This is a genomic window from Halomonas sp. McD50-4 (assembly GCF_022348135.1).
Lineage (GTDB): Bacteria > Pseudomonadota > Gammaproteobacteria > Pseudomonadales > Halomonadaceae > Vreelandella > Vreelandella piezotolerans.
On sequence record NZ_JAKRFG010000010.1, the window covers coordinates 114,367 to 163,065 of the forward strand.

A 48,699-nucleotide genomic window follows, 5' to 3' on the forward strand; every position below is an offset into this window, starting at 1 on the left:
AACACTTCACCGTCTCTTGGGACCAAATTCATCGCGACGTGCGCCAGCTCTGCCATCTGCTCATCGAGCGAGACTTCAAAGGCATCGTAGCGATTACCCGTGGCGGCTTGATTCCGGCGGCGCTGATTGCCCGCGAGCTGAACATTCGCCTGATCGATACCGTGTGCATCAAGAGCTACGATCACATGGAGCAGGGCGGGTTGGATATCATGAAAGGGGTCGACCATGATGGCGATGGCTGGCTGTTGGTCGACGATCTCGTCGATACCGGTAAAACGGCCCGTGCCGTGCGTGAAATGTTGCCTAAAGCACATTTTGTCACGATTTACGCCAAACCAGAGGGACGCCCTTTGGTGGATCAATATCTGACAGAAGTGGCTCAACAGTGCTGGATCCAATTCCCTTGGGATATGGGCATTGCCTACGTCGAGCCACTCGCCGATCAAATGAAGAAGTGATATGGCTAACCCGTTACCCGATGATTGGAGCCATTGGCTAGGGCAGGAGTTTCAGGCGGAATATATGTCCGCTTTGAAGGCGTTTTTGGCCGACGAAAAGGCGGCCAAGAAAGTTATCTATCCGCATTCGTCGAATTGGTTTCGTGCCTTTGAATTAACGCCTCTCGCGTCGGTAAAGGTGGTGATTTTGGGTCAAGACCCTTACCACGGGCCTAATCAAGCGCACGGGCTTTGCTTTTCGGTGCAGCCGGGTGTCCCGGTGCCCCCATCGCTTGTCAACATCTACAAGGAGTTGGCGAGTGACGTTGGCTTTACGCCGGTGCAGCACGGTTTTTTGGAGGCGTGGGCCAAGCAGGGGGTATTGCTATTGAACACGGCGCTGACGGTCGAGCAGGGCAATGCCGCGTCGCATCGTGGTAAAGGGTGGGAGCCCTTCACCGATCAAGCTATTGAGACCGTCAGTCGTCATGCCGAGCCCAGCGTATTTCTTCTTTGGGGGAGTCACGCGCGGCAGAAAAAGGCGCTGATCGATACCTCTCGCCATTTGGTGCTGGAATCACCGCATCCTTCCCCGCTGTCGGCGCACCGTGGCTTTTTTGGCAATCGTCATTTTTCCAAAGCTAACCAGTTCTTGGAGGCGCAGGGGCGCTCGCCCATTGATTGGCAATTACCGGAAACCCCTTAACCTCATGGTCAGTTGCGGGTAGAATGTCGCGCAATTTGTAAGCATGTCGATGGTGGCTCAGCAGGCTGCCATCTTGAATCCCCTGCAGTGAGGAAGTCCCATGAGTGTCTACGCCATTAACCATCCGCTTGTTCAACATAAGCTGGGACTAATGCGCGAAGCTGATTTGAGCACTAAAAGCTTTCGTGAACTGGCAGGTGAAGTGGCTAAACTCCTGACCTACGAAGCGACCAAGGGTCTGGAGCTCGAAGATCATGAGATTCAAGGCTGGAACGGTGAGCCTATAGCGACACGTCGCTTGAAAGGCAAAAAGGTGACCATCGTTCCGATTCTGCGGGCAGGCTTAGGTATGTTGGAAGGCGTGACAGACCTTATTCCTAGCGCGCGGGTCAGTGTCGTTGGCCTGTATCGCGATGAAGAGACGCTGCAGCCGGTGCCGTATTTTGCAAAATTCGCCAACGACATCGAAGAGCGTATGGCGATTGTGATCGACCCGATGCTGGCAACCGGTGGTTCGATGGTGGCTACGTTGGACATGCTGCGTGAGCGTGGCTGTGAACACATGAAAGTCATCGTATTGGTGGCTGCCCCTGAAGGGATTAAACGGGTGCAAGATGCGTATCCCGATGTAGAAATTTACACTGCCTCGGTGGATGACCGACTCGATGAGAATGGCTACATCGTCCCCGGCTTGGGAGACGCCGGCGACAAAATTTTCGGAACGCGCTGAGCGCTCCGTCTCGAAACGCCCCTTACGCTTTGCGTTAGGGGCATTTTTTTGCCTCCGTGACTTGGCTATGTACGAACACTATCTGCGCTAGCCGCCATTTCGTACAAAACCTAATAACAGACCCCAGGAGTGGTGTGATGATAACGAGTGCGAGACAAGAGTCTTGGCCAAAAATGTTACTGACCGGCGCGCAGATGCTGTTCGTGGCCTTTGGTGCATTGGTACTGGTTCCGCTATTGACTGGGTTAGATCCCAGCGTGGCGCTGTTTACAGCCGGACTCGGTACGCTGGTCTTTCATGGCGTCACCAAGCAGAGCGTGCCGGTATTTCTGGCCTCCTCGTTTGCCTTCATCGCGCCCATTCAGGGCTCTGTCGCCAGCTTCGGCGTGTCGGCGACGCTGGGTGGGTTGATGGCGGCCGGGTTGGTGTACGTGGTGATTTCTCAGGCGGTACGGCTGAAAGGGACGGCTTGGCTGCACCGGCTGTTGCCCGCCGTGGTGGTCGGTCCCGTCATCATGGTGATTGGTTTGGCGCTCGCCCCGGTCGCCGTCAGCATGGCAACCGGCGAGACCAGCGACTCCATTGGCTACGGCCAAGCGATATTTCTTTCCATGGCAAGTCTGTTGGTGACCCTGGTGCTCGCAGTATTTGGCCGCGGCCTGTTGCGTTTGGTGCCCATCATGGGCGGTATTGCAACGGGCTACGCGCTGGCGCTCATCATGGGAGTGGTTGACTTTACGCCGGTGCGCGATGCGGCTTGGCTGTCGTTACCCAACTTTACGGCGCCTAGTTTCCATTGGGCGGCCATCCTGTTCATGATTCCGGTCGCGATTGCGCCTGCCGTCGAGCATATTGGTGACATGGTGGCGATTGGTTCGGTCACGCGTACCAACTATCTGGAAAAGCCTGGCTTGCATCGCACGCTACTGGGCGATGGTTTGGCCACCACCGTCGCTGCGCTGTTTGGTGGGCCGCCCAACACGACTTACTCAGAAGTCACCGGTGCCGTGACGCTGACCAAGGCCTTCAATCCGATGTACATGGTGGTGGCGGCGGTCATCGCTATCGTTTTGGCCTTTGTCGGCAAGCTTGGTGCGCTACTGCAAACCATCCCTGGGCCAGTCATGGGGGGCATCATGACGCTTCTGTTTGGCTCGATTGCCGTGGTCGGTATGAATACTCTCGTGCGCGCAGGGCAGTCGTTGACGGCGGCGCGTAACTTGGTGGTGGTGTCGCTGATCTTGGTGTTTGGCATCGGCGGTATGCAATTTGGTGGCGGGCAGTTCACGCTACAGGGCGTAAGTTTGGCCGCTCTGGTCGGCATTGCGTTAAACTGGTTGCTACCAGCAGAAAAAGAGGGTGAGTGAGTCGTGACAGACAGGATGCGTTATGAGTGAGGCGCTACGCTGCCCGTTTCCGGTTCTGGGGGTGGCTGCCTGGAGTGGTACCGGTAAAACCACGCTGTTAGAGCAATTGTTGCCGCTTCTGCGCGGCATGGGAGTGTCGGTGGCGGTTATCAAACATGCGCACCATCATTTCGACGTGGACCAGCCGGGTAAGGACAGCTACAGGTTACGCAGCTCGGGGGCAGCGCCCATGTTGATTGCGTCGCGCCATCGCTATGCGCTGATGCAAGAGACGCCGGGGCAAGAGGAGCCCGACTTGGCCCATTTGCTGGCATTAATGGCTCCCCATTCGCCTGATTTGGTAATTGTGGAAGGCTTCAAAGCTTGGCCGATACCTAAGTTGGCGCTCTATCGAGAGGGAATTGGAGACCCGGCGATTCTTTCCGACCCTTGGGTGCAGGCCGCAGCGTTGACCGGCGAGCCTCCTGTGAAGCTTGCGTCTTCGGTCACGCGTTTGGATTTGAATCGCTGTGACGCGATCGCCCGCTGGGTCAGTGACTGGGCCGACCAGCAGCGGCGCAACTTGGCTTGATGATAAAAGGTGACACCATGCAGTTAACCCACCTGAACGCGCACGGCGAAGCCAATATGGTCGACGTCGGCGATAAGCAAGAGACACGTCGAGAGGCCGTCGCCTCGGGGCGTATCGTCATGCAGCCTGCTACCTTGAAGTTGCTGAGCGACGGCGCGTTGCCCAAAGGCGATGTGCTGGCCACGGCGCGTATTGCAGGGATCCAAGCGGCTAAACGCACCCACGAGCTCATTCCTCTGTGCCACTCGCTGGCACTTTCTAAAGTCGCGGTAGAGTTCGACATTGACCATGATCAAGGGTGTGTGAATGTGTCGGCCATGTGCCGTTTGAATGGCCGTACCGGGGTCGAGATGGAGGCGCTGACTGCCGTATCGGTCGCCTGCCTGACGCTTTACGATATGTGTAAAGCGGTCGACAAGGCAATGCGTATCGAAGCGGTACAGCTGGATAGCAAGCAGGGCGGACAGCGCGGCGATTACCGCCGCGACATGACGGCTCCCATCGTCACTGGTGAAGGTGCTGCGGGCGAGGTGAGCCTCGGCGAGCGCTGTGTCTCACCCTGTGTGCGGGTCAAGTTTTTGGCCGAGCTGCGCGAGCGCGTTGGGGAGAGTGATTTGGCCATTGGGTTGGACAAATTGCCAAGCCGTGATGTGGCTGGGCTAAAAGCCGCGCTCAAAGCTCAAGATGCGCGCTTCTCAGTGCTGGCAGACCGTCGAACGCTGTGCGCGATTAACCAGGTGATGGCCAACGACAGCGCACGCATTACCGATGAAGACGAAGTGGCCTTTTTCCCCCCGGTGACCGGAGGCTGAGCCGTGTCCGTTAACGAACAGAAAGCACCCGACATAGGGGTAGTCGTGCAGTCTGCTCCGTTCTCCATGGCCTACGGTTATGAAAGCGCGTTGCGCCAGCGTACCGACATTGGCGCGATCGTCACCTTTACGGGGCTGGTGCGAGATTTCAACGAAACGCCCGACGTCATCGGTTTGACCCTGGAACACTACCCAGGCATGACCGAGCGCACCTTGGCACGTATTGCAGAGCAAGCGTGTCAGCGGTGGTCATTGCAAGCGGTGAGGGTCATTCATCGCGTGGGAGATTTGTTGCCGGGGGACCCCATTGTCAGGGTGCTGGTTGCCAGTGCACACCGCCGAGATGCCTTCGAGGCCTGCGATTTCATCATGGACTACTTGAAGACCCAGGCACCTTTCTGGAAAAAAGAGCACTCTAGACAGGGAGCATACTGGGTGAAAGAGCGCGACACCGATCAGCAAGACGCTGCTCGGTGGTAGTGCTCAAGGCTCGTCGTTCAATTCCTCGATGGTTGGCATCTCGGCGGCCATGATCTGCAGGTGCACCTCGGGCATATGCTGCAAGTGATTCGCCAACCAGTGTACCAACCGAGGCTGTAGCGCATGGCGTAAATCGGCTAGCGTATCTGCGGTGATCTCATCGAGCTGCTCGTCCAGCCACTCGCTAAAGCTGTCTTCATCCATGGGGCTGGCCCCGCTAGCATCCAGCATCAAGCGTCCAATGCGGCACCAGCCCGTCTCGGTGGCCGCTACCGGCAAAGCCAAAAAAAGGCTGCCGCGACGTGCCGAGGAGTGGCCCGTATCCAAGCCAGGATGAGCGACTACGCTATTTTGATTGACGATGCAGGGAGGCTGAGGATAGCGCGTCTCGCAGCGTAACCCTTGCTGGTCGAGTACTAGCATGTCGCCATTCACAGGCGTCAGCGGTGCTTGAATGCCCAGCTCTTCGGCAAGCGCTTGATGCGCCGCTTGATGGCGAGCCTCGCCATGCACCGGTAGCAGCATTTTGGGTCTGACCCACTGATAGAGCTTTCTAAGCTCTTCCTGGGCAGGGTGTCCGGTAGCGTGAAGCTCGGGATGGTTCGTTTCATCGAACAGCGTGACATCGAGTTGCAACAAACGCTTTTTAAGCTGCTCGATGGGGCGCTCATTGCCTGGAATGGCTTTGGCAGAAAAAATCACGCTATCGCCCGGTTCTAAATCGACAAAGGGGTGGCGACGCTGGGCCAATCGTTGCAAGGCGGCGCGAGGCTCGCCCTGGCTACCGGTGGCAATGATCACGACCTCTTCAGGGGGGAGGTAGCCCAGGTCATGGGCGGGCACCAGGGGCGGGAAGTCGTCCAAATAGCCCAGGCCTCTGGCCACACTCACCATCCGCTCCATCGAGCGGCCCATCAGGCTAACCCGGCGTCCACTCGCCTGGGCTGCCAAACCAATGGCCAATACCCGCGCTAGGTTGCTGGCAAAGCAAGACACGACCACCCTGCCTGTGCAAGCGCTCAGCGTGTTCGCCAACGCCTTGGCAACGTCCCCTTCGCTGGCGGACTGTCCCGGCATGGGCGCGTTGGTTGAATCCCCTACCAGCAAATCGACCGGTGCCAGTGCTCTGAATTGAGCCGCATTGACCGGTGAGCCAATGAGCGGGGTTGGGTCCAGTTTCCAATCACCCGTGTGGAGAATGCGGTAATCCCCCGCTTGCATCATGATGGCGCAGCTCTCGGGGATGGAGTGGGTAACGCTGAGATAGCGAAGGGTGAAGGGGCTACTCTCTACTGCCTCCCCCGGTTCGATGGTCTGGATCGCTGCGCTACTGAGCTGATGTTCGGCAAACTTGTAGCGCAAGAGTCCCGCTGCGAGTGGGGTGGCAAAAATCGGGCAGCCCCATTTGGGCCAAAGCCACGCCACGGCGCCGATGTGGTCTTCATGGCCGTGGGTAATGAACAGGGCTTTGGGGGTGATCTTGAGCGCTTCCAGGGTTTCCGTGTTGGGGACTTGAAGCGGAGAATTCGGCAGGTCTTGGCGAATCATCATGCCGCAATCAACGGCGATCCACTGATCGTCATACCCATACAGCGTGAGGTTCATTCCAATTTCGCCACAGCCACCAAGCGGTAGCAGGCGCAGGGGCGGGCGGCGACGGGGACGAAGTTGAACGCGTGATGGATGCATCAGTTATGAAAAGCCTAGAAAGTAATGTCTTAACTATACGGGATGCGGGGGGCGGGTAACAATCATCGCGGCACCAGACCGCGGTGCTTCCTTATCTTGCTTACGTTACACTAATGCGGCTAAAGCGTTTATCTGCCGTTAGGCAGGTGCTTGGCGAGCGTGCCGTTAAATACGTTAAGAGTGTCTGTGATGTCTCATTATTACCGTTTAGTTGTTTCCTGCCCCGATCAGGTGGGCATTGTGGCGCGTGTCTCAAGCTTTATTGCTCAGCAGGGTGGTTCCATTACCGAAGCAAGCCAGCACTCTGATTTAGAGACTGGTCGCTTTTTCATGCGCTATGAAATTCTGGCGGACTCACTGGGTATGTCGGCGGAAGCGTTGCGCACGGCGTTCGAGCCCGTCGCCGCCGAATTCGATATGCAGTGGTCGTTGGTAGATACGCAAAAGCGTCGCCGTGTGGTGCTCATGGTGTCTAGAGAGTCTCACTGCTTGGTCGACTTGCTGTATCGCTGGCAAGCAGGCGAGCTGGATTGCGATATCGTGGGCGTCATTTCTAACCATGACGATATGCGTTCACTCACGGAGTGGTACGGTATTCCCTATCATCACGTACCGGTCGATCCTACCAACAAGCAGCGGGCATTCGATCAAGTGCAAGAGCAGATAGATGCGGCCCGCGCCGACTGTGTGGTGCTGGCGCGCTACATGCAAATACTGCCGCCTTCCCTTTGCGAACGCTATGCGGGCCGAGTCATCAATATCCACCACAGTTTCCTGCCGTCGTTCGCGGGTGCCAAGCCGTATCATCAAGCTTATGAGCGCGGTGTGAAGCTGATCGGTGCGACCTGCCATTACGTCACCGAAGAGCTGGACGCGGGCCCGATCATCGAGCAGGACATACATCGGGTCAGCCATTGCCACACGCCGACCGATCTCGTTCGCTTCGGTCGCGACGTTGAAAAAGCGGTGTTGGCGCGTGGTTTACGCTGGCACTTGGAAGATCGTGTGCTCATTCACGGCAATAAAACGGTCGTCTTTAGTTAATCTACCGGGGGCGCTATGTCGTTTGCACAGAGCGTATTGGCACCATGGGCGCTGGTGATGACGTGGTTGTTGTCATTGGGCATGGTGGGCTGGTGCATTTGGCTGCGCCCTTGGCAACCGTTGCTCGAAGATAACGCGCTCCAACATCGATGGTTGGCCGCGACGCTTGTCGTCATGCTGTTTTGGCAGCTTCGCGCTCAAGCAGTGGATTGGTTGACGCTTCACCTAGTATTTACGGTGTTAATGACGCTGGTCTTTAAAATGCCGTTAGCGCTGCTGAGCAACGTAATGATCAACGCTGCCATGGTAGCGATTGGACGTAACGAGTGGAACCTTCTTGGGGCGAACGTACTGGTGACTGGCATCGTGCCTGCTATGGTGACAGGCATCGTGTGGCGTCTGGTGGATCGCCGCCTGCCGGATAATTTGATGGTGTTCTTATTCGCCTGCGGATTTTTCGGCGCAGCGCTGTCGACGTTAGGTGGCGGGCTTGTCGCGGTGGCGCTCATCATATTGGCGGGCACGGACCCTGAGGCCGTATATCTCGCTCAAGAGTATGCCCGCTTTTTACCGCTGCTGATGCCGTCGGAAGCCTTCATCACCGGGATGCTGCTCAGCATCTTGCTAGTCTACCACCCAAGTTGGGTGGCCACCTTCAATGACCACCGTTACATCGACTCACAGTAAATACACTTCGTGTAACGGGTCTGACCACGGCCTCAGTTCAGCCGAGCGCTTGTCCGTTTCCGCCCCGAATAACGCCGACGCCGACACCCTCGATATCCAGTTGCTGGGTGCGCAGATCGATCTCGATCGGTGGGAAGTCGGCATTCTCGGCGATCAACGTGACTTGATGGCCCTGGCGTTTAAAACGCTTGACCGTCACTTCGTCTTCTAACCGTGCTACGACGATCTGGCCATCGCGTACGCGATCAGTGCGATGAACGGCCAGAAGGTCGCCTTCCAAAATGCCGACATCTTTCATGGAGAGGCCGCGTACACGTAATAGGTAATCGGCTTTGGGCGTAAAATACTCGGCTGGAAGCGGGCAGTAGCGGTCTATGTGTTCGGCAGCCAAGATTGGACTACCGGCGGCAACTTCGCCAATCACGGGTAGCCCATTGGGTACAGGCTCGGAGGCGGCCGTTGTCGTTGCTGGCACTTCGCTAGGTTCCAGCGCCTCCTGGTTCGGTAGCCGAATTCCCCGCGACGTATTTCGAATGATGCGTATGGCGCCTTTACGCTCGAGCGCACGCAAATGCTCCTCGGCAGCATTTGGAGAGCGGAACCCCAGCGCCTTGGCGATTTCAGCGCGCGTTGGCGGGTACCCCAGGTCACCCATGGTTTTGACGATGAAATCAAATACGTGCTGCTGACGTGCTGTGAGTGGACGAGACATACCAAACTCCAAAACAGTGAAAAGACAGTAGCTACATGTCGGCTTAATCAGTATGTGTTTAAGTATACAGTATGTTGCTCTGTCCAGTACATGGTCCATGACCAACGCCAGTGTAAACGAGTGCTTTGAAAGCTAGGTAAAGAAGGTGCCGCCCATGGACCGTTGGCGAACTGGATAAGTGATTGAGCCTGTCAGACATATGTCATAGTATGCAACGTTGTTTAAAACACCTGTTTTTTGGAGGGCGAGATGGCCCAATCAGATACGGTAACGCGTATATTGGACACGGCAGAGGTGCTATTTGCAGAGCGAGGCTTTGCCGAGACGTCGCTGCGCAATATCACCAGCAAGGCACGCGTCAATTTGGCGGCCGTCAACTACCACTTTGGTTCCAAAAAAGCACTGATTCAAGCGGTGTTCGCCCGCTATCTCGATCCGTTTTCGGCACGTTTTCATACGGCACTGGATGAACTCGAGACGCGCCATCAAGGCCAACCGATTCCTTTGGAAGTGCTGCTTGAGACCATGGCGACCACGGTGTTGGCCGTCCCGGCAGAACGCAATAGCCTGAAAGTGTTCATGAGGCTCCTGGGCCTGGCGTATAGCCAGGCTCAGGGGCATTTAAGGCGTTATATTCAGCAGCAATATGGCGACGTGTTTACGCGCTTCACCGAGCTGGTGCGCCAAGCGACCCCAGACCTGCCGGACGCTGAGCGTTTCTGGCGGCTACACTTTATGTTGGGAACGGTGATATTCACGCTGTCAGGCTTGGATGCCCTTCGCGATATCGCCGCCAAGGATTACCAAGAACAGGTTACGGTGCGGGATCTGGTACGACGCCTGCGGCCCGTCGTGGTCGCCGCCATGAATGCGCCGTTGCCCGCCGCGGTTGAAGAGGGTCACCATGGAAACGCCCAAGCTAGCTGAGCTGCCGCCTACACACGGTGGTTGGATAGAGATCGATACCCAGCGTCAGAGACTCTGCTGGTGGCAAGGTAACGATATTCAGCATGAGTGTACGATTTCGACGGGGCTGGCAGGCGTTGGGCAGGAAGAGGGCAGCGGTCAAACGCCGCTTGGCTGGCACTACGTGCGCGCATCGATTGGCCAAGGCTGTCCCGATAACGCGGTATTTCGGGGTCGCCGGTGGACGGGCGAAGTCTATTCGCCAACTCTCGCGGCCAGCTTCCCCAAGCGTGACTGGATCCTGACGCGGATACTTTGGCTATGCGGTTTGGAGCGCGGCGTGAATCGCGGGAGAAACGTCGATTCCCAGCGGCGCTACATATACTTGCATGGCACCCCAGAGGATCAGCCCATGGGCACGCCAGCCTCACACGGTTGTATACGCGTGCGCAATCACGATTTACATTTCCTATTCGATCACGCCCAGCCCGGTACGCCGGTTTGGCTGCATTAAGCCCACCCACAGGACGTCGCGCCAGAATTTTGACACGCCAAGCGGTTAGTCTAGAATGGCGCCCTTTTTGTTGGACTCACCATCATGACGCAACCCATTGGCCCGGTCATGCTCGACCTTGAAGGGCCACAGTTAACCAACGCTGACAAGCGCCTGCTAAAAGATCCTGCCGTAGGCGGTGTGATTCTGTTTGCTCGTAACGTCGAAGACGCGTATCAGGTTCGCAAGCTGTGCGACAGTATTCGTCGTGTGAGAGGCGATTTGCTACTGGGGATCGACCAAGAGGGGGGGCGTGTCCAGCGAATCAAGCAGGGCGTTACCCGGCTACCCGCTATGGCGCGTCTGGGTGAGCTGTTCGCCAGCGATCCGGTCGCGGGTGTGAGCCTTGCCAAAGATACCGGTTGGCTGTTGGGCATGGAGATGGCCGCCTGCGGATTGGATATCAGCTTCGCCCCCGTATTGGACGTTGAGAGTGGCGTATCCAGCGTGATTGGTGAGCGCAGCTTTAGCAGTGACCCTCTTCACGTAGCCAAACTTGGCCATGCGTTTATCGAGGGCTTGCACGAGGCTGGCATGGCCGCTGTGGGTAAACACTTTCCCGGGCATGGGGGCGTGGCGGCAGACTCCCACGTGGCGCTACCCGTCGATGACCGGCCGCTAGCCGAATTGAAAGCGCGCGATCTCGTGCCGTTTCGTGAACTTGCGGGCGTTTTAAACGGCGTCATGCCAGCCCATGTCATTTATTCGGCGTTCGATAAACGCCCCGCTGGGTTTTCGCCGACGTGGCTGGGCATGCTACGCGAATCGCTGGGTTTCAAAGGGTGTATTTTCTCGGATGATTTGAGCATGACCGGGGCGCATGAAGCCGGTGGACCCACGGAGCGCGCCAAGGCAGCTTTGACGGCTGGCTGCGACATGCTGCTGATATGTAACGATCGTGCCGCTGCTCTTGAGGTCGTCCACGCCTGTGAAGGGGTGTCGAACAAACGCCCTGCCAAACTGCGTTATGGCCGTGCGAGACCTGATATCGATGCCCTGGCTGCCCTTGGGCGCTGGCGGCGCACTCATGCCAAGCTAGAAGCATTGGCGAACTAATTTTATACCGTTATCTATTAAGACGTCTTTATGGAGATGGAGCATGTCCAAGTTGGATAAAGAAGCGCTTGAATCGTTGGATTCCATGCGTGAGTTGATGGATAACGCGGATTGCCTGATCTCACAGGAGCAGGTAGAGCGAGCGTTGGATCGCATGGCCGAAGATATCACGCGTGACTTGGGCGACAAGCTGCCGGTGTTTTACTGTGTCATGAACGGTGGTCTCATTACCACGGGCCACTTGTTGACACGTCTAGGCTTTCCATTGGAAGTGGACTATCTACACGCCACCCGTTATCGCAACGAGTTACGCGGCGGTGAGCTATTTTGGCGCGTTTCTCCGGAGGTGCCGATGGCGGGGCGTCACGTCGTCATCGTCGATGATATTCTCGATGAAGGCGCGACACTGGCCGCTATTCTCGAATACTGCAAAGAGGCACAGGCCGCCAGTGTCACGACCGCGGTATTGGTCGATAAACAGCATGACCGTAAAGCAGTGCCGGGACTGAAAGCCGACTACTGCAGTTTGGAGGTGGCCGACCGCTACGTTTTCGGTTTTGGTATGGATTACAAAGGCTATTGGCGTAATGCCCCTGGGATTTTTGCGCCTAAGGGCATGTAATCACATCAGCGCCTAGCGAGGAGAGAAACGCCTTGCTAGGCCGGTCTCCGCAATCATTCGCGTTGAAATCTCCTCCACGGAAAACCGCGTCGTATCGATGAACGGAATGTGCATGGTTCGATACAGCGATTCTGCCTGCTCTACTTCCTGCAAACACTGATCCATTGAGCTGTAGCGGCTGTTGGGCCGTCGCTCGTTACGAATGGCCGATAGCCGACGGGCATCGATGGTCAAACCAAACAGTTTGTGTCGATGAGGAGCTAAGGCTTTGGGGAGCTTGAGGTGACCGTCTTCGTCGAGGTCGTCCTCGGTCAGCGGATAGTTGGCGGCGCGAATGCCGAACTGAAGCGCTAGGTATAGCGACGTCGGGGTTTTGCCGCAGCGAGACACCCCGACCAAAATGATGTCGGCTTTGTCGTATTGATGGGTGCGTGCGCCATCGTCGTTATCGAGCGCAAAGTGTACCGAGTGGATACGGTCCATATAGACGTCGTCGCTGCCAATGGAGTGAGTGCGCCCGACGCTATACGATGAGTGGGTTTCCAACTCCTGCTCCAGCGGCTCCAGGAACGTCGAAAAAATATCGACCTTGAAGCCCGACGCCTGGCGAATGACGTTACGGATGTTTTGATCCACGATGGTATCGATGATGATTGGCCGATGACCATCGCGGATAGCGGTGGACTCGATGACCTCCGCCAGCGCTTGGGCTTTTTCCACGGTATCGATATAAGGTTTGGTCAGCATGTTGATCTCGACATCGCTGAACTGGGCCAGCAAGCTGCGACCCAAACTCTCTGCGGTAATGCCGGTACCATCGGAAATGAAAAAGGCCGTTCGTTTCATAAACTGTTCCGCCAGCTAGAGATGCGTTAAGCGTCTATTGTGGGCTGCCTCTTCCATCAGCACAATGCTTCTTGCCACTACATAAAACAGCCATATTCGATCGTTGTTGTAAAAATCCTCCACTCCCTTCGCTGTTAGACCAATGGCGAATAGGGCCCCGCAATGCTAGGGTGTCAGCGTCTAACAGTGTCGCCCTGATGGGTTGCAACAGAGTCTGAGAGCGAGGGGGTTGCGTGGAAGAGTACATTCTGTGGTTCGATCAGCTAGGTATGGCAGACGTCGAACGCGTGGGTGGTAAAAATGCCTCGCTAGGCGAAATGATTTCCAACTTGTCGGGTGTTGGCGTCACGGTGCCCGGCGGTTTTGCGACCACGGCCCACGCATATCGTGAGTTTCTGTCCCATGAAGGCTTGAACGACCGCATCAATGACACGCTCGCTCGCCTAGACGTCGACGACGTCAAAGCGTTGGCTGAAGCTGGTAAAACGATCCGCCAATGGATCATCGAGACACCGCTGCCCCCCGCTTTCGAAAAATCCCTGCGTGATGCCTATGAGCAACTCCAGGCGCAGCATCCTAACCTAAAAGTGGCCGTGCGCAGCTCTGCCACGGCTGAAGATCTGCCCGATGCCTCCTTTGCAGGGCAGCAGGAAACCTTCTTGAACATCGAGGGTTTTGCCAACATCAAGCACGCCGTGCATGAAGTGTTTGCCTCGCTCTTCAATGATCGCGCGATCTCTTATCGCGTGCACCGTGGCTATGCCCACGAAAACGTGGCCCTGTCAGCGGGCGTCCAAAAGATGGTGCGTTCCGAAACGGGTGCTTCCGGGGTGATGTTCACGCTCGATACGGAGTCGGGCTACCGTGATGCCGTGTTCGTCACGGCCTCATGGGGGCTGGGCGAAACCGTGGTGCAGGGAGCCGTCAATCCTGACGAGTTCTATGTTCACAAGCCCACCCTGGCTGCCGGCCGTCCGGCGGTGCTGCGCCGTACGTTAGGGTCCAAGTTGATCAAGATGGTTTACGGCCAAGATGCCAGTGCCGGTAAGTCCGTCGAAACCGTCGATGTGCCCTTTAAAGACCGCGGTCGCTTTTGTATTGATGATGAGCAGGTCATGGATCTGGCGCGCCAGGCCGTGACCATCGAGCAGCACTACCAACGCCCCATGGATATCGAGTGGGCACTGGACGGTGACGACGGCAAGCTCTACATCGTGCAAGCACGTCCTGAAACCGTGGTGTCTCAGCAAGAGGGTGGCAAGCTCGAGCGCTTTCAATTGCGTGAGAAAGGCCGCACCCTGATTACCGGTCGTGCCATCGGTCAGCGTATCGGGCGAGGGGCGGTCAAGATCGTTCTCAGCCCTGACGAAATGGACAAAATTCAGGAAGGCGACATTCTAGTGACCGACATGACGGACCCTGATTGGGAACCGATCATGAAGCGCGCATCGGCCATCGTGACCAACCGCGGCGGCCGTACCTGCCACGCGGCGATTATCGCTCGTGAATTGGGCATTCCGGCCGTGGTGGGCTGTGGTGACGCTACCACGCAGCTGCAGGAGGGCATCGACGTGACGGTCTCCTGTGCGGAGGGTGATACTGGCCACGTTTATGAAGGGCTATTGGCTTTTGATTGTAATGTGTCCAGCGTCGATTCGATGCCGGAAATCCCTTTCAAAATCATGATGAACGTGGGTAATCCGGATCGTGCGTTTGGCTTTGCCAGTCTGCCTCATGCCGGTGTCGGCTTGGCGCGTCTGGAGTTCATCATCAACCGCATGATTGGCGTGCATCCGAAAGCGCTGCTCGAGTACGATACGCTGCCTGCGGATCTTCAGCAGGTCATCGATCTACGTACTGCTGGCTATGCCGATCCGGTGAGCTTCTACGTCGATAAGCTGGTGGAGGGAATTTCCACGCTAGCTGCCGCTTTTCATCCGCAGCGCGTGATCGTTCGGTTGTCGGATTTTAAGTCCAACGAGTATGAAAACCTGATAGGCGGTAAGCTCTACGAGCCCGGTGAAGAGAACCCCATGCTGGGTTTCCGTGGGGCTTCTCGCTATATCTCCGAGGCATTTCGTCCTTGTTTCGAGCTCGAATGTCGCGCGCTGAAACGTGTGCGTGACGACATGGGGCTGACCAACGTCGAAATCATGGTGCCGTTCGTCCGTACCACGGATGAAGCGCGTGAAGTGGTCGATCTGCTAGCGGCTAACGGTTTGCACCGCGGCGGTGATGAGCACCCTGATGGTTTGAAGGTCATCATGATGTGTGAATTGCCCGCCAACGCGCTATTGGCAGACGAGTTCCTCGAGTATTTCGATGGCTTCTCCATTGGCTCGAATGACCTTACCCAGTTAACGCTGGGCTTGGATCGGGATTCAGGCATCGTGGCGCACTTGTTCGACGAGCGTAACCCTGCAGTGAAAAAGCTGCTCGCCATGGCGATCAAAGCTTGTAAGGAGAAAGGTAAGTACGTGGGTATCTGTGGCCAAGGGCCGTCTGACCACCCAGATCTTGCCAAGTGGTTGATGGAGCAGGGGATCGATTCGGTGTCGCTCAACCCTGACGCCGTGCTCGAAACGTGGTTCATGCTAGCGGGGGAAACCATCGCCTAAGCTTGCGATCTTGAAATTAGCCTGCTTGCTATTTTACGCCCGGCCATTGTGCCGGGCGTCCTCGTTTTATAGGCTAAGCTGTTGTTTGAATGTCAACCGGGCGCTTTCGTCTGGGTGGCTAACGTCTGCGCTAAGGTTCAAGGAGAAAAGCGATGCGTCCAACAAGGGCTCTCTCACTCACTGGTTTACTGCTGGTGCCCATGGTGAGTTGGGGGTTTAGCTACGAAACCCCTTCTATTACCCCAGAAGTTGGATCGGGTTTCGAAGAGAAACCTGGCTGGGCAGCTGAGACCTTTGCCGTGGCCGCTGCCAACCCGTTGGCCACCGATGCAGGCTACCAAGTGCTCAAGGCGGGAGGAAATGCCATTGATGCGGCAGTCGCCGTGCAAATGGTACTGACGCTGGTCGAGCCGCAGTCCAGCGGTATCGGCGGCGGGGCGTTTCTAATGCACTTTGACGGGGCGGACGTGCAAGCTTATGACGGGCGTGAAACGGCCCCTGCCACGGTGACAGGCGAACTGTTCATGGAAAATGGTGAGCCGTTACCCTTCATGGACGCCGTTGCCAGTGGTCTCTCCGTGGGAGTGCCGGGTACCGTCCGCATGCTGGAGCAGGCCCACGCTGAGCATGGTCAGCTCCCTTGGCGAGAGCTTTTTACACCCGCCATCACGTTGGCAGAAGAGGGGTTTGCCGTCAGTCAGCGACTGCATACCAGTCTTGCCAACGACGAGGCCTTGCGACAGAACGAGCGTGCTCGGGCATTTTATTACACCGCCGAGGGCGAACCGCTTGAAGTCGGCACCTCCCTGAAAAATCCTGCGTTGGCGGCCATTTTGCGCCGTATCGCGGATGAGGGAAGCGCCGCATTCTATGAGGGAGCGGTCGCGGAGGATTTGGTAGAGCAAGTGCAGTCACACCCGGTGCGGCCCGGTACCATGACGCTGGAGGATATCAGCGGTTATCAGTCGTTAGCGCGTGAGCCGCTGTGTACGCCCTGGCAGCAGTGGGAAGTATGTGGTTTTCCTCCGCCCTCATCTGGTCATCTTACCGTCATGCAGATTCTGGGCATGATGGATCAGCAGCCGCTGCTCGAAGCGCCGTTGGAGGATGGCGTGACCAGCAGTGGTTGGTTGCATCAGTTCTTGGAAGCTTCTCGACTCGCCTTTGCTGACCGTGGACGTTACATCGCAGATCCTGATTTCGTCGACGCGCCGGGCGGTGACTGGTCACTGATGTTGGCACCCGATTATCTGGACAAGCGCAGCCAATTGATTGGCGACGAGAGCATGGGTGAGAGCGCCGAGCCGGGCAACCCAGGGGAACTGGCCGTCAGCTTTGCCAGCCAGCCGGAACAGCCTGAGTACGGTACGAGTCATATCAGTATCGTCGATGCCGACGGCAATGCGATTGCCATGACGACCACCATCGAGCAGGCCTTTGGATCGCGGCTGTTAGCGGACGGCGGCACCGATTTGCCGGGCGGCTACTTGCTCAACAATGAGCTGACGGATTTCTCTTTTACCCCAGAAATCGATGGTCAGCCGGTGGCCAACCGTGTCGAGCCAGGTAAACGTCCTCGCTCAAGCATGAGTCCTACGCTGGTCTTCGATCAAGAAAGCGGCGAGTTAGTGGCGAGCCTGGGGTCTCCCGGTGGCGCGGCCATCATTCATTATACCGCGCGCACCCTGGCGGCCATGCGTGATTGGGGGCTGAACGCTCAAGAAGCGCTCAATCTACCTCATGCCATCACGCTGGGTGGTGATGTCTATCTAGAGGAGGGGCGTTTTCCAGATTCGACCATCGAAGCGTTGCGCGAACGTGGTCACACCGTCAGCGAACGTGAGCTGACAAGCGGCCTGCAAGCGATTCGGCGCTTGGAGGATGGCACTCTATTTGGCGGAGCCGATCCTCGCCGTGAAGGCGTTGTCATGGGCGAGTGAACTCGATTCACTGGCGTAGCCAGTTGCGAAGTTTGACCAGCATGAGGCCGCCGTCGCTCAGCGATCGGCGGTCTTCTATTAGCTCACGAAGCCGATCAGGGTAGTCGGTAATGATGGCATCGACACCCAAATCGATAAGTGTCGACATTCTCGCTCGATCATTGACCGTCCAAGCATGGATCTCATACCCAAAGCTTGCCGCCAAGCTGACCTCTTGACCCGTTATACGATTATGGCGCAGGCCCAGGGCGTCAAATTGGCGGCGATCCAGGGTGCCTGGCAATATCAGTTGCGCCAGCAGCGTAACCCTCAGTTCGGGAGCCCTTGCTTTGATGTAACGCACCAGATCAGGCGACATGGTCGCGATGCGCATCTCCATTAGCGCGTTGGGAAAGCCACAAGCGGTCATGCCGCTCAGGGCGCTTTGCTGCGTGGCCCAACAGCGATAGCGCAGATCGCTCTCTTCTTGGAGAGCATCGATGACGGCTTGGGCAAGCATCTGCTCTTGGCCCGGTAACGCTTTCATGTCGATCATTAGTGACGCCCGTCCGCGCACGATGCCAAGAGCGTCATCCAGCCCCGAGATGCGCTCGTTTTGAAAAGCATCGCCAAACCAACTGCCGACATCGAATTCGCTCAGTTCACGACGAGTCAGATCGCCGAATTCCCTTGGGTCGCCAGTAAGGCGGGCGAGCGTTCGATCGTGATAGAGCATGACCTGCTGGTCGGCGCTCAAACGTACATCGAGTTCAACGGCGTCGGCGCCATCTTCTAGTGCTTGTGATACCGCGGCCAGGGTGTTTTCCGGTGCTACCATGGAGCTACCCCGATGGGCGATGATGGTGACGTTGTCGCGAATGTCAAAGCTGTTGAGAATCCACCACGCCTGCAGGCCAGCGAGCAGCAGCACACAGAGCTCCAGCGCCCAGGCCATGCGACCCGTATGGGCATTGGATGATGGCGGTGCCGGACGTGTTTTGTGATGGGCGAGTTGCATATACAGACACGCCGACAGCAAGGCATTGGTGGTAATCCCCAAAAACGTCATGGCCAGAGTGATGAGCACATAGCCGGTCAAGTAGACCAGCATGGCCGGTATCAACAGGGCATTGTGTTCCGGCAGCCACCACAGTAGCGGGGTGACCACGCTGTCGAATAGCCAAGTAGTGAGGATCGGCAAGCTAATGATGATGGCCAGCAGGATGAGGACGGCTGCGCCAATCGAGCGATGCCAGCCGCGGGTCAAATGCACGCTGTGTTTTAGCGCCTGGAGAGGCGAGTAGGCTTCTAATGCCACGAGCGGCAGCGCCAGTAGCCAGCGCAGGTAAAGCCAAGCGGCTAGCAGCATCCATAGCAGAACGATGGGTAGCGCACAGGCCAGAAAATACCACAGAACGGGGGGGCGAATGCGCTGCAGGTAATAAGGGTCGAGGCCGCTTAGCCAAAGATCGTAGAGCCATGTGAGCGCTACCATGAAGGGGGCCAGAAGTAGGAGATGACTTCCGACTTGTAAAACGACCAGCACGGCTAGCGCCGGCAGACGTCGCGTGCCTAACCACAGTGCCTCCAGGGCCAGTCGGTAGTGATGGTCTTTCGGCCTGACAGCGATATGTAACATACCCGCTTGCTGCCAGTAGATAAGTAAAAACGTCAGGCCGAAGCCGACGAGCATGACCAGTAACCCCAGTGGGCTGAACAGCAGCGCGAGTAGGGCGTCTGTGGTCACCACCGTGCGGTTTAGCTGTGCTAGAAAACGCTGCGACAGCCAGGCAACCGTAGGCAGCAGCAGAGCGGATGCCAGTAAGGTAAACAGTAGGTGATAAGCAATCAGTGGTCGAAGGTGGTCTCGCAGGGTACGAAGAAGGGCGTGGCCTAATAGAGTGAGCGGCTGCATGGTCACGAAAGTGTCAAAGTAAAGCTTCAGGGTGGTACTCTCTGCCACCCCTGGCAAGTATGCTAAGAGAGTTTGAGCGGCTGTTCGGCGATGATGATGCCGTTGTTGTCAGCATAAAGCCACTGACCAACCCTAAGCGTAACGCCTGCAAAGGTCACGGCAAGGTCACGCTGGCCCTCACCGCGCTTGTCACTTTTGCGGGGGTGACTGCCGAGGGCTTGGATACCTAAAGGCAGTGTCGCAAGAATATCGACATCTCGTACACAGCCGTACATGACGACTCCCGCCCAGCCGTTTTGTGCGGCTTTCTCTGCCAACATATCGCCTAACATGGCACAGCGATGCGATCCACCCGCATCGACCACCAGGACGGCCCCTTCGCCTGGTTCCGCCACGGCTTGTTTGACCAGCGAATTATCTTCGAAGCATTTCACGGTGCGAATGGGGCCATAAAAATTGTCGACACCGCCAAAGTTAGCGAAGAGAGGCTCTAGTACCTCTACCTCGGGATAGGCATCGCATAGATCGGGGGTGATCACTGCGCTTGTCGTTGTCATGGGTAACTCCTTGATTGAATGTGCCATAAAAAAACGCCCCTACCATCGAAGGAAGGGGCGTTCTGTCATCGACTCAGCGAGGGATTAGCCTGGCTGTGATGTTGCGAGCATCGGCGATGGGTCGGTGCCACGGGCTATCAGGCCTCTTGGGCGACCGGTATCACGTTCGAGGCAATCTTTTGATACTCCTCGATTTCGTGGAAGTTCATGTAACGATAGATCTCGCCTGCCAGGGCGTCAAACTCGCCCATGTAACGCTGATACTCATCAACGGTGGGCAGACGACCTTCTACAGCGGCAACCGCTGCCAGCTCTGCTGAGGCGAGGTAGACATTGGCACCATCGCCTAGACGGTTCGGGAAGTTACGTGTAGACGTGGACACGACGGTGCTTTTCGCGGCAACGCGTGCCTGGTTACCCATACACAGAGAGCATCCCGGCATTTCCATGCGAGCGCCTGCACGGCCATAAATGCCGTAGTAACCCTCTTCGGTCAGCTGATGCTGATCCATTTTGGTCGGCGGTGCGAGCCACAGACGGGTTTTCAGGCTGCCCGCAGGCTGTTTTTCGAGTAGCTTACCGGCCGCGCGGAAATGACCGATATTGGTCATGCACGAACCGATGAACACCTCGTCGATTTTCTCACCAGCCACGTCGGACAGAAGACGCGCGTCATCCGGGTCGTTCGGTGCACATAAAACCGGCTCTTTGATGTCAGAGAGATCGATTTCGATGACTTCGGCGTACTCGGCGTCTTTGTCGGCGCGCATTAGGCTCGGATTGGCCAGCCACGCTTCCATGCCTTCGATACGACGGCTGATGGTGCGCTCGTCGCCGTAGCCATTAGCAATCATCCACTTGAGCAGCGTGATGTTGGATTTCAGGTACTCCGTCACGCTCTCTTCAGACAGCGTGATGGTACAGCCAGCGGCGCTGCGCTCGGCGGAGGCATCGGAGAGTTCGAATGCCTGCTCGACGGTGAGGTCTTCCAGGCCTTCGATTTCCAGTACGCGGCCCGAGAAGGCGTTTTTCTTACCGGATTTCTCGACGGTCAGTAGGCCTTGTTTGATGGCGTACAACGGGATGGCGTGAACCAAGTCGCGCAGCGTGACACCCGGCTGGCGCTTGCCTTTGAAACGCACCAAAACGGATTCCGGCATATCCAGCGGCATCACGCCCGTGGCCGCCGCAAACGCGACCAAGCCCGAACCGGCGGGGAAGGAAATGCCCAGCGGGAAGCGGGTGTGCGAGTCACCGCCGGTGCCCACGGTATCCGGCAGCAGCATGCGGTTTAGCCAGCTGTGGATAATGCCGTCACCCGGGCGCAGCGAAACGCCGCCTCGGTTCATGATGAAGTCCGGCAGGGTGTGGTGAGTGTCTACGTCAACCGGTTTCGGATAAGCCGCCGTGTGGCAGAAGGACTGCATGACCAGATCGGCTTGGAAACCAAGACAAGCAAGATCTTTCAGCTCGTCGCGGGTCATCGGGCCCGTGGTGTCCTGGGAGCCTACGGTGGTCATCTTCGGTTCGCAGTACATGCCGGGACGAACGCCGTCCATGCCGCAAGCCTTACCCACCATCTTCTGCGCTAGCGTAAAGCCTTTGCCAGTATCGGCCGGCTGATCGGGCAGTCGGAAAACGTCTGAAGGCGCCAAGCCTAGCGACTCGCGCGCTTTACCGGTCAGGCCCCGGCCGATGATCAGTGGAATACGGCCACCTGCGCGAACTTCGTCGAGAATGAGCTGAGTTTTCAGCTCGAAGGTGGTCAGCACGTCATCGGTACCGTGTTTGCACACCTTGCCTTCATAGGGGTAAACGTCGATGACGTCGCCCATTTCCAGTTTGGAAACGTCCATTTCTACGGGCAGCGCACCGGAGTCTTCCATGGTGTTGAAGAAGATAGGCGCAATTTTTCCACCGAAGCAGAAACCACCGGCGCGCTTGTTCGGGACATAAGGAATGTCGTCACCGAAGAACCACAGCACGGAGTTGGTAGCAGACTTACGCGAAGAGCCGGTGCCGACGACGTCGCCGACATAGGCCACTGGGAAACCTTTGGCTTTGACGTCTTCGATCTGCTTGAGCGGGCCCGTGGAGCCCGGTACTTCAGGCTCGATGCCTTCGCGCTCGTTTTTGAGCATGGCGTTGGCATGCAGCGGAATATCGGGGCGTGACCATGCATCCGGGGCGGGGGAGAGGTCATCGGTGTTGGTTTCACCGGGCACCTTGAAGACGGTCAGGGTGATTTTCTCTTCCAGCGCGGGCTTGGAGAGGAACCATTCGGCATCGGCCCAGGATTGCATCACGTCTTTGGCAACGACGTTGCCTTTCTTGGCACGCTCTTCCACATCGTGGAAGGCATCGAACATCAGCAGGGTGTGCTTCAGCTGTTCACCTGCTTCACGGGCTAGCTCTTCATTGTCAAGTAGCTCTACCATCGAAACGATGTTGTAGCCGCCTTGCATGGTGCCGAGCAGTTTGACCGCGTGAATTTTATCGATCAGCGGAGAGGTCGCTTCCCCTTTGGCAATGGCCGTCAAGAAGCCAGCTTTGACGTAGGCGGCTTCGTCGACACCGGGAGGAACGCGATTGGTGATTAAGTCGAGAATGAATTCCTCTTCACCGGCCGAGGGCGCTTTGAGTAATTCGATCAAGGCCGCGACTTGCTCGGCGGTCAGGGGCTTGGGGGGGACGCCCTCTGCGGCGCGTTCCTCGACATGTTGGCGGTAAGCTTCAAGCACGTTGGGGCCCTCTCATCTTCTTGGTAGTGATGACTCAGTGGTGCCGAACGACTGCTAGCACGGTGGGTGAGGCGTTCGGACACGTGACAGACGCTTGACAAACAGCGCCTGGTGGATGAGCGGGATTCTACGGGAAACTGTCGACAATGTTAAGAAGCCAAGCTAAGTGCTTGCTTGTACTTTATGTTGAGGTGCTGTTTTTTGGCTCCTTCTAAGCCGTTTTTTTCGTTACTGTGCTCCCTAGCTGAAAGTTTTTTACCAATCGGGCTGTTTTACGGTAAGCGCGGGTGTGATTATTGTTATGCCGCGTTACCATGGCCATAGACGAGGGTTAACGCGTCACCACTAGGTTTATGGGGTGTGTGGAGCATCAAATAAACCGAGCTTATATATTAGCGATATGCTATATGGAAATTGGAGCGCCATAGTAATAAGTGGCCTTCGGTTTTTAGGGAACAAACGCCAACGGCGTTTATATGTTGTACAATAGTGTGATAAACGCTCGGTAGCGGTAATATGTCTATACAATTAGTCGAACTTAAAACAGCAGACCACGCCATGCAGGCGGAAGATTTGCTGCCAGAAAGCCTGCATGCGTTTCTGGCCTGCCCCACACCGGATAGCTGGCTTCAGTGGGCGCTTACCAATCCGGACATACTGCTGATCGATCATGCGCAGTGCGAAAAGAAAGCGGCTTCTACGGCCATGAGCCTACTGTATCGCTACGTCGATCAACCGCTGTTGCTCAGTAAAATGTCTCAGTTGGCCCGTGAAGAGCTGCTCCACTTCGAGCAGGTAGTCGGTCTCATGGAGAAGCGCGGAGTGACGTACCATCACCTCACTGCGTCGCGCTATGCCGAAGGGCTGCGACAGCATGTGCGCAGTCATGATCCAGAGCGCTTGATCGATGTATTGATTATCGGTGCCCTGATCGAAGCGCGTAGCTGTGAGCGGTTCGCACGTCTCACCCCTTATCTCGACGAAGAGCTGGCAAAGTTTTACCGCACGCTTGTGAAATCCGAAGGACGCCATTTCGAAGATTATCTGCTGTTGGCTCGTCAACAGACTGCAGAGCCGATCGATGATCGTATTGCCTTCTTTATCGCACGTGAAGCGGAGTTGATCACTGCTCCGGATACGGCGTTTCGTTTTCATAGCGGTGTGCCCGCCTAAGCCGCCGCTAGCCAGGCAGGAAGTATTCCATGCGCGATGCTCAACAGACAGATCAGCTGACCTTGTTTGGTCACTTCTCCTTGACGCAGGGAGAGGACGTACTCACTCATTTTAGTTACGACAAAGTGAAAGCTCTGCTGGTGTACCTGCTGTTGCATCGCCAGCCGGTCAATCGGGCAGCGCTGGCAGAGCTGCTCTGGCCAGATCAGGGATTATCGTCTGGCCGTACCAACTTGCGCCATGCGCTGCACTGCCTGCGGCAGTCGATGGGGGAAAGCGCTGACCAAGTGCTGAACGTTTCTCGTCAGACGATCGCTTTTCATCTACCTGCCCATTGGCAAGTCGATCTACACGATTTGCAGCAATTGCTGGAAGGCCCAAAGGATCTTGATACGCTCGAAGAGGTAATGGCCTGCTACCAGGGTGACCTCATCGAGGAGCTGCAGTTGTCCAACTGTAGCGATTTTCAGCGCTGGCTGGTGCAGGTGCGTAACGAATGGCGCCAGCGTGTCATACGCTTCGCCGAACAGGTGTTGGAGAGCCATGACGAGACGCCTAACGATATGCTGGAGGGCTTGGTAAGCCGCTTTTCGGGCTATGGACCTTTCCATGAGCGGTTGGTGCGCCAGTTGGCGGAGCAGAATCAAATGGCGGCTGCTCATGAGCAATACAACAGCTACTTACAGTTGCTGGCGCTTTCGGGCCAGCAACCTGAGCCTAGTTTTTTGCAATTGGCGAGCTATTGGTCCGACGGCCACCATGACCCACGAGCGATGTCTCCCCAGGGAGCTTTCTCTCGTGCGTTGGCCGCCGATAGCAAGCCGCTGCGTGAAGATGAGATCGAACTTCGCCAATTGTCGGTCATGGCGATTCGTTTACGTTTGAAAGGGGACTGGCAAGATCGCGCTGCCACGCGTAACTGCCTGGCGCTTCAACTGGAACTGATGCGCTGGCTCGAACAGCAGTGCCATCACTTGGGTGGTTTTTGGTTGCCAGGAGCCACAGGGGGATTGGGGTTGGCATGCTTTGGTACTCATGGTCCGGCGCACCAGCTTGCCGAGCTAGTGGCGCTTTACGAGCATTGCCAGCAGGCGCTCACTCAAGAAACCGAACGACACTGGAGTGGTGACGGCGAGGCCCCCACCTTCGAGCTAGCGGCAGGTCTCAATAGTGGACGGGTAGTCTATTTGCCCGAGCGTCAGCTAGCCGACCCCCTGGGCCAGGTCACTCAGGTATCGCTCGAGTTGATGAGTGCCGCCGAAGGCAGTGAACTGGTGATTTCCCAAGAAGCCAGTCAGCACATGCCGCCGGCGCTAGACCTACAGCCGCGTTTGGTCTCGCGGCTGGTGGCCAGTGATGGACGCGTTCGCTTACGCGCACTGGTGTTGGGCCAGAACGAGGGTGGCCGCGACGCGCTACCGCCAAGCTTGGTCGGCCGCGAGACGTCGCTGCGAACCCTGCGCGATGCTCTGGCGCGCGCAGGTATTGGTTTACGCCAAAGCGTTCTCGTACGCGGTGCCTCTGGAATGGGGAAATCGGCGTTGATGGTGGGGTTTCGTCAGCTAGAGCTAAGCCGCGACGCTGCAATCTGTTGGCAGCCTACCACGCGCTTGTCCGTACTAGAGCCCTATGGGGTGGCGCGAACGCTGCTGGCGTGGCACCTGGATACTACGCCGACGTTAGCAGGGTTGCACCAGTTGCAAGCAGCGCTAGGCGACGCGCCGCTGGACGCTGCGCGTCAACAATTGCTCGAAGAAGCGCTAGGGGTGAGAGACGTTCAGGAAATTACCCAGCTCACACAAAATGGTGAAGCGGTCGAGCTGGTTGTGAAGCTGCTGCATCGTCTGATCGATCAGCGCGCTAGTGCCCAGACGCTCGTCTTGATGGTGGATGACTTGCAGTGGCTAGACGAGCCCTCCTTCAAGGTCCTTGCTGGTTTACAGGCCCGCCTGCCGATCAATACGGCCTTCATGCTGGTGGCTAGCCATCACGGTCGAGAGGCGCTGCCGGTCAAGCTGCATTGGGATCAACAGATCAGCCTCGGAAAGCTTGATGCACTGCAATCCTCGCGGCTGCTCTCGCAGTTGTCGCGTCGCTACCGTATGCATTTGAGTCCCCGTTTGCGCAACCAGATCATTGAGCGCTGTGACGGCGTCCCGCTCTATATGCAGGAGATTTGCCGGCGGCTCGATATGGATCGACGCGAAGGTCGCAGCGTTCAGTTCGACGAGTTGCCCAAGGGTTTACTGGGGCTGTTGGCGAGTCGTATCGACCAGTTGGAAGGCGATCGCGAGATTGCTCATATTGCCGCCGTTCTGGGCAAGCGTTTTCGCTTGGATTTCTTGGCTGAATGCAGCGGATGGGAGAAGGCGCGGCTCTCGCAAGCGGTGGAGCACATGCGTCAACTGGAGGTCATCGAGCCGGTTGATAAAGAGAGCGCTGAGCATGAATACCAGTTTAGCCATCAGTTGCTGCAGGAGGCGGCGTACCTCTCCTGTCCTCGCGACGTGCGGGTCAAGTTACACCAGCAGGTCGTTACCTTGATCGAAGAGCGTTTCCCTGTATGGATCAGCCGCCATCCTGGAGATTTCGCGACTCACCTACGGCGTAGCGGTCACTATGCCCGGGGTGCGCGCTATTTCGAGCTGTCTGCCCGTGAAGCGCTAAAAGTAAGCGCCAACCGAACGGCGCTGCGGATGGCGGACTTTGGTTTGGCGAGCTTGCGCCATGTCGAGCATGAGGTGGAGCGCGAGGTGAGTCTGCTGACCGTTCGTGGCCAAGCAGCCTTTGCGCTAGAGGGCCACGGCTCGCCCACGGCTCATGAGAGTTTCGTGCGCGCGCGGGAGTTACTGCGTCAATCGGGTGGCGATACGCCGGACGACCCGGAAGATCTCGAGCAAATTTTCTTGGTGAAGTGGGGGCTATGGGTGGGCCGCAGCCAGCGCTATGCCCATGCAGATGCGTTTGCCCTCGCCTCGACGCTAGCAGATATCGCCGAACGCCTGGAGGACCCCCGCTATCGGCGCCTGGCCGACTACGCCCGGGCACACTGTGAATATTGGGCAGGGCGCATTCAGCAGGCTCATGATCACTTGGATGAAATCGATCCACTCAATGCGCCCATGATGATCGAGTGGCTGCCGTTTTCGGATCACCCGCAGGTAACGGCGGCCTGCTTTCAGGGGTGGGCGCTCTGTTTGCGCGGTGACTATCAGCGCGCCGAACGACACGTGTCGTCGGCCATTCGGTTGGCCGAGAAAATCGGCCATCCAGGGACACTGGCCATGGCGCTGTTGTTCGCAGCCGCTTTGTATCGCCAGCTGGGCCATGTACATCTCGCTGCCCGTCACGCTGAGCGTGCGGCGGCGATGACGGGAACGCCTGATCTACAGCTGTGGCAGATTTCTGCTCAGGGCATGCTGGGCTGGCAGAAGGCCATGGCGGGAGATCATGCCGGGTTGGTGCAACTGAGAGACAGTCTGGATCAGATGGCCGAGTTGAACGGGCGTGACCGGTTCCAACGTCCTGTTTTATGGTATTCGGACGCCTGTATCGAGCTTGGTGAGTTAAAGGCCGCCGAAGAGTACCTAGATCAGTGCTTGGTGATTGCCCGAGAGCGCACCACACTATTTTTACCCGAGCTGGCGACACAGCTGGCTAGGGTGCGTGATTTGCTGGGTCATCCCGCCAGTGAAGTGAGAGCCTTGGCCGATATGGCAATCAACCAGGCGCGAGAACATGGCAATCGCCATCAGGAGTTAGCGGCCCTGGAGCTCTGGTTGACGCGTATTGCTCCCCATGACCAGGCGGCAAAAGAAGCGTTCCGGCGCCTGTTGGGGGAGGTAAGTCATAGTGATGCGCCGGTGCTGGTGCGCTGGGTAAGCTTGTTGGATCGACGTTTGCCTCACACGCTAAGCGTCGAAAAGGAGACGTAGGCCATTTAGCGCGTGCTCTGCTCCAGCCATGATAGCGTGGCGAGCGCCTCATTACGGTGTTCGCCACATACCATAGGGTCATAATCGAATTGACCGCATACGTCCGGTCGCTGCGGACTGCCAAACAGCATGCATAGATGGTGGTCGTCTAGGTGAACGCAGCGTACGCCCGCCGGTTTTCCATGGGGCATCTCCGGAATGGGGGAGGTTATAGACGGCGCGATGCAGCATGCACCGCAGCCTGGACGACAACCAACGGTGCTGCCGCTGTCACTGGCAATGAGCTCGCTCATGGTGTCGCCAGTGCCGTCGCACCTTTGTTTATGCCCTCGAACGCATGAACTTCGGTCACTATTCCCGTCTTTTCGGCAATCTGATTGGCCAGCCATTGAGCGATGTTTTCGACGGTGGTGGGTTTGGGTAGCACGCAACACCGCTCGGTTGGCAAGGTGATCGAGAAACGGCCTTGAGCAGCCTCATATCGGCAAGTCAGTTGCGTTTCGCTATGCTCTGTCATGTCCGCTTCTTCCAGCAAATACCGGTTGTCTAGCCAAGCGCCCCACTGCCGTTCCAGCGACGGCTGTCTCTGCTGCTCTTGGAAAATATGTAAGCGAGAACGGTGGCCGTGGGCGATGCGCTGGCAATTCCCCAAATGGCGCTTAAGTCCATGACTGTAGCCATAGGCTGCGCCATCTACACGCTCATTACTAAGCGTCAGCATTACACGTTCCACGTTGGCTGGTCGCTGCTCGGTGAGTTGATCGCTGAGATAACGGGTGACGCGTGCTAGGGAGATCGATTCCCAAGGCAGCAGCGTAAACGCCTCTGCCGGTCCACGAACTTCCATGGGGTAGGGGTGGGTGGTACGGAGGCAAACGCCTTCATCGCACTCGCTGATCTCGACTCCAGGTGCTTGGGTGGGAACCAGTAAGGTGTGATCCAATCCGCTATCCAGGGTGCGCTTGATCCATGGTTTGACTTCGCCGAAGTCGAACAGCATGCCATCCTCGCCTAGCTCTCCCTCAAGCTGGGCATCTACCTGCCAGCTACAGCCAACCAGCCCGCTCACAGAGCACCACAGGGAAACATCGACGTGGGTTAGTTGATTAACGAATAGGGCCATTACTCGAATCCTGCGATTTTGTGCGTTTGCAGTGACAGACGCCACTGGGGGTTGGCCATGCAGTAGGCAGTGGTAGCTTTCACGATGTCCGCCCTGTCGGTAGCTATCTGCGCATGGGCGACAGCACTGAGGTCCATGGGCTGTAAAAAGAAGTGCTTGAAAGCGAGGTGAGTAAACTGCTCAGGCAGCGCATCCGCCTGAGGGTAGACCAGCTTCAGCTCGTCCCCCTGAGTGATCGCTAATGGATTGCGGCCCTTGGGACTCACACAGAGCCAGTCGATGCCTGCAGGGGCAGGCATCGTGCCGTTGGTCTCAACGGCCACTTCGAAGCCTTCGCTATGTAACGTGGCGATCAGGGCGCTATCGAGTTGTAGCAACGGTTCGCCGCCAGTGAACACCACGTAAGGCACTGCTTGACTCACTCCTCGAGGCCACAGTGCTTTTATATGAAGTGCTAGCGCCATTGCGGTCTCGAATCGGCCGCCGTTGACCCCATCGGTGCCGATGAAATCGGTATCGCAAAAGGTGCATTTGGCGTTAGGTCTATCCGCTTCTCTACCTGACCAGAGGTTGCAGCCGGTGAAGCGGCAAAACACGCTGGCGCGACCCGCTTGGGCGCCTTCGCCCTGCAGGGTGTAGAAAGCCTCTTTGACGTGGTACATCAGCGGCCACCCTGCGACGTGTCGATAGCGTAAGCAAGAGGATCGACGCAATTGTTGGCCGCAAAGGCGGCCAACCGCTCACGGCAACTACCGCACTGGCCGCAGGCGAGTTCGCGGCCTTCGTAGCAGGTCCACGTCTGGCGATAGTCCAGCCCCATGGCTAACCCTTCGCGCAGAATATCCTCTTTACGAACGTTTAGATAAGGCGCATGAAGTAACACGGGTTCGAAGTTGGCGATACCGGCAACGTGATTCATGGCATCGACAAACTCGGGACGACAGTCTGGGTAGAGTACGTGGTCGCCCCCATGAGCGCCGTAATCCACCCGCCCCGCGCCAATGTTGACCGCCTTGGCAATGGCCAGGGAGAGCAAAATCATGTTGCGATTAGGCACTACCGTGGCGCTGAGGTTGTTTGCGTCGTAATTGCCGGTGGGCATGTCGATAGCGCTATTGGTCAGCGCTGAGTTATCGATCAGCCCATGGATGGCGCGAATATCGACGACTTGGTGAGCAATGCCCAGGGATTCGCACACCTGGCGGGCGGTGTCGAGCTCCCGGCGGTGGCGCTGGCCATAGTCGAAAGAGAGCGCGTGGACAGTGAGTCCTTCCCGAATGGCGCGATGTAAAACAGTGAAAGAGTCCATGCCGCCGGAGTAAATCACGACGGTGGCTGACGCCTTGGCGCCAGGTGAAGCGGTAGAGGACATACGAAATGCTCATCGTCGGAGAATTTATGTGTCTTTGCCTCGGTGCAAGGCAGTGTTCCGGGGTCCGGTCCGGAAAGGCGGCAGTTTACGCAATAGCGAACCATCTAGCCAGTGGGCTAGTGCGTCTCAGTCGGTGTGTGTGAGTGGTTTGCCATGTTAAGCTAATTGGCCAAGCCGTTAGGAAGACACTTATGGCCACGATAGAACATAGCGAAATCGTCAAGGCTCCCCCCGAGCGGGTGTTTGATCTGCTACGCCGTGTCGAAGATTTTGCCGATTACTCGGACCTCATTCGCTCCATCGATAGCTTAGGCGAAAACCGCTATCGCTGGCACGTGCGGGCAGTAGGGATGGATTGGTCGTTCGATGTTGCCGTCACCGACATTCAGCCGCCCCATGTGCTGGCTTGGGAGTCGTTGGAGGGTGTCAAAAATCAAGGCCGGTATCAGCTGCGGGCCGTACCCGAGGGCACGGAGGTGGCGTTGACGCTACATTATGAGATTCGCAATCGCCTAATGGAAAAAGCCGTCAACAAAGCAGCAAAGCCGTTGGTGGGCAAGGTCAGCCGACAAATTCTCGATCGGGTCGAAGCACGGCTGAATGGCTAAATTGTCGCTTCATTCTTGGCGCTGGGTAGTAAGCTTTGCGGCCGCTGCCATGTTGGCTTATCTCTGGCTGTGGTACTCCCCTGATTTGTCCGCGCTGAAGCGCTGGGCCGCCACGATGTCTCATCACCCCGCGGTGATCGCATCTGTGATGGTGGCCATGGCGCTGACACTTGCCGTAGGTCTGCCCGGTAGCATAGGCCTATGGCTAATTGCTCCGTTTTATACGCCTCTAGTAGCCACACTGATGTTAACGGTCAGTAGCGTGGTGGGGGCCTGGGGGGCATACGCATTGGCTGCACGACTGGGTGAGCGCTGGCAGCCTAGAGGCTTGACGCTAAAGGTGATGGAGCACCTCAAAGCACGAAGTGATCTTCTAACGCAGTGCGCCATACGAGTGTTACCGGGTTTTCCCCACTCGGTCATCAATTTCGCAGCAGGGTTGGGCAAAATTTCGCTTGGTCGCTATCTGCTAGCCGCATGTCTTGGGTTATCGGTCAAATGGGCAGTGTATAGCAGCGCCATCTATGGCGCGCTGGAAGCCATCGAAGAAGAGGATGCCCTGCAATGGGATGTCATGCTGCCACTGCTGGCATTGACACTCCTATTACTTTTAGGAGCTTGGTATCGGCGCCGCCTGGAGGCGGCGCGTCAAATGGCTTCATGAGTCCCAGAACTTAGTGAGTCTTGTGCATAGACGCATCTAGGTGGTCGACCACCTCGGCCCAATCGGCGTCTTCCTCTACGGCTTCCCTAAGAAAGTCGGCTTGTCCCTCGTTCCAGCAGGGTGCATCCGCCAACGGCATCTCTTTGGGTAGCGGTGAGTGGCGCTGAATGAAGCGCTCGATGGATTCCGCATCCGAGCGTAGGCCTAACTGCTCGAAGAGTTCACTAAAGTGATGCACCGGCTGATCCATAAGTCGCTTCCTATCCTATTGGCTAATAAACGTTAAACAGTTAAGTTAACCATAGCGTTTATTAGCGGCTACGCCAGTATGAGACGGGGTCTTGCCGTTAACGCTCGCCTACGAGCGGCATCATGAAGCGCTCGCGCCGGTCTTCTGGTGAAAGCGGTTGAGCAATTAGATGGACCAGCTTGGTATAGACGGCTTCGGGTGTCATGTCGTCTCCAGACAATACGCCCGCATCCACGAGGCCATTACCTGCAGCATAAGCGCCCATCTTTACGCGACCCTGGGGGCATTGGCTGATGGCGGCGATCAACTTGCCTTCGCTGCTGGCTTTGGCGATCACAGCAAGAAGGTCGGGGTCATCAGGCAAATTACCTGCTCCCCAGAGCTGTAGCAGCGCCCCCTTGACGTTAGGGTGACCAAGCCATGCGTCGAGTTGCCAAGCAGCCATTCCTGGCCAAAGAGCAATCCGGACCACTTCGCCCCGAGCCACGGGTTGATAATCCAATCGTTCGAATCGCGGTGCGCCGCGCTGTTGGTAAACCAAGCCACGGCTTGGGAAGAGGATGAAATCGTCACCTACGCGCTCCCCTAGCGGTGGGTAGCTTGGTGAAGTGAAGGCATCGGAGGCTTCACTGTGTTGTTTGATGGCGCGAACCCCTCTGAGTAAACGATCGGCGAAATAGACTGCGACTTCCTGTAATTGAGGATGGGCCGAGAACCGTAAAGCGCCATACACATTGCCTAACCCATCGCCGTTGGGGGTTTCGAGTGGTGCCATCGCGCCTGTTAAAACGACGGGCCGGTCCAGGCCTTGGAGCTGATAGGCCAGGCTCGCGGCGGTCCAGCTGAGCGTGTCGGTGCCGTGGATGACCACGAATCCACGGTATTGATCGAAGCGTTCGGCGATATCGCTGGCAAGCTGCTGCCACGTCAATGGCGTTGCGGCGCTAGAGTCGATCAAAGGCGAGTAGCTCATCACGTCGTAGGCGGGAAGCAGGGATTGATCCTGCAGTGACCGTTGACTCAGTGCCTTGTCTAAGCGCTCGGAAAAATGTCCCGCTGGCGACAAGCCGTTGGCCTGGGGCTGCATGCCAATCGTGCCACCGGTGTAAATGACCAATACCCGCTCTTGGCGGTGGGGCGTATCGGCTAGAAGAGGAGCTTGGCTCATCGCGGTATCCTGTGAGAGCTAAACGTTATCGGTGATAGACCTGAAGATGGCCGCTATGGTCGTCGAGTTGCCGCTGTCGGCCTGCAAACAGCGCGAAAATGCCGCAAATGCCAATCAGGCCAATGAGTAGCCAGGCGATATGTTCAGTGGTAGCACCGGCTTGGAGCATCAAGCCTACCCCAAAGGGCCCCAAGGCGGCCAATGTGTATCCGCCGCCCTGTACCAAGCCGGATAGCTGCCCTGCTAAGCGTTCGTTGGCAGTTCGTAACACCAGTAGGCTTAATGCAAGGCTAAAGCTTCCGCCTTGCCCAAGTCCTAGCAATACGGCGCCTGGCCAGCGCCAGGTCAAAGGCGCTGCCAGTAAGCAGGCGAGACCCATCGCCGTGCAGATCAATACCAGCAGGAGGGCAGGGCGTTGGTCGTGATGGAGGCGCGCAATCCATGGGGCGCTCAGTGCTGAGGCCAGCTGACACAGGATGGAAACGGCCATCGTCCACCCGGCAGTAGCTTCTGTGTAACCCCGCTCGATGAGCAGCGTTGGCAGCCAGCCGAACACGATATAGGCCATGGAGGACTGGATGCCCATGAACAGCATGACCTGCCAGGTAAGCGGCTTGCTAAGTAACGTGACGAGCGGAAGGCTGGAGGGGGAGCCAATGGCCTTCGAGGAGTAAGGCGTGGGTGCATAGCGAACCCAAACGATAAAGGTGGCGAGCGCTAAAAGCGCCCAACTGACCAAACTGGCCTGCCAACCTCCTAGCCACTGCATCAGCGGGACGCTGAGCCCGGCACCTAGCGCGCCTCCCATGCAGAGTGCCATAGTGTAGAGTCCGGTCAATAGGTCCGCATTTTGGGGAAGTTCGCGTTTGACCAGCGCGGGTAACAGCGTCCCCGCAAGCCCAATAGCGCTTCCTGCCATGGCAGTACCCACGTACAACATCCCAGGCAGTGGTAGTACGCGGATCAATAAACCGCTGGCCAGCAGAAGTAGGGCACTGCTTAGCGCACGTTCGCTCCCCAGCCGACGACCGATGATAGGCGCAAGCGGTGCCGTCAAACCAAGAAACAGCACGGGAAGGGTGGTCAGGAGGCCCGCTGCTGGGGCTGAGAGCCCTGCGTTCTCTTGCAAACGATTGAGTAACGGTGCCACCGATGACATGGCAGGGCGCAAATTGAGCCCTACCAAGAACATCAACACAATGAAGCGGCAAGCGTGGCGTGAAACCATGGCGCAGGCTTATTTCAAGTGAGGGCGCAGGTCGCCACGTACCGCATCGAGCAGGGTGATGAAGTGAAAATCTTCTGGGTTATCCAGGCAGTCGACGCGTACTTGCGTTCGCATGCCTTTGTCGATTTCCAGTTTATCGTAGATTTCGAGCGTCAGCTTATTGGCGGGCTTCTCTCCTGGTGCCACGATACCATCTTCCAGCGTGAAGGTTTCCAATAGAGTGGCACGAACACGTGTGCTGTTCCCTTCACTCAATACGCGGCGTACGAACAGCCAGCCTTCGCAGGGGAGTGACGCGTTGTCACGCTCGCGTAGGAAAAGCGTGCGATAGCAGGCGCCTTCGGCAGCAGCTTTTTCAGCCATGCTGCGGTAGGCTTGCACGACCTGATTCGCTGAGGCGCGGGCGTCCTCCAGGCGTTGCGCGATTCCCTGGTGTTCGCGGCTGAGTTGCTCCTGACGCTGAAAGACCAGCCATTGGCGATAATCGGCCATGAGTTGTGAAGACGCCATAGTCACTCCATGAATTAATTCAGCAAAAACGCCCGAATAGGCGAGGCGATACCTTCGCACATTCCGGGCGTGCGGGCTAGCGGCGGCTACGGCGACGTCGCTCTCCACCCGTATTGGTAGATGGCCCATCTTGCTTGCGCCGACGAGGTGGACGCTGACTCCGGCGACCATTTTCGATGGGTTCTGGCTTGGCGTTGGGGTCAGGCTCGAAGCCCGGTTCGACGTGTTTCGGCAACGTTTGATTGATCAGTCGCTCGATGTTTTTGAGCAGACCATGCTCGTCGATGCACACCAACGAGACAGCTTCACCATTGCTGCCCGCACGCCCTGTGCGACCAATGCGGTGAACGTAATCTTCCGCGACATTGGGCAGATCGAAGTTCACCACATGGGGAAGTTCATTGATGTCTAGGCCACGCGCGGCAATATCAGTGGCGACGAGCACCTGTAAATCGCCGCTCTTGAACGCACCGAGCGCACGCGTGCGTGCACCCTGACTTTTGTTGCCGTGGATCGCCATGGCAGGGATATCCTGCTTGGAGAGTTGCTCGGCTAGCCGGTTAGCGCCGTGCTTGGTGCGAGTGAATACTAGTACCTGAAACCAGTTGTGACGCTGGATCAAGTGCGCCAACAAGTCGCGCTTTTTATCGCGATCCACTCGGTAGATCGCTTGCTCGACTTTTTCTGCTGTGGTGTTGCGTGGCGCCACCTCGATGAGAGCGGGATTATCGAGTAGCTGCTGCGCCAACGTTTGGATCTCGTTGGAGAATGTGGCAGAAAACAGGAGGTTTTGGCGTTGCTTGGGGACCAGGCGCAGTAGGCGCTTGATATCGTGAATGAAGCCCATGTCCAGCATGCGGTCCGCCTCATCCAGTACCAGGATTTCAATGGCGGACAGGTCGACGTGCCCTTGCTGGTGCAGGTCGAGCAGGCGGCCAGGGGTAGCGACCAGCACGTCGAGACCATGCCTTAAAGCATCGACTTGGGGCTGTTGACCGACGCCGCCAAAAATGATGTGGGAGCGCAGCGAAAGGTGTTGTCCATAGGCCGCTACGCTTTCGCCCACCTGTGCAGCCAGCTCGCGGGTCGGCGTTAGGACGAGCGCGCGCACTTGGCGCTTCCCGGGACGCTTGCCGTTTGCCAAGCGCTGTAGCATCGGCAGTGTGAAGCCTGCCGTTTTACCCGTGCCGGTTTGTGCGCTGGCAAGGAGATCGCGTCCTTCGAGAACGACGGGAATGGCCTTTTGTTGAATCGGCGTCGGCTGTGTATAGCCCTGCGCGTTCACCGCGCGTAATAAATCGTCGTGCAGACCAAGATCAGAAAAGCTCATGCGTTCTCCGCAGTCGCATAGCAGGCGGCACCACCTAATGGGCGGCGCTGCTAAGCGTCATGTTCAAAAAAGCGAGGATGGTACACCGTCGCGGCAGCGAAGTTTGACAGATAGCACGCTGTGCCGCGACGGGCGTTAAAACGTCTTGTGACACCTCTGGGTTTCACAAGAGGGAGACAGGGTGGCGCTGACAGTGACGTCGTCGTGGTCGTGAGTGTAACACGAAAGTCTCACGTCGACGCGCTACCCGTAGCGAACACGCCTGGGGTTATAAGTAGCCGCCTTGACGCAACTGGTCGGCGATTTGCTCGGCCACTACCTGCCAGCTCTCGCCCAACGAGCGCACCAGGGCTGGGTAACCGTCCTGATCGAGGACCGTTTCAGCAGTGAAGCTTTTTAGGGCGAGCATCTCGCCATCGCTATCGCGCAGTTGCCATTGGCCGCTGGTCACTGCAACGCCATCATAGCGGCCCTGGAACTGATCCACTTCCAATGAGAGCGTCAGCGCACTGGGACGACTGCCTTCCGCCCGCACTACCTGCACGCTAGGAAGCTGGTCGGCTAATTCGGCGCGTAACGCGCGTTCTAATTGCCGGCCAATGCTCTCCGCCCACTGATGCTCGCGCGCTTCATTCAAAGTGATGTCATCGAGCTGCATTACGATGCCGTCCACATCCAAATAGTGGGCTAGGCGGAGGGGGCTGACTTGAAGCGTTGTTTCGGCACGGCTCGGTGCGTTGACCGCCGGGCTTGTAGGTAACATATAGCGCGTGGGTGGAGATACGCTGCTGGCACAGGCGGACAAGAGTAGGCTTGTAAAAGCCGCCAGCCAAAATAGAGATAAGCGACGTAACATAACGGTCATCCTTAATTAGCGAGGAGCGCGAGGAATCGGGTCCTGGGTGTCCAAGTTATCGAACAGCAGCGCCCTTGGGTTCTCGTTCAGCGTCCGGGTGAGCGGCTGTAGATCGCGCATTAGTCTATCTAGGCGCTCGATGGCGCCGGTCAGTTCTTGGTACGCTGGCGAGGAGGGCGAAACGCCTTCCAGTGTGCGGCGCAGTTCTTCCAACGTGCCGTTCAAGTTGCCGCCAATCGCCTGAGTATCCGGGTCGTTCAATAACTGATGGATCGATGTACTGACCTCGCGAACCTCGTTTAGCACGCTTTCCGAGGCTTGAAGATTACGCTCTAGCCCCGCAAGAAGAGGTTCGACTTCCAGCGCGTTGAGCTTTTCGAGCAGGCTGGTGACCTGTGCCTGAATCTGTGCAAAACCGCCAGCCACAGTGGGGAACACGGTTCGCTCGGCAAATCGCTCGGCGACGTACTCATCGGCAAGGTCGCGCTGAAAGTTAAGGTCGACGAACAGCGCCCCTGTGAGCAGGCTGCCATTCTTAAGCGAGGCGCGCAGACCTAGCCCAAACATCCGCTTGAAGCGTTCATCCCACTCCTCTAGGTCGATGTCGGTGTTTTCGATACCCAAGCGTTGGGGTTCGATACGAATGAGTACCGGAATGGCGAATCGCGCCCGGGAATCAGGCTGTGGCGCCGTGAAGTTCCAAGGGACCGCGGCGACGGTGCCGATTCTCACTCCACGAAACTCCACCGGTGCTCCCCGAGACAAGCCTCTTACCGTGTCGTCAACCAGCAAAACATACTCCAAGTATCGGTTGAACGTGCCTTCCCGGGCAGTATCTTCGTCCGCGTAGAGATTAAAGCGTGTGTTGGCCTCCACAGGTTTGCCCATGGGAAGGTCTTCCGGTACGCCAAAGGTCACACCACCGCCCAATAGCGCTTCGAGGGATTCGACATTGACTCTCACACCATCGGCATCCAGGCGGAAGTCGATCCCGCTGGCCGTCCAGAAGCGCGTGCTGTCGGTGACGAGCTGGGCGTAGGGCTCTTCGATGAAAACTTGATGGTGCATGGTGCGCGTTTCAGGTTCAAAGCGCGTGTCTTCGACGCGGCCTACCGTGTAGCCCTGATAAGAGACCGGGTCGCCGATGCGCAGCGAGTTGCCTAGTTGGCTCACCAAGTTGATTTGCAACCCAGCTTGGCCGGCGGGAGCCACGGGAGGTACATCGCTAACCTCGAATTCTCGCTGTGGCTCTTCTGACTGACCCGGTTCTAGCTGGATGTAGGCACCTGAAAGAACGGTACCCAGCCCACTGATGCCCTCGCGGCCAATACGCGGTTTGACGACCCAAAAGCGGCTATCTTCTCTTAGCATAGCTTCCGCCCCGGGTTGAATGCGTGCCACCATGACGGCATGGGAGAGGTCATCGGACAAACGTACGCTCTGGACCCGACCAATCTCGACGTTGCGACTGCGAATGAGCGTACTGCCCGCCTCGATTCCTTCCGCGCTTTCCATCGTCAACGTGACCAGGGTGCCGCGACTGGAGTAGTTGTCGTAAACCAGCCATAGCCCGATGATCACGGCAACCAGCGGCACGATCCAAATCGGGGACAAGCGTGTTTGGGGCGACGCCTTGGCTTTGTGCAACTCGCCTTGATCTGGGTTGGGTGTGTTCTGAGGCATGGAATCGTTAGCCATCAACAGGTTCCTTGGTGGCCGTTTTACGGCGAAGAGAGCGTGAAGGTTGAGTATCCCATATCAAGCGGGGGTCGAAGGTCATAGCCGCGAGCATGGTGAGCACGACCACCGCGCCAAACGCCAGGGCGGCTGGTCCAGGCGTAATCGACATTAACGACCCCGCGCGGATGAGAGCAACCAAAATGGCCACCACGAATACGTCGACCATGGACCAGCGTCCAATGAACTCGGTCAAACGATAGAGCCGGGTGCGGCTCTGGGCATTGAGTTCATTGCTGCGTTTGAGCATCAAGCAAAGCCAGGCCAGAGCGACCAGTTTGCCGACCGGCACGATGACACTGGCTACGAATATGACGGCGGCTACTGGCCATGATCCCATTTGGATGAGCTGAACGACTCCCCCAATGATGGTGGAGGGCGTAGCGTTGCCCAAGCTCGTGGTGGTCATGATGGGATAGAGGTTGGCCGGAAGGTACATGACGGTGGCGGCAAACAGCAGCGCCCATGTACGCTGCAGGCTGTGTGGCAGCCGAGTATGCAGTTTCTCATGGCAGCGCAAACATCGCTGTCGGTCATGTTCGATGCGATTGACCAATCCGCAGGTGGGGCACCCAGTGACACCTTGGTTGGCAGCGGTCGTACCGGTCAATGTGCCCTCAGGGGCAAGGGGCTCGCCTTCGAGCGAGAACCACATCCAGTCGCCGTCGATGGATTGCACCGTCATCAATAGCAAAATACCGAAGAGGCAAAACGCCCAAAAGGAGATGCCTAGTTCGATTTGCGCCATACCCGCTATTTTGATCAAGCTGACCAGGGCGCCAATGATGAAGACATCCGCCATCATCCATGGGGTCAAATGGGCCAGCGAGCGGGCGATATCACGGCTGAACGGCATGGGTCGCGCTCGCAAGAGTCCAAACTGTAGCCATACCACACCCACTAAATAAACGGCGGGTAGCACGAGTATGGTCATCATGACGGCGATGGCAACGATGGGCTGATGAAACGCGATCAGCGTCGTCGCCGTTTGTGATAGTTCGATGCGATTGCCGACGCCGCTAACGCTAAAGCTCACGAAGGGAAACGAGATCGCTACCAACAGTGCTATTAGTGAGGCCAGTGCGAGCGCCATGCTGCGCTGAGCCGGATAGCGATGGCGCTTTACCAGTACGTGTGAACAGCGCGGGCAGGTTGCTTTTTCACCTGATTTGAGCGGCGGAAGGGCCGAAACCCAGTCACACTCATGGCAGGCGCGCAGGCGCCGCCGCTGAGTGCGGGTCTCAGGTGGAAAACAGTCGACCTCGGGAGAGTTAACCGGCAGAGAAGGCCGTTTGATGAAAGAGTAATGGGGCAACAGCAAACTCTCTGTGCATGAGACGGTAAGAACCAATACGATGGAGCGTGGTGCCAGTCAATTTAGGGAACGGAACCGACGCTTGCAAACGGCACTTGACCAAACAGGCTCGTTAGACAAGGATGCAGCCGCGATAGTGCCTAACATTATGACATTAAGGAACTGAAATGTTACTCGCCTTTCTTGCTGTGGTAGTGGGCTTGGTCCTGCTGATATGGAGTGCAGAGAAGTTTATCGACGGTGCCGCGGCGACGTCGCGCTGGTTAGGGCTTTCGCCGCTCTTGATCGGCATGCTGGTGATTGGGTTTGGTACATCCGCCCCGGAGATGATGGTCTCGGTACTGGCGGCAACGCAAGGCAATCCTGGTTTGGCGGTGGGTAACGCTTACGGTTCTAACATTGCCAACATGGGGTTGGTGCTGGGTTTTGTCGCACTGATGGCGCCTCTCGCCGTCCATTCGGGGGTAATTCGTAAAGAGATGCCGCTACTCGTCTTGGTGATGCTAGTGACGGGATACATGCTATGGGACGGATGGATATCGCGGCTTGAAGCGGCGCTGTTGCTCATCGGGCTTGGCGTGTTCATTACGGCGAGCATCTTCAACGCTCGCGGTCAGCAAGACGATCCGTTGATGGCAGAAGTGACCGAAAGCCTGGATAGCAAGCCGATGTCTCGCGGTAAGTCCATCATGTGGACGCTGATTGGATTGGTGTTATTGATTGCCAGCTCTCGATTGCTGGTATGGGGCGCCGTTGAAATTGCCGTGGGTTTTGGTGTTAGTGATTTGATCATCGGTTTGACGGTGGTGGCGGTGGGCACGTCGTTACCTGAATTAGCGTCCTCTATCAGCGCCTTGCGCCGCAATGAACATGACATGGTGCTGGGTAACGTTGTCGGCTCGAACCTCTTCAATAGCATGGCCGTGGTGGGCTTGGCGGGCGTCATTGCGCCGATCGAGGCGGGGCGTGAAGTGCTGATGCGGGATTGGAGCGTAATGACGCTCATGACGCTCGTCATGGTGCTGTTTGCGTTCTCTTGGCGTGGGCGTCCGCGGCGTATCAACCGTATCGAGGGTGGTGCACTCTTTACCATGTTTATTGCCTACACCGGCTATATGGTCAGCATCGTGGTGATGGCCTAGTACGGCAAAGTGGTGTTGCCTGGAGAGTGTGCGTCAATGCGACACAGCTTTTCAGGCAAACTAACGCTGTATAGCGATGGTCGAACCGGTAAACTACAACGCATGTAAAGAATAAGCTTAGTGCTTATAACTAAAATGCAGTGCCATTAAGGCTCAACTAAGCTTGTGACACCCATTGACGGGATACCAACTCAGGTCTTAGGAGAGTGTGATGGAACTCGACCCCCTAGTACTATCGCGAATACAGTTCGCCTTCGTTGTATCGTTTCATGCGATCTTTCCAGTCTTTACCATTGGGCTAGCGTCCTATATTGCGCTGCTCCATGGGCTGTACTTTAAGACCGGCAATCCTGCGTGGGACCGCCTTTCGCTGTTTTGGACCAAGGTATTTGCCGTTGTCTTCGGCATGGGCGTCGTCTCGGGTATCGTGATGTCTTTCCAGTTCGGCACCAATTGGAGCAACTTTTCCCAGGCCGCCTCCAACTTCTTGGGGCCCGTGCTGAGCTATGAAGTCGTCACCGCGTTCTTCTTGGAAGCGGCATTCCTCGGTGTGCTCTTGTTTGGCCGTGGAAAAGTCCCGCAAGGGGTGCACCTGTTTGCTGCCATTATGGTGGCAGTGGGTACGTTCATTTCTTCCTTCTGGATTTTGTCAGCCAATAGCTGGATGCACACGCCTGCCGGTGTGGAACTGATCGACAACCGCTTCCATGTACTCTCTTGGTTCGAGGCTATCTTCAATCCCTCTTTCCCGTATCGCTTTGCCCATATGGCCATGGCGTCTTTCTTGACGGGTGGTTTCGTCGTGGCGGGCGTCAGCGCTTGGTTCCTGCTTCGTGGGCGCGATCCAGAGGCCAATCGCCGCGCGCTCTCCATGTGCTTGTGGCTACTCCTTTTTCTCACACCTGCACAAGCGGTGGTCGGGGACTTTCATGGTTTGAACACACTCGAGCATCAGCCGACTAAAGTGGCGGCGATGGAAGGGCATTGGGAAACGTCTAGCAACGTACCGCTGCTGCTGTTTGCCATTCCGGACCAGGAAGCGCAAACCAACCATCTTGAGATCGGCATTCCGAACCTCGCTAGCATTATCTTGACCCACTCTCCCGATGGGGTAATTCCTGGGATCAGCGAAGCTGCTCCTGAGGAGCAGCCACCCGTTATCATCGTATTTTGGGCTTTCCGTGTCATGGTCGGCATCGGTCTGCTGATGATTGCAACCGCCTTCATTGGTCTGCTGATGCGTCGCAAGGGCAGAGTGTACGAACACTCGGGCTATTTAAAGGCGCTGGTCTGTATGATCCCCATGCCTTTCGCGGCGGTGTTGGCAGGTTGGATCGTCACCGAATCCGGACGCGCTCCTTGGCTGGTTTACGGCATGATGACCCATGCCGAGGGCTTGACGCCGTCGCTGACCGGGCCAATGGCGCTATTCACTCTGATTGGCTACGTGGCAGTCTATGCCGTCGTGTTCTACGCCGGTATTTACTACCTCACCCGCGTGGTACGCAATGGCATGCTGCCTCACGACGAGCAGGAAACGACGAGTGAGAACTTCAAGCGGCCTATGCGCCCATTCTCTGCGGCACACACCCCTTTTGACGATGACGTCGATCCGGTCAGGAGCTGAACATGGAAATGTTTGATTTAACGCTAATTTGGGCGGGCATCATCGGCTTCGGCCTCATGATGTACGTATTAATGGATGGTTTCGATCTGGGCTTGGGGATACTGTTTCCCTTCGCCCCAGATGAAGATTCCCGCGATGTCATGATGAACTCGGTAGCCCCTGTATGGGATGGCAACGAGACCTGGCTGGTTTTGGGGGGCGCGGGCCTGCTGGGTGCTTTCCCATTGGTGTATTCGGTCTTTTTGCCAGCGCTTTACATAGGGGTCTTTTTGATGCTGGCCGGGCTGATTTTCCGCGGCGTCGCGTTTGAATTTCGCTTCAAGTCGCGTCGTAATCGGCGCTGGTGGAACCGTGCATTCAGCTGGGGTTCCGGTGTGGCGGCGTTTGCCCAAGGGGCCGTGGTCGGGGCGTACATTCAAGGCTTCCGTGTCGAAAACTTTGCTTTCGTGGGCGGTGCTTTCGACTGGTTGACGCCGTTCTCAGTGCTCACGGGACTAGGCTTGATGGCGGGCTACGCTCTGCTTGGTGCGACCTGGTTGATCCTCAAATCGGAAGGTCATATCCAAGACTGGGCGTACAAGATCACGCCCATGCTGCTGGCGCTGGTGCTCGGGGTGTTCGCCATTATCAGTATTTGGACGCCGTTCGTTAATTCGGTGGTGTGGGAACGTTGGTTCGGCCATCTTCAACTGATCTGGATTTTCCCAGCGTTGGCGCTTTTTTCGGCCTTCATGGTGTATCGCTCCGTCAAGCGTCGCGATGAAGGGATACCGTTCGTAGCAACGATAGGCATCTATGTCTTTACCTACTTAGGGCTGATCGTCAGTAAATGGCCGGTTATCGTGCCGCCCAATTACACACTTTGGGACGCCGCGTCAGCGCCCGAATCACAATTGTTCCTGCTGATTGGCGTGCTGTTCGTTATCCCGATCATCCTGGCCTATACCGCTTGGACCTACTGGGTGTTCCGCGGCAAGGTGCGTGTAGGGGAGGGATACCACTAACGTATGGCAGACCATCCTCCCGTAGTGAATACGGTGGAGGCCATGACGCCGCGCCATTGGCTTAACTTGCTTGCCAAACGCGAGCAGAAACAGCTGATGTGGGCGGCGGTTTGGGGCGTGCTGGCGGGTATGCAAACCGTCCTGCTGGTGGTGGGGCTTGCTTGGCTGATCGACCAGTTGGTCATTGCAGGGCGTTCCCCCTGGTCACTCGTGCTACCGTTCGTTGGCCTCGTGGTGGTTGTCTTGCTGCGTTCGCTTTTTCAGGCACTGCAAGAGACGTGTAGCGCTAAAGCAAGCCTTCGCATTCGCCAATATGCCAGGCAAACCCTGCTCGACAAAATCTCGGCGCTTGGGCCAACATGGTTGACGCGTCAGCAGAGTGGGGCATTGGCCACTCAGTCGGTGGAGCACATCGAGGCGCTGGATGGTTACTTCGCTCGCTTTTATCCGCAGCTGAGAATCGTCGTGGCGTTGCCGATGCTGATACTGAGCATTGTCGTTTGGCTCGACTACCTGGTTGCCTTTTTTCTGCTTTTATCCGCCCCACTAATACCGCTGTTCATGGCATTGGTAGGGATGGGGGCTGAGCGATTGAATCGTGATCAGTTCATGGCCGTCTCTCGTCTTTCCGCAAACTTTATCGACCGAGTGCGCGGAATGACCACCCTGCAGCTGTTTGGTCACACCAAAGAGGCTCAGCAAGATGTGTGGTACGCCACCGATCACTATCGTCGACTGAGTATGCGGACGCTGCGTTTAGCGTTCTTATCGTCGGCGGTCTTGGAGTTTTTTGCTTCCGTCGCGATTGCTGTCGTGGCCATGTATGTCGGTTTTGGCTTGCTAGGATACATCGATTACGGTCCTTCGCCCCAGTTGACGCTGTTTAGCGGGTTGGCAGTGTTGCTCCTTGCGCCGGAATTTTTTCAGCCGCTTAGAACGTTGTCGCAACATTATCATGATCGTGCTGCTGCCCTTGGCGCCGCTGAGAGCGTCGTGGCCATTCTCAACGAACCCAACCAAGTAGCTTCCTCTCCGTTGCCGCCCTCGGCGTCTGGCGTGCTCCTCGAGCTTGATGGCGTCGATATTCGCTACGCTGAACGTACGCCGGTGCTCAGCGATGTGAGTATGTCGCTAAGGCAGGGCGATGTGGCCGTGCTCACCGGTGAGTCTGGTAGCGGTAAGTCGTCACTGCTGGCACTCATGGCGGGGTTCATGAGGCCTACTCGTGGAGTGTGCCGCATCGACCTTTCTATTCCTATTGCTTGGCTGGATCAAGCGCCGTGCATACTGCAGGGCTCTTTAGCTGATAATCTGCGCATTGCTTCTCCAAAGGCGGATGACGCTGCGCTCGTGAAAGCTTTGCAGCGAGCCGGGCTTGGCAAGCTATTGGCAAGTTTGCCCCATGGATTGGAAACGACCGTGGGTGAACGTGGTGTTGGCCTTTCTGGTGGACAGGCGCAGCGGCTTGCGCTGGCGCGCGTGTATCTTAGTCAGGCTCGGCTTATTTTGCTCGATGAACCGACGGCAAGTTTAGACGCAGAAACGGAAAGCGTGGTCATCCAGGCGCTGCTCGAATGGGCAGGTGAGGGGCGTACGCTAGTCATGGCGACGCATCACCCGGCCGTCATGACGGTAGCCAATCGCCACTTTGTATGCCGCTCAGGCCAGCTGGTGGAGGTAAAGCAATGATGGCCCTTTTTCGTGACGTTGCGCCTTGGCTTAAGTTACTGCTTCGCCGCCGTCAACAGTTCTGGTTGGGAGCCTTATTGGTTTGGGTGACCTTGCTTGCGGGTTTGTCACTACTAGGACTGTCCGGATGGTTCATCGTGTCCTGCGCCTTGGCGGGGATCGCGCTCGCGGCGGGTCTTTCGTCCACGTTGGACGTATACGTACCCGGTGGAGGCATCCGCTTTTTTGCCCTGCTGAGGACTTTGGCGCGGTACGTTGAGCGTTTATACAACCATAGCACCGTGCTTACCCTGTTGGCCGATCTACGCTACCGAGTGTTCGGTGATTTGACAGGCCTGGATGATGCGACTCTCAAACGGCAACGTGCAAGTGAATGGCTCAGCCGTCTAACGGCAGATATCGATCAACTCAATAATCTCTACTTACGTTGTCTGATCCCTCCGGTAGCGGCGCTGCTGACCGTACTCGTGGTCTCCGGGTTCATCGCCATATGGCTACCTTGGGTTGCTGTGGTGATGGCTTTGGTATTCACGCTGCTTTGGCTAGTGGTGACGGTCGGTTTTGGTTGGATCGGCTTCGGTAATAGCTACCAGCACGTCAGTGATCAAGAGGAGCTACGTCGATTGGTATTGGATCAGGTGCAGGCATCTGCGGAGCTGCGTAGCTATCAAACAAGCGGGTGGCATCGCCAGAAAATCCAGAATCTCGAAGCAGTATCCACCGAGAACCAGCGTCGTTTGGCTTTGAAATTGGCCTTGGGCAACGCCTTCGTTTCTGCGGTGACCGGGCTGATGCTCATCGCCACGCTATGGCTGGGAAGTTTGGCGTTTTCGGCAGAGCAGGTCGTGGGTCCGGTGCTCGTCATGGCCGTGATTGCTGTGCTGGGAATGAACGAAGTGTTCGCGTTGCTCCCCGCGGCGTTCTTGAAACTGGGCGCGAGTTACGCAGCCGTGCAGCGTTTGAATGCTCTCAAACCCCTAGCGCCTGCAATCGACATGCAAGGGCTTCCCTATCGTGCCGATGAACATGCCATCCAGCTTGTTTCCGTTCATTACGCTTATCCCAACACGATGTATCCAGCACTGGTCGATGTACAGGCGACGCTCTTGCCACATACCCGAGTCGTGATTACTGGTGTGTCGGGATCTGGTAAATCGACGTTGGCCAATGTGTTGATGGGACGTATGGCACCGACCCAGGGCGAGATTCGTGTCGCTGGAGTGCCGCCACATCGTCTCTCCACAGAGAGTCGAGCCGAGTATTTCGCCTTTCTCACTCAGCAAACGGATCTATTCGATGGAACGCTTGAGTCGAATTTACGGATCGCCAAGCCGAGCGCTACCGATGACGAGTTGTGGCGGGTACTCAACATGGTGGGCTTGGAAGACTGGGTAGCACAGCAGCCTAAGCGGCTCTCGACGAACGTGGGCGAAAAAGGCCAGCAATTGTCTGGAGGTCAGGCAAGAAGGGTTGCTTTGGCGAGATTGATGCTGCGCGATCCATCTGTTGTGTTGTTGGATGAACCGTTTGCTAGCGTAGACGCCGATACGGCAAAGCACTTGGCCGCGGCGCTAGATCGCTGGCTCGCACGGCGAACCGTGATTTTCTTCGTTCATCAAACCGAGGACGCGGCGCTTTTGGCTGGGATCGATGCTTGGTGGCACCTTGATGGTGGGCGCTTATGTACCGATACTACTTCTTTCTCTCAACCGCAAGCAGGCGCGCCGTATGAATGAGTTTTTACGTCAACTTCCCAAAGTCGAGCTCCACTTGCATATTGAAGGCACCTTGGAGCCTGAGCTCATGTTCGCACTGGCGGCCCGTAACGGGATCGAGTTGCCCTATGCGTCCGTGGACGAAGCGAAAGCGGCCTACGATTTCAAAGACCTTCAAGGGTTTTTAGATCTTTATTACCAAGGCATGAACGTACTGCGCAATGAACAAGACTTTTACGATCTTGCCATGGACTATTTCAAGCGTGCCCGTAGCGAAGGGGTGATGCATATCGACATCCACTTCGACCCCCAGGCGCATCTACAGCGCGGCGTACCGCTCGAAGTCGTCATGGCCGGTCTTCTACGGGCGAAAGAGGAGGCCGAAGCATCGTTGGATTTGACGATCGGCATGATCATGGCTTTTCTTCGTGATCGTCCCGCCGATGAAGCGTTGCATGTGCTTGAACAGGCCTCTCCCTATTGGAAGTTCCTGGATGCTATCGGACTCGATAGCGCCGAGCGCGATCATCCTCCGGTCAAGTTTCAAGCGCTGTTCGCTCGCGCCAAGGAACTTGGTCTGGTCCGTGTTGCCCACGCCGGAGAAGAGGGACCTGCCGAATACATTGCTCAAGCGCTCGATATCCTAGAAGTGCAACGTATCGATCACGGCGTGCGCTGTCTGGAAAGCGATGACGTGGTCAAGCGTTTGCGTGATCAGCAAACGGTCCTGACCGTGTGTCCGCTGTCAAACGTCAGCTTGAAAGTTGTCGAGCGGCTAAGTGACCACGCTTTGCCCCAACTGTTGGCCGAGGGGCTCAAAGTCACCATTAGCTCCGACGACCCTGCCTATTTCGGCGGTGGATTGCTGGAGAACCATTTGGCGTGTGCCGATGCGTTTGGCTGGGATGAAGATACCTTTCGAATGCTCAATCGTTACGCTATCGAGGAGGCATTTGTCAGCGAGCAGCGACGCGACGAACTTCTCAAACGTTTAGCCGCTGCTTGATGAGGTGTTTGGCAAAAAAAGGTGTTGACGCGCGGAGTTAAATGCGTAAAATACGCCCCACATCGAACGGCAACGCCCTTCGAAAAGCTCTTTAACAATTTGATCAGGTAATTCATGTGGGCGCTTGCCGATGAGGGTGATAAATCACCTATTATCAAGGCAAGCGACTCGTCAAACAGGCTTCGGCCTAATGAATGAATTCGTTTGACCCTTGAGCCAAGTTTGGTTCGCTTCTGTTGCTTCGGCGACAGGCAAGAACCGCATTGATCTTAAACTGAA

General features: G+C 56.9%; 43 protein-coding genes (1 of these 43 only partly in view). 25 read left to right on the forward strand and 18 right to left on the reverse strand.

Annotated elements, in window-relative coordinates:
• The 7 genes from gpt to moaE all read left to right on the forward strand — a co-directional run.
• A protein-coding gene (gene gpt / locus MHM85_RS13060; protein ID WP_139528052.1) for a xanthine phosphoribosyltransferase crosses the window boundary here: on the forward strand, positions 1 to 458 show its 3' portion. It extends 22 nt beyond the left edge of the window; the window shows 458 of its 480 coding nt (coding positions 23-480); its start codon lies beyond the left edge, outside the window; the stop codon is at positions 456 to 458.
• Position 459: 1 nt separating this feature from the next.
• Complete coding sequence (gene ung, locus MHM85_RS13065) at positions 460 to 1,143, forward strand: uracil-DNA glycosylase (protein WP_139528051.1); 684 nt, start codon at positions 460 to 462, stop codon at positions 1,141 to 1,143.
• 100 nt (positions 1,144 to 1,243) lie between these two features.
• On the forward strand, positions 1,244 to 1,873 hold the full coding sequence (gene upp / locus MHM85_RS13070; protein WP_044628300.1) for a uracil phosphoribosyltransferase: 630 nt from the start codon (positions 1,244 to 1,246) through the stop codon (positions 1,871 to 1,873).
• Positions 1,874 to 2,046: 173 nt separating this feature from the next.
• Positions 2,047 to 3,240 (forward strand): uracil-xanthine permease family protein, encoded by a 1,194-nt coding sequence (locus tag MHM85_RS13075; protein WP_239377741.1) that lies wholly within the window; start codon positions 2,047 to 2,049, stop codon positions 3,238 to 3,240.
• Between the two features lie 22 nt (positions 3,241 to 3,262).
• Entirely contained in the window at positions 3,263 to 3,811 is a 549-nt protein-coding gene (gene mobB, locus MHM85_RS13080) for a molybdopterin-guanine dinucleotide biosynthesis protein B (RefSeq protein ID WP_139528049.1), read from the forward strand.
• Between the two features lie 17 nt (positions 3,812 to 3,828).
• The gene (moaC, locus tag MHM85_RS13085; protein ID WP_139528048.1) at positions 3,829 to 4,623 is read left to right on the forward strand and encodes a cyclic pyranopterin monophosphate synthase MoaC; all 795 of its coding nucleotides are present in this window, start codon (positions 3,829 to 3,831) and stop codon (positions 4,621 to 4,623) included.
• A gap of 3 nt (positions 4,624 to 4,626) precedes the next feature.
• Positions 4,627 to 5,103, forward strand: a complete 477-nt coding sequence (gene moaE / locus MHM85_RS13090) for a molybdopterin synthase catalytic subunit MoaE (protein ID WP_255303967.1) — start codon at positions 4,627 to 4,629, stop codon at positions 5,101 to 5,103.
• 3 nt (positions 5,104 to 5,106) lie between these two features.
• Here the strand turns inward: moaE and MHM85_RS13095 are convergent, their stop codons facing one another.
• The gene (locus MHM85_RS13095) at positions 5,107 to 6,708 is read right to left on the reverse strand and encodes a ribonuclease J (RefSeq protein ID WP_139528216.1); all 1,602 of its coding nucleotides are present in this window, start codon (positions 6,706 to 6,708) and stop codon (positions 5,107 to 5,109) included.
• Between the two features lie 273 nt (positions 6,709 to 6,981).
• Here MHM85_RS13095 and purU point away from each other — a divergent pair, with 273 nt between their 5' ends.
• Both purU and MHM85_RS13105 read left to right on the forward strand, forming a co-directional pair.
• Positions 6,982 to 7,836: a formyltetrahydrofolate deformylase gene (gene purU, locus MHM85_RS13100; protein WP_139528047.1), complete on the forward strand. Its 855-nt coding sequence runs from the start codon at positions 6,982 to 6,984 to the stop codon at positions 7,834 to 7,836.
• A 15-nt stretch (positions 7,837 to 7,851) separates the two neighbouring features.
• The gene (locus MHM85_RS13105; RefSeq protein ID WP_139528046.1) at positions 7,852 to 8,523 is read left to right on the forward strand and encodes an energy-coupling factor ABC transporter permease; all 672 of its coding nucleotides are present in this window, start codon (positions 7,852 to 7,854) and stop codon (positions 8,521 to 8,523) included.
• Positions 8,524 to 8,560: 37 nt separating this feature from the next.
• Here MHM85_RS13105 and lexA read toward each other — a convergent pair whose 3' ends face one another.
• On the reverse strand, positions 8,561 to 9,235 hold the full coding sequence (lexA, locus tag MHM85_RS13110) for a transcriptional repressor LexA (RefSeq protein WP_219863576.1): 675 nt from the start codon (positions 9,233 to 9,235) through the stop codon (positions 8,561 to 8,563).
• A gap of 249 nt (positions 9,236 to 9,484) precedes the next feature.
• On the opposite strand from lexA, the gene MHM85_RS13115 reads away from it, so the two are divergent.
• The 4 genes from MHM85_RS13115 to MHM85_RS13130 all read left to right on the forward strand — a co-directional run bounded on the left by MHM85_RS13115 (position 9,485) and on the right by MHM85_RS13130 (position 12,372).
• The gene (locus tag MHM85_RS13115; RefSeq protein ID WP_139528044.1) at positions 9,485 to 10,162 is read left to right on the forward strand and encodes a TetR/AcrR family transcriptional regulator; all 678 of its coding nucleotides are present in this window, start codon (positions 9,485 to 9,487) and stop codon (positions 10,160 to 10,162) included.
• Positions 10,140 to 10,655 carry a L,D-transpeptidase gene (locus MHM85_RS13120; protein WP_219863578.1) on the forward strand — a complete coding sequence of 172 codons (516 nt, stop codon included), beginning with the start codon at positions 10,140 to 10,142 and terminating at the stop codon, positions 10,653 to 10,655. The genes MHM85_RS13115 and MHM85_RS13120 overlap by 23 nt, the downstream gene beginning before the upstream one ends.
• An 84-nt stretch (positions 10,656 to 10,739) precedes the next feature.
• Positions 10,740 to 11,750, forward strand: coding sequence for a beta-N-acetylhexosaminidase (gene nagZ / locus MHM85_RS13125; protein WP_219863580.1), 1,011 nt, complete (start codon positions 10,740 to 10,742; stop codon positions 11,748 to 11,750).
• Positions 11,751 to 11,793: 43 nt separating this feature from the next.
• On the forward strand, positions 11,794 to 12,372 hold the full coding sequence (locus tag MHM85_RS13130) for a hypoxanthine-guanine phosphoribosyltransferase (RefSeq protein WP_219863582.1): 579 nt from the start codon (positions 11,794 to 11,796) through the stop codon (positions 12,370 to 12,372).
• Between the two features lie 12 nt (positions 12,373 to 12,384).
• Here the strand turns inward: MHM85_RS13130 and MHM85_RS13135 are convergent, their stop codons facing one another.
• On the reverse strand, positions 12,385 to 13,218 hold the full coding sequence (locus MHM85_RS13135; protein ID WP_139528040.1) for a pyruvate, water dikinase regulatory protein: 834 nt from the start codon (positions 13,216 to 13,218) through the stop codon (positions 12,385 to 12,387).
• A gap of 233 nt (positions 13,219 to 13,451) precedes the next feature.
• Between MHM85_RS13135 and ppsA the strand changes: the two genes are divergently transcribed.
• The gene (gene ppsA, locus MHM85_RS13140) at positions 13,452 to 15,836 is read left to right on the forward strand and encodes a phosphoenolpyruvate synthase (protein WP_219863585.1); all 2,385 of its coding nucleotides are present in this window, start codon (positions 13,452 to 13,454) and stop codon (positions 15,834 to 15,836) included.
• A 152-nt stretch (positions 15,837 to 15,988) separates the two neighbouring features.
• A complete protein-coding gene (gene ggt, locus MHM85_RS13145; protein ID WP_219863587.1) occupies positions 15,989 to 17,776 on the forward strand; it encodes a gamma-glutamyltransferase in 1,788 nt (595 codons plus the stop codon).
• Positions 17,777 to 17,783: 7 nt separating this feature from the next.
• Here the strand turns inward: ggt and MHM85_RS13150 are convergent, their stop codons facing one another.
• The 3 genes from MHM85_RS13150 to acnB form a co-directional block, all read right to left on the reverse strand.
• Complete coding sequence (locus MHM85_RS13150; protein ID WP_239286240.1) at positions 17,784 to 19,670, reverse strand: glycerophosphodiester phosphodiesterase family protein; 1,887 nt, start codon at positions 19,668 to 19,670, stop codon at positions 17,784 to 17,786.
• A gap of 62 nt (positions 19,671 to 19,732) precedes the next feature.
• Entirely contained in the window at positions 19,733 to 20,227 is a 495-nt protein-coding gene (gene rraA, locus MHM85_RS13155) for a ribonuclease E activity regulator RraA (RefSeq protein ID WP_153843876.1), read from the reverse strand.
• Positions 20,228 to 20,364: 137 nt separating this feature from the next.
• Entirely contained in the window at positions 20,365 to 22,968 is a 2,604-nt protein-coding gene (gene acnB / locus MHM85_RS13160) for a bifunctional aconitate hydratase 2/2-methylisocitrate dehydratase (RefSeq protein WP_219863589.1), read from the reverse strand.
• Between the two features lie 516 nt (positions 22,969 to 23,484).
• Here acnB and MHM85_RS13165 point away from each other — a divergent pair.
• The gene (locus tag MHM85_RS13165) at positions 23,485 to 24,141 is read left to right on the forward strand and encodes a tRNA-(ms[2]io[6]A)-hydroxylase (RefSeq protein WP_239286146.1); all 657 of its coding nucleotides are present in this window, start codon (positions 23,485 to 23,487) and stop codon (positions 24,139 to 24,141) included.
• 29 nt (positions 24,142 to 24,170) lie between these two features.
• Entirely contained in the window at positions 24,171 to 28,076 is a 3,906-nt protein-coding gene (locus MHM85_RS13170) for an AAA family ATPase (RefSeq protein ID WP_219863591.1), read from the forward strand.
• A gap of 5 nt (positions 28,077 to 28,081) precedes the next feature.
• Here the strand turns inward: MHM85_RS13170 and MHM85_RS13175 are convergent, their stop codons facing one another.
• Genes MHM85_RS13175 through queC form a run of 4 tightly spaced genes read right to left on the reverse strand, consistent with a single transcriptional unit; the run spans position 28,082 to position 30,571 of the window.
• On the reverse strand, positions 28,082 to 28,369 hold the full coding sequence (locus MHM85_RS13175; protein ID WP_219863593.1) for a YkgJ family cysteine cluster protein: 288 nt from the start codon (positions 28,367 to 28,369) through the stop codon (positions 28,082 to 28,084).
• A complete protein-coding gene (locus MHM85_RS13180; protein ID WP_139528032.1) occupies positions 28,366 to 29,199 on the reverse strand; it encodes a 6-carboxytetrahydropterin synthase in 834 nt (277 codons plus the stop codon). Before MHM85_RS13180 ends, MHM85_RS13175 begins: the two co-directional genes overlap by 4 nt.
• A complete protein-coding gene (queE, locus tag MHM85_RS13185) occupies positions 29,199 to 29,861 on the reverse strand; it encodes a 7-carboxy-7-deazaguanine synthase (RefSeq protein WP_219863595.1) in 663 nt (220 codons plus the stop codon). Before queE ends, MHM85_RS13180 begins: the two co-directional genes overlap by 1 nt.
• On the reverse strand, positions 29,861 to 30,571 hold the full coding sequence (gene queC / locus MHM85_RS13190; protein WP_139528030.1) for a 7-cyano-7-deazaguanine synthase QueC: 711 nt from the start codon (positions 30,569 to 30,571) through the stop codon (positions 29,861 to 29,863). The genes queE and queC overlap by 1 nt, the downstream gene beginning before the upstream one ends.
• 191 nt (positions 30,572 to 30,762) lie before the next feature.
• On the opposite strand from queC, the gene MHM85_RS13195 reads away from it, so the two are divergent.
• Entirely contained in the window at positions 30,763 to 31,179 is a 417-nt protein-coding gene (locus tag MHM85_RS13195; protein ID WP_219863598.1) for an SRPBCC family protein, read from the forward strand.
• Entirely contained in the window at positions 31,172 to 31,843 is a 672-nt protein-coding gene (locus tag MHM85_RS13200) for a VTT domain-containing protein (protein WP_153843871.1), read from the forward strand. The genes MHM85_RS13195 and MHM85_RS13200 overlap by 8 nt, the downstream gene beginning before the upstream one ends.
• A 10-nt stretch (positions 31,844 to 31,853) precedes the next feature.
• Here the strand turns inward: MHM85_RS13200 and MHM85_RS13205 are convergent, their stop codons facing one another.
• The 8 genes from MHM85_RS13205 to MHM85_RS13240 all read right to left on the reverse strand — a co-directional run bounded on the left by MHM85_RS13205 (position 31,854) and on the right by MHM85_RS13240 (position 40,237).
• On the reverse strand, positions 31,854 to 32,093 hold the full coding sequence (locus tag MHM85_RS13205; RefSeq protein WP_139528027.1) for a DUF2789 domain-containing protein: 240 nt from the start codon (positions 32,091 to 32,093) through the stop codon (positions 31,854 to 31,856).
• 97 nt (positions 32,094 to 32,190) lie between these two features.
• Positions 32,191 to 33,261: an asparaginase gene (locus MHM85_RS13210; RefSeq protein WP_219863600.1), complete on the reverse strand. Its 1,071-nt coding sequence runs from the start codon at positions 33,259 to 33,261 to the stop codon at positions 32,191 to 32,193.
• Positions 33,262 to 33,286: 25 nt separating this feature from the next.
• Positions 33,287 to 34,489, reverse strand: coding sequence for an MFS transporter (locus tag MHM85_RS13215; protein ID WP_153843869.1), 1,203 nt, complete (start codon positions 34,487 to 34,489; stop codon positions 33,287 to 33,289).
• Positions 34,490 to 34,498: 9 nt separating this feature from the next.
• Positions 34,499 to 34,999, reverse strand: a complete 501-nt coding sequence (locus MHM85_RS13220; protein WP_139528024.1) for a hypothetical protein — start codon at positions 34,997 to 34,999, stop codon at positions 34,499 to 34,501.
• A gap of 76 nt (positions 35,000 to 35,075) precedes the next feature.
• A complete protein-coding gene (locus tag MHM85_RS13225; protein WP_219863602.1) occupies positions 35,076 to 36,329 on the reverse strand; it encodes a DEAD/DEAH box helicase in 1,254 nt (417 codons plus the stop codon).
• Between the two features lie 268 nt (positions 36,330 to 36,597).
• Positions 36,598 to 37,185: an ABC-type transport auxiliary lipoprotein family protein gene (locus tag MHM85_RS13230; protein WP_239286144.1), complete on the reverse strand. Its 588-nt coding sequence runs from the start codon at positions 37,183 to 37,185 to the stop codon at positions 36,598 to 36,600.
• A gap of 15 nt (positions 37,186 to 37,200) precedes the next feature.
• Positions 37,201 to 38,883 (reverse strand): intermembrane transport protein PqiB, encoded by a 1,683-nt coding sequence (gene pqiB / locus MHM85_RS13235; protein ID WP_139528021.1) that lies wholly within the window; start codon positions 38,881 to 38,883, stop codon positions 37,201 to 37,203.
• Positions 38,876 to 40,237, reverse strand: coding sequence for a paraquat-inducible protein A (locus tag MHM85_RS13240; RefSeq protein WP_139528020.1), 1,362 nt, complete (start codon positions 40,235 to 40,237; stop codon positions 38,876 to 38,878). Before MHM85_RS13240 ends, pqiB begins: the two co-directional genes overlap by 8 nt.
• 167 nt (positions 40,238 to 40,404) lie before the next feature.
• Between MHM85_RS13240 and MHM85_RS13245 the strand changes: the two genes are divergently transcribed.
• From MHM85_RS13245 to MHM85_RS13270, 6 genes are all read left to right on the forward strand, one after another.
• Complete coding sequence (locus MHM85_RS13245) at positions 40,405 to 41,379, forward strand: calcium/sodium antiporter (RefSeq protein ID WP_153843866.1); 975 nt, start codon at positions 40,405 to 40,407, stop codon at positions 41,377 to 41,379.
• A gap of 211 nt (positions 41,380 to 41,590) precedes the next feature.
• On the forward strand, positions 41,591 to 43,006 hold the full coding sequence (locus MHM85_RS13250) for a cytochrome ubiquinol oxidase subunit I (RefSeq protein ID WP_139528018.1): 1,416 nt from the start codon (positions 41,591 to 41,593) through the stop codon (positions 43,004 to 43,006).
• A gap of 2 nt (positions 43,007 to 43,008) precedes the next feature.
• Entirely contained in the window at positions 43,009 to 44,010 is a 1,002-nt protein-coding gene (gene cydB, locus MHM85_RS13255; protein WP_219863607.1) for a cytochrome d ubiquinol oxidase subunit II, read from the forward strand.
• 3 nt (positions 44,011 to 44,013) lie between these two features.
• The gene (gene cydD / locus MHM85_RS13260; protein WP_239286142.1) at positions 44,014 to 45,699 is read left to right on the forward strand and encodes a thiol reductant ABC exporter subunit CydD; all 1,686 of its coding nucleotides are present in this window, start codon (positions 44,014 to 44,016) and stop codon (positions 45,697 to 45,699) included.
• Positions 45,696 to 47,435 (forward strand): thiol reductant ABC exporter subunit CydC, encoded by a 1,740-nt coding sequence (gene cydC, locus MHM85_RS13265; RefSeq protein ID WP_239286140.1) that lies wholly within the window; start codon positions 45,696 to 45,698, stop codon positions 47,433 to 47,435. The genes cydD and cydC overlap by 4 nt, the downstream gene beginning before the upstream one ends.
• Entirely contained in the window at positions 47,428 to 48,420 is a 993-nt protein-coding gene (locus tag MHM85_RS13270; RefSeq protein WP_153843862.1) for an adenosine deaminase, read from the forward strand. Before cydC ends, MHM85_RS13270 begins: the two co-directional genes overlap by 8 nt.
• The last annotated feature ends 279 nt before the right edge of the window (positions 48,421 to 48,699 follow it).

Excerpts from the sequence above, each read along its gene's own strand:
- ung (WP_139528051.1), top strand. The coding sequence starts at position 460 with ATGGCTAACCCGTTACCCGATGATTGGAGCCATTGGCTAGGGCAGGAG.
- upp (WP_044628300.1), top strand. The coding sequence starts at position 1,244 with ATGAGTGTCTACGCCATTAACCATCCGCTTGTTCAACATAAGCTGGGA.
- MHM85_RS13075 (WP_239377741.1), top strand. The coding sequence starts at position 2,047 with ATGTTACTGACCGGCGCGCAGATGCTGTTCGTGGCCTTTGGTGCATTG.
- mobB (WP_139528049.1), top strand. The coding sequence starts at position 3,263 with ATGAGTGAGGCGCTACGCTGCCCGTTTCCGGTTCTGGGGGTGGCTGCC.
- moaC (WP_139528048.1), top strand. The coding sequence starts at position 3,829 with ATGCAGTTAACCCACCTGAACGCGCACGGCGAAGCCAATATGGTCGAC.
- MHM85_RS13095 (WP_139528216.1), bottom strand. The coding sequence starts at position 6,708 with ATGAACCTCACGCTGTATGGGTATGACGATCAGTGGATCGCCGTTGAT.
- purU (WP_139528047.1), top strand. The coding sequence starts at position 6,982 with ATGTCTCATTATTACCGTTTAGTTGTTTCCTGCCCCGATCAGGTGGGC.
- MHM85_RS13105 (WP_139528046.1), top strand. The coding sequence starts at position 7,852 with ATGTCGTTTGCACAGAGCGTATTGGCACCATGGGCGCTGGTGATGACG.
- lexA (WP_219863576.1), bottom strand. The coding sequence starts at position 9,235 with ATGTCTCGTCCACTCACAGCACGTCAGCAGCACGTATTTGATTTCATC.
- MHM85_RS13115 (WP_139528044.1), top strand. The coding sequence starts at position 9,485 with ATGGCCCAATCAGATACGGTAACGCGTATATTGGACACGGCAGAGGTG.
- MHM85_RS13120 (WP_219863578.1), top strand. The coding sequence starts at position 10,140 with ATGGAAACGCCCAAGCTAGCTGAGCTGCCGCCTACACACGGTGGTTGG.
- nagZ (WP_219863580.1), top strand. The coding sequence starts at position 10,740 with ATGACGCAACCCATTGGCCCGGTCATGCTCGACCTTGAAGGGCCACAG.
- MHM85_RS13130 (WP_219863582.1), top strand. The coding sequence starts at position 11,794 with ATGTCCAAGTTGGATAAAGAAGCGCTTGAATCGTTGGATTCCATGCGT.
- MHM85_RS13135 (WP_139528040.1), bottom strand. The coding sequence starts at position 13,218 with ATGAAACGAACGGCCTTTTTCATTTCCGATGGTACCGGCATTACCGCA.
- ggt (WP_219863587.1), top strand. The coding sequence starts at position 15,989 with ATGCGTCCAACAAGGGCTCTCTCACTCACTGGTTTACTGCTGGTGCCC.
- MHM85_RS13150 (WP_239286240.1), bottom strand. The coding sequence starts at position 19,670 with ATGCAGCCGCTCACTCTATTAGGCCACGCCCTTCTTCGTACCCTGCGA.
- rraA (WP_153843876.1), bottom strand. The coding sequence starts at position 20,227 with ATGACAACGACAAGCGCAGTGATCACCCCCGATCTATGCGATGCCTAT.
- MHM85_RS13165 (WP_239286146.1), top strand. The coding sequence starts at position 23,485 with ATGTCTATACAATTAGTCGAACTTAAAACAGCAGACCACGCCATGCAG.
- MHM85_RS13170 (WP_219863591.1), top strand. The coding sequence starts at position 24,171 with ATGCGCGATGCTCAACAGACAGATCAGCTGACCTTGTTTGGTCACTTC.
- MHM85_RS13175 (WP_219863593.1), bottom strand. The coding sequence starts at position 28,369 with ATGAGCGAGCTCATTGCCAGTGACAGCGGCAGCACCGTTGGTTGTCGT.
- MHM85_RS13180 (WP_139528032.1), bottom strand. The coding sequence starts at position 29,199 with ATGGCCCTATTCGTTAATCAACTAACCCACGTCGATGTTTCCCTGTGG.
- queE (WP_219863595.1), bottom strand. The coding sequence starts at position 29,861 with ATGTACCACGTCAAAGAGGCTTTCTACACCCTGCAGGGCGAAGGCGCC.
- queC (WP_139528030.1), bottom strand. The coding sequence starts at position 30,571 with ATGTCCTCTACCGCTTCACCTGGCGCCAAGGCGTCAGCCACCGTCGTG.
- MHM85_RS13195 (WP_219863598.1), top strand. The coding sequence starts at position 30,763 with ATGGCCACGATAGAACATAGCGAAATCGTCAAGGCTCCCCCCGAGCGG.
- MHM85_RS13200 (WP_153843871.1), top strand. The coding sequence starts at position 31,172 with ATGGCTAAATTGTCGCTTCATTCTTGGCGCTGGGTAGTAAGCTTTGCG.
- MHM85_RS13205 (WP_139528027.1), bottom strand. The coding sequence starts at position 32,093 with ATGGATCAGCCGGTGCATCACTTTAGTGAACTCTTCGAGCAGTTAGGC.
- MHM85_RS13210 (WP_219863600.1), bottom strand. The coding sequence starts at position 33,261 with ATGAGCCAAGCTCCTCTTCTAGCCGATACGCCCCACCGCCAAGAGCGG.
- MHM85_RS13215 (WP_153843869.1), bottom strand. The coding sequence starts at position 34,489 with ATGGTTTCACGCCACGCTTGCCGCTTCATTGTGTTGATGTTCTTGGTA.
- MHM85_RS13220 (WP_139528024.1), bottom strand. The coding sequence starts at position 34,999 with ATGGCGTCTTCACAACTCATGGCCGATTATCGCCAATGGCTGGTCTTT.
- MHM85_RS13225 (WP_219863602.1), bottom strand. The coding sequence starts at position 36,329 with ATGAGCTTTTCTGATCTTGGTCTGCACGACGATTTATTACGCGCGGTG.
- MHM85_RS13230 (WP_239286144.1), bottom strand. The coding sequence starts at position 37,185 with ATGTTACGTCGCTTATCTCTATTTTGGCTGGCGGCTTTTACAAGCCTA.
- pqiB (WP_139528021.1), bottom strand. The coding sequence starts at position 38,883 with ATGGCTAACGATTCCATGCCTCAGAACACACCCAACCCAGATCAAGGC.
- MHM85_RS13245 (WP_153843866.1), top strand. The coding sequence starts at position 40,405 with ATGTTACTCGCCTTTCTTGCTGTGGTAGTGGGCTTGGTCCTGCTGATA.
- MHM85_RS13250 (WP_139528018.1), top strand. The coding sequence starts at position 41,591 with ATGGAACTCGACCCCCTAGTACTATCGCGAATACAGTTCGCCTTCGTT.
- cydB (WP_219863607.1), top strand. The coding sequence starts at position 43,009 with ATGGAAATGTTTGATTTAACGCTAATTTGGGCGGGCATCATCGGCTTC.
- cydD (WP_239286142.1), top strand. The coding sequence starts at position 44,014 with ATGGCAGACCATCCTCCCGTAGTGAATACGGTGGAGGCCATGACGCCG.
- cydC (WP_239286140.1), top strand. The coding sequence starts at position 45,696 with ATGATGGCCCTTTTTCGTGACGTTGCGCCTTGGCTTAAGTTACTGCTT.
- MHM85_RS13270 (WP_153843862.1), top strand. The coding sequence starts at position 47,428 with ATGAATGAGTTTTTACGTCAACTTCCCAAAGTCGAGCTCCACTTGCAT.